General features: G+C 69.9%; 53 protein-coding genes, 1 tRNA gene and 3 pseudogenes (1 of these 57 running past the window's edge). 38 read left to right on the forward strand and 19 right to left on the reverse strand.

From position 1 onward, the window contains the following. The first annotated feature begins 830 nt into the window (after positions 1–830). The 20 genes and pseudogenes from HQQ78_RS00005 (at position 831) to HQQ78_RS00100 (ending at position 21582) form a co-directional block, all read left to right on the forward strand. Positions 831–1682 carry a hypothetical protein gene (locus tag HQQ78_RS00005; protein ID WP_216844131.1) on the forward strand — a complete coding sequence of 284 codons (852 nt, stop codon included), beginning with the start codon at positions 831–833 and terminating at the stop codon, positions 1680–1682. Between the two features lie 4 nt (positions 1683–1686). Continuing rightward, positions 1687–2679: an HAD-IIA family hydrolase gene (locus tag HQQ78_RS00010; RefSeq protein WP_371740287.1), complete on the forward strand. Its 993-nt coding sequence runs from the start codon at positions 1687–1689 to the stop codon at positions 2677–2679. Between the two features lie 48 nt (positions 2680–2727). Beyond that, on the forward strand, positions 2728–2946 hold the full coding sequence (locus HQQ78_RS00015) for a hypothetical protein (protein ID WP_123569907.1): 219 nt from the start codon (positions 2728–2730) through the stop codon (positions 2944–2946). Then, positions 2943–3758 (forward strand): TlyA family RNA methyltransferase, encoded by an 816-nt coding sequence (locus HQQ78_RS00020; RefSeq protein ID WP_123570738.1) that lies wholly within the window; start codon positions 2943–2945, stop codon positions 3756–3758. Before HQQ78_RS00015 ends, HQQ78_RS00020 begins: the two co-directional genes overlap by 4 nt. A gap of 5 nt (positions 3759–3763) precedes the next feature. Beyond that, entirely contained in the window at positions 3764–4747 is a 984-nt protein-coding gene (locus HQQ78_RS00025) for an NAD kinase (protein ID WP_236556878.1), read from the forward strand. Then, positions 4744–6465 (forward strand): DNA repair protein RecN, encoded by a 1722-nt coding sequence (recN, locus tag HQQ78_RS00030; RefSeq protein ID WP_173150695.1) that lies wholly within the window; start codon positions 4744–4746, stop codon positions 6463–6465. The genes HQQ78_RS00025 and recN overlap by 4 nt, the downstream gene beginning before the upstream one ends. Positions 6466–6516: 51 nt before the next feature. Further along, entirely contained in the window at positions 6517–8226 is a 1710-nt protein-coding gene (locus HQQ78_RS00035) for a CTP synthase (RefSeq protein WP_082452737.1), read from the forward strand. Then, positions 8223–8795, forward strand: coding sequence for an NUDIX hydrolase (locus tag HQQ78_RS00040; RefSeq protein ID WP_173150696.1), 573 nt, complete (start codon positions 8223–8225; stop codon positions 8793–8795). The genes HQQ78_RS00035 and HQQ78_RS00040 overlap by 4 nt, the downstream gene beginning before the upstream one ends. A 49-nt stretch (positions 8796–8844) precedes the next feature. After that, complete coding sequence (gene xerD / locus HQQ78_RS00045) at positions 8845–9768, forward strand: site-specific tyrosine recombinase XerD (RefSeq protein ID WP_173150697.1); 924 nt, start codon at positions 8845–8847, stop codon at positions 9766–9768. A gap of 174 nt (positions 9769–9942) precedes the next feature. Beyond that, positions 9943–10842, forward strand: coding sequence for a ParA family protein (locus tag HQQ78_RS00050; protein WP_056044876.1), 900 nt, complete (start codon positions 9943–9945; stop codon positions 10840–10842). Next, positions 10826–11680 (forward strand): ScpA family protein, encoded by an 855-nt coding sequence (locus HQQ78_RS00055; protein WP_173150698.1) that lies wholly within the window; start codon positions 10826–10828, stop codon positions 11678–11680. Before HQQ78_RS00050 ends, HQQ78_RS00055 begins: the two co-directional genes overlap by 17 nt. Next, positions 11670–12308, forward strand: coding sequence for an SMC-Scp complex subunit ScpB (gene scpB, locus HQQ78_RS00060; protein ID WP_173150699.1), 639 nt, complete (start codon positions 11670–11672; stop codon positions 12306–12308). The genes HQQ78_RS00055 and scpB overlap by 11 nt, the downstream gene beginning before the upstream one ends. Continuing rightward, a pseudogene (locus tag HQQ78_RS15635) lies at positions 12298–13092 on the forward strand (pseudouridine synthase); the annotation flags it as partial. The gene scpB and the pseudogene HQQ78_RS15635, both read left to right, overlap by 11 nt. Before the next feature lie 1616 nt (positions 13093–14708). Beyond that, positions 14709–15806, forward strand: a complete 1098-nt coding sequence (locus tag HQQ78_RS00070; protein ID WP_123570740.1) for a prephenate dehydrogenase — start codon at positions 14709–14711, stop codon at positions 15804–15806. Between the two features lie 134 nt (positions 15807–15940). Then, positions 15941–16618, forward strand: coding sequence for a (d)CMP kinase (gene cmk / locus HQQ78_RS00075; RefSeq protein WP_173152008.1), 678 nt, complete (start codon positions 15941–15943; stop codon positions 16616–16618). Between the two features lie 48 nt (positions 16619–16666). After that, on the forward strand, positions 16667–18136 hold the full coding sequence (gene der, locus HQQ78_RS00080; protein ID WP_369794368.1) for a ribosome biogenesis GTPase Der: 1470 nt from the start codon (positions 16667–16669) through the stop codon (positions 18134–18136). A gap of 165 nt (positions 18137–18301) precedes the next feature. Then, complete coding sequence (locus HQQ78_RS00085; protein ID WP_173150700.1) at positions 18302–18637, forward strand: hypothetical protein; 336 nt, start codon at positions 18302–18304, stop codon at positions 18635–18637. Beyond that, positions 18634–20433 carry a hypothetical protein gene (locus tag HQQ78_RS00090; RefSeq protein ID WP_173150701.1) on the forward strand — a complete coding sequence of 600 codons (1800 nt, stop codon included), beginning with the start codon at positions 18634–18636 and terminating at the stop codon, positions 20431–20433. The genes HQQ78_RS00085 and HQQ78_RS00090 overlap by 4 nt, the downstream gene beginning before the upstream one ends. 16 nt (positions 20434–20449) lie before the next feature. Next, entirely contained in the window at positions 20450–20962 is a 513-nt protein-coding gene (locus HQQ78_RS00095) for a hypothetical protein (protein ID WP_173150702.1), read from the forward strand. 53 nt (positions 20963–21015) lie between these two features. Then, the gene (locus HQQ78_RS00100) at positions 21016–21582 is read left to right on the forward strand and encodes a hypothetical protein (RefSeq protein WP_371740288.1); all 567 of its coding nucleotides are present in this window, start codon (positions 21016–21018) and stop codon (positions 21580–21582) included. A 329-nt stretch (positions 21583–21911) separates the two neighbouring features. Here HQQ78_RS00100 and HQQ78_RS00105 read toward each other — a convergent pair whose 3' ends face one another. Then, positions 21912–22364, reverse strand: coding sequence for a helix-turn-helix domain-containing protein (locus HQQ78_RS00105; RefSeq protein WP_159825209.1), 453 nt, complete (start codon positions 22362–22364; stop codon positions 21912–21914). Between the two features lie 54 nt (positions 22365–22418). On the opposite strand from HQQ78_RS00105, the gene HQQ78_RS00110 reads away from it, so the two are divergent. Beyond that, entirely contained in the window at positions 22419–23645 is a 1227-nt protein-coding gene (locus tag HQQ78_RS00110; protein WP_173150703.1) for an MFS transporter, read from the forward strand. A gap of 665 nt (positions 23646–24310) precedes the next feature. Here HQQ78_RS00110 and HQQ78_RS00115 read toward each other — a convergent pair. The 3 genes from HQQ78_RS00115 to HQQ78_RS00125 are packed head-to-tail and all read right to left on the reverse strand — an operon-like array spanning position 24311 to position 27266. Further along, a complete protein-coding gene (locus HQQ78_RS00115) occupies positions 24311–25180 on the reverse strand; it encodes an ABC transporter permease (protein WP_371740289.1) in 870 nt (289 codons plus the stop codon). Next, complete coding sequence (locus HQQ78_RS00120) at positions 25177–26241, reverse strand: aliphatic sulfonate ABC transporter substrate-binding protein (protein ID WP_173150704.1); 1065 nt, start codon at positions 26239–26241, stop codon at positions 25177–25179. Before HQQ78_RS00120 ends, HQQ78_RS00115 begins: the two co-directional genes overlap by 4 nt. Beyond that, positions 26238–27266 carry an ABC transporter ATP-binding protein gene (locus HQQ78_RS00125; protein WP_173150705.1) on the reverse strand — a complete coding sequence of 343 codons (1029 nt, stop codon included), beginning with the start codon at positions 27264–27266 and terminating at the stop codon, positions 26238–26240. The genes HQQ78_RS00120 and HQQ78_RS00125 overlap by 4 nt, the downstream gene beginning before the upstream one ends. A 179-nt stretch (positions 27267–27445) precedes the next feature. On the opposite strand from HQQ78_RS00125, the gene HQQ78_RS00130 reads away from it, so the two are divergent. Both HQQ78_RS00130 and HQQ78_RS00135 read left to right on the forward strand, forming a co-directional pair. Beyond that, positions 27446–27522: transfer RNA gene (locus HQQ78_RS00130), tRNA-Pro, on the forward strand. An 848-nt stretch (positions 27523–28370) separates the two neighbouring features. Then, positions 28371–29549 (forward strand): DNA (cytosine-5-)-methyltransferase, encoded by a 1179-nt coding sequence (locus tag HQQ78_RS00135; RefSeq protein ID WP_216844133.1) that lies wholly within the window; start codon positions 28371–28373, stop codon positions 29547–29549. Here HQQ78_RS00135 and HQQ78_RS00140 read toward each other — a convergent pair. After that, positions 29510–30196, reverse strand: a complete 687-nt coding sequence (locus HQQ78_RS00140) for a hypothetical protein (protein ID WP_173150706.1) — start codon at positions 30194–30196, stop codon at positions 29510–29512. The genes HQQ78_RS00135 and HQQ78_RS00140 overlap by 40 nt on opposite strands. 256 nt (positions 30197–30452) lie before the next feature. Between HQQ78_RS00140 and HQQ78_RS00145 the strand changes: the two genes are divergently transcribed. The 5 genes and pseudogenes from HQQ78_RS00145 (at position 30453) to HQQ78_RS00165 (ending at position 34636) form a co-directional block, all read left to right on the forward strand. Beyond that, entirely contained in the window at positions 30453–31322 is an 870-nt protein-coding gene (locus tag HQQ78_RS00145) for a MerR family transcriptional regulator (RefSeq protein WP_173150707.1), read from the forward strand. A 116-nt stretch (positions 31323–31438) separates the two neighbouring features. Further along, positions 31439–31570: pseudogene (locus tag HQQ78_RS16265) on the forward strand (hypothetical protein); the annotation flags it as partial. Beyond that, positions 31513–32031, forward strand: a pseudogene (locus tag HQQ78_RS16270) (GPP34 family phosphoprotein); the annotation flags it as partial. The pseudogenes HQQ78_RS16265 and HQQ78_RS16270, both read left to right, overlap by 58 nt. 110 nt (positions 32032–32141) lie before the next feature. Further along, positions 32142–32903, forward strand: a complete 762-nt coding sequence (locus HQQ78_RS00160; RefSeq protein ID WP_254064992.1) for a small multidrug efflux protein — start codon at positions 32142–32144, stop codon at positions 32901–32903. Between the two features lie 107 nt (positions 32904–33010). After that, complete coding sequence (locus HQQ78_RS00165; RefSeq protein WP_173150710.1) at positions 33011–34636, forward strand: DUF726 domain-containing protein; 1626 nt, start codon at positions 33011–33013, stop codon at positions 34634–34636. Between the two features lie 99 nt (positions 34637–34735). Here HQQ78_RS00165 and HQQ78_RS00170 read toward each other — a convergent pair whose 3' ends face one another. Next, entirely contained in the window at positions 34736–35386 is a 651-nt protein-coding gene (locus tag HQQ78_RS00170; protein ID WP_173150711.1) for a hypothetical protein, read from the reverse strand. A 34-nt stretch (positions 35387–35420) separates the two neighbouring features. Continuing rightward, positions 35421–36515 carry a type I restriction endonuclease gene (locus HQQ78_RS00175; RefSeq protein WP_173150712.1) on the reverse strand — a complete coding sequence of 365 codons (1095 nt, stop codon included), beginning with the start codon at positions 36513–36515 and terminating at the stop codon, positions 35421–35423. A 348-nt stretch (positions 36516–36863) separates the two neighbouring features. On the opposite strand from HQQ78_RS00175, the gene HQQ78_RS00180 reads away from it, so the two are divergent. Beyond that, positions 36864–37328, forward strand: a complete 465-nt coding sequence (locus HQQ78_RS00180; RefSeq protein ID WP_173150713.1) for a hypothetical protein — start codon at positions 36864–36866, stop codon at positions 37326–37328. A 72-nt stretch (positions 37329–37400) separates the two neighbouring features. Here HQQ78_RS00180 and HQQ78_RS00185 read toward each other — a convergent pair whose 3' ends face one another. The 6 genes from HQQ78_RS00185 to HQQ78_RS16280 form a co-directional block, all read right to left on the reverse strand. Further along, on the reverse strand, positions 37401–38027 hold the full coding sequence (locus tag HQQ78_RS00185) for a uracil-DNA glycosylase (RefSeq protein ID WP_216844134.1): 627 nt from the start codon (positions 38025–38027) through the stop codon (positions 37401–37403). Positions 38028–38116: 89 nt separating this feature from the next. Further along, positions 38117–38662, reverse strand: a complete 546-nt coding sequence (locus HQQ78_RS00190) for a dihydrofolate reductase family protein (protein WP_173150714.1) — start codon at positions 38660–38662, stop codon at positions 38117–38119. Positions 38663–38802: 140 nt separating this feature from the next. Beyond that, the gene (locus tag HQQ78_RS00195; protein ID WP_371740290.1) at positions 38803–39651 is read right to left on the reverse strand and encodes a pentapeptide repeat-containing protein; all 849 of its coding nucleotides are present in this window, start codon (positions 39649–39651) and stop codon (positions 38803–38805) included. 51 nt (positions 39652–39702) lie between these two features. After that, positions 39703–40227 carry a GrpB family protein gene (locus tag HQQ78_RS00200; protein WP_173150715.1) on the reverse strand — a complete coding sequence of 175 codons (525 nt, stop codon included), beginning with the start codon at positions 40225–40227 and terminating at the stop codon, positions 39703–39705. 134 nt (positions 40228–40361) lie between these two features. Beyond that, a complete protein-coding gene (locus tag HQQ78_RS16275; RefSeq protein WP_371740397.1) occupies positions 40362–40712 on the reverse strand; it encodes a GNAT family N-acetyltransferase in 351 nt (116 codons plus the stop codon). Then, positions 40676–40867: a hypothetical protein gene (locus HQQ78_RS16280; protein WP_371740403.1), complete on the reverse strand. Its 192-nt coding sequence runs from the start codon at positions 40865–40867 to the stop codon at positions 40676–40678. The genes HQQ78_RS16275 and HQQ78_RS16280 overlap by 37 nt, the downstream gene beginning before the upstream one ends. Before the next feature lie 233 nt (positions 40868–41100). Here HQQ78_RS16280 and HQQ78_RS00210 point away from each other — a divergent pair, with 233 nt between their 5' ends. After that, positions 41101–41448, forward strand: coding sequence for an SdpI family protein (locus tag HQQ78_RS00210; protein ID WP_173150716.1), 348 nt, complete (start codon positions 41101–41103; stop codon positions 41446–41448). A gap of 64 nt (positions 41449–41512) precedes the next feature. On the opposite strand, the gene HQQ78_RS00215 is transcribed toward HQQ78_RS00210, so the two are convergent. After that, positions 41513–42064 carry a hypothetical protein gene (locus tag HQQ78_RS00215; protein ID WP_173150717.1) on the reverse strand — a complete coding sequence of 184 codons (552 nt, stop codon included), beginning with the start codon at positions 42062–42064 and terminating at the stop codon, positions 41513–41515. A gap of 409 nt (positions 42065–42473) precedes the next feature. Here HQQ78_RS00215 and HQQ78_RS00220 point away from each other — a divergent pair, with 409 nt between their 5' ends. Beyond that, positions 42474–43061: a G5 domain-containing protein gene (locus HQQ78_RS00220; RefSeq protein WP_371740291.1), complete on the forward strand. Its 588-nt coding sequence runs from the start codon at positions 42474–42476 to the stop codon at positions 43059–43061. 180 nt (positions 43062–43241) lie between these two features. Further along, the gene (locus HQQ78_RS00225) at positions 43242–44084 is read left to right on the forward strand and encodes a nuclease-related domain-containing protein (protein WP_173150718.1); all 843 of its coding nucleotides are present in this window, start codon (positions 43242–43244) and stop codon (positions 44082–44084) included. Positions 44085–44174: 90 nt separating this feature from the next. Here HQQ78_RS00225 and HQQ78_RS00230 read toward each other — a convergent pair whose 3' ends face one another. Genes HQQ78_RS00230 through HQQ78_RS00240 form a run of 3 tightly spaced genes read right to left on the reverse strand, consistent with a single transcriptional unit; the run spans position 44175 to position 45120 of the window. After that, positions 44175–44456 carry a hypothetical protein gene (locus HQQ78_RS00230; RefSeq protein ID WP_173150719.1) on the reverse strand — a complete coding sequence of 94 codons (282 nt, stop codon included), beginning with the start codon at positions 44454–44456 and terminating at the stop codon, positions 44175–44177. 28 nt (positions 44457–44484) lie between these two features. After that, positions 44485–44763 (reverse strand): hypothetical protein, encoded by a 279-nt coding sequence (locus HQQ78_RS00235; RefSeq protein ID WP_173150720.1) that lies wholly within the window; start codon positions 44761–44763, stop codon positions 44485–44487. A gap of 45 nt (positions 44764–44808) precedes the next feature. Then, complete coding sequence (locus HQQ78_RS00240) at positions 44809–45120, reverse strand: hypothetical protein (RefSeq protein ID WP_173150721.1); 312 nt, start codon at positions 45118–45120, stop codon at positions 44809–44811. A 516-nt stretch (positions 45121–45636) separates the two neighbouring features. Between HQQ78_RS00240 and HQQ78_RS00245 the strand changes: the two genes are divergently transcribed. From HQQ78_RS00245 to HQQ78_RS00270, 6 genes are read left to right on the forward strand one after another with little or no spacing between them, the layout of a single operon-like run. Continuing rightward, the gene (locus tag HQQ78_RS00245; protein ID WP_173150722.1) at positions 45637–47325 is read left to right on the forward strand and encodes an ABC transporter substrate-binding protein; all 1689 of its coding nucleotides are present in this window, start codon (positions 45637–45639) and stop codon (positions 47323–47325) included. After that, positions 47322–48395: an ABC transporter permease gene (locus HQQ78_RS00250; RefSeq protein ID WP_173150723.1), complete on the forward strand. Its 1074-nt coding sequence runs from the start codon at positions 47322–47324 to the stop codon at positions 48393–48395. Before HQQ78_RS00245 ends, HQQ78_RS00250 begins: the two co-directional genes overlap by 4 nt. Next, entirely contained in the window at positions 48392–49423 is a 1032-nt protein-coding gene (locus tag HQQ78_RS00255) for an ABC transporter permease (protein WP_254064993.1), read from the forward strand. Before HQQ78_RS00250 ends, HQQ78_RS00255 begins: the two co-directional genes overlap by 4 nt. Further along, a complete protein-coding gene (locus tag HQQ78_RS16285; protein ID WP_173150724.1) occupies positions 49420–51432 on the forward strand; it encodes an ABC transporter ATP-binding protein in 2013 nt (670 codons plus the stop codon). The genes HQQ78_RS00255 and HQQ78_RS16285 overlap by 4 nt, the downstream gene beginning before the upstream one ends. Then, the gene (locus HQQ78_RS00265; RefSeq protein ID WP_371740292.1) at positions 51429–53657 is read left to right on the forward strand and encodes a CocE/NonD family hydrolase; all 2229 of its coding nucleotides are present in this window, start codon (positions 51429–51431) and stop codon (positions 53655–53657) included. The genes HQQ78_RS16285 and HQQ78_RS00265 overlap by 4 nt, the downstream gene beginning before the upstream one ends. After that, positions 53654–54307 (forward strand): TetR/AcrR family transcriptional regulator, encoded by a 654-nt coding sequence (locus HQQ78_RS00270; protein WP_371740293.1) that lies wholly within the window; start codon positions 53654–53656, stop codon positions 54305–54307. The genes HQQ78_RS00265 and HQQ78_RS00270 overlap by 4 nt, the downstream gene beginning before the upstream one ends. 17 nt (positions 54308–54324) lie before the next feature. Here HQQ78_RS00270 and HQQ78_RS00275 read toward each other — a convergent pair whose 3' ends face one another. After that, positions 54325–55635, reverse strand: a complete 1311-nt coding sequence (locus tag HQQ78_RS00275) for an ABC transporter permease (protein ID WP_173150725.1) — start codon at positions 55633–55635, stop codon at positions 54325–54327. Next, positions 55632–56306, reverse strand: the 3' portion of a protein-coding gene (locus tag HQQ78_RS00280) for an ABC transporter ATP-binding protein (protein WP_173150726.1). It continues 21 nt past the right edge of the window; 675 of the gene's 696 nt are visible here — the last part of the coding sequence; its start codon lies beyond the right edge, outside the window; the stop codon is at positions 55632–55634. The genes HQQ78_RS00275 and HQQ78_RS00280 overlap by 4 nt, the downstream gene beginning before the upstream one ends.

The following is a 56306-nucleotide window of genomic DNA, read 5'->3' on the forward strand; positions in this document are numbered from 1 at the left end:
ACTGCAAGGGGGACCTTGTGGGAGAGTAGGACACCGCCGGACTCCTTTTAGTGCGAACAGCACACGAAACACCAGAAGAGCCGCCCCAGTTGGGGCGGCTTTTCTGCGTTACGGGACGATTCTCGCCCAGCCGAACCGCGCCTCCTGCAATCGTGGTCGCTTTGGTAGAGTCGACCCTTCACAACTCGACAGCTGGCAGAGAACAACAGAGGAGCACTTCGGTGACTGATCGCGACGACGACGACCGCAAGGACGGCCCACGCCGTCCCTCCTCGGGCTCTGGCAGCGGGGGAGCGAACCGCGGTGGGGGCACAGGCCGGCCCTCGTTCGGTGACCGGAGTCGATCCTCGAGCGATCGCCCGGCTGGCGGGCGTCCCCCGCGCGGCGACCGTCCCTCCGAGGGACGACCCACCAACGGACGTCCCAGCGGGGGGCGACCCGCGAGCGGCGGCCCACAGCGCGGAGATCGACCGTCCTACGGTGATCGGCCGCAGCGCGGGGATCGTCCCTCGCATGGTGACCGGCCTCAACGGGGAGACCGTCCGTCGTCCGGCGATCGTCCGCAGCGCGCCGGTCGCCCGGGTGGCGACGATCGTCGCGGAGCAGGGCCTCGTGCCGGTTCGACGGGACGTGGCGATCGTCGAGAGGGCTGGACGCCCCGCGAGACCCCGGAAGACCGTGACCCGTTCGGCATCAAGTCGGTCCGTCCGGCGCAAGAGGTCGCGCACGTCCCGGACGACGTCGAGCCCCGTGATCTCGACAAGGTCGCCCGTGGTGAGCTCAAGACGCTCAGCAAGGAGAACGCGGACTGGGTGGCCAAGCACCTGGTCATGGCTGGTCGTCTGATCGACGAGGACCCGGAGGAGGCCCACAAGCACGCCCTGTCGGCAGGACGTCGGGCCGGGCGCATCTCCGTCGTCCGCGAGACGATCGCCATCACCGCCTACCAGGTGGGGGACTACGCCCTCACCCTCCGCGAACTACGCACCTACCGTCGCATCTCGGGCCGTGATGACCAATTGCCTCTCATGGTCGACAGTGAACGGGGTCTGGGTCGTCCCGAGCGGGCGCTCGAGCTCGGGCGGTCCGTCGACGTGTCGACACTCGACGTCCAGGTGCGCGTCTCACTGGCCATCGCGATGTCGGGTGCACGTCTCGACCTCGGCCAACCCCAAGCTGCTCTCGGCGAGCTCGAGATCCCCCAACTCGACCGGACGAAGGCGTTCAGCTACAGCCCGGCCCTCTTCGCCGCCTACGGCACGGTCCTCGAGGATCTCGGTCGCCCCGACGAGGGGGAGAAGTGGCTCGAACTCGCCGACCGGGCCGAGGACGCTCTCGCGGCCCTCGAACACGGTGGCGCCGACGGCGAGACCGTGGAGATCGTCGAGGAGGACGTCGAATTCTTCGACGAACGACCCGTCGCCCTCGACGAGCCCGCTGAGCTGACCACAGAAGAGTCCGATGAACCGACGTCTGACGAGTCCGGTGAGCCGGCACTCGGCGAGCCCGGCGAGGTGTCAGCGGAGCCTCAGGGCGGCGCCGACGACCTGGACGGACCCGAGCAGCGTCCGGATGATCAGACGGACGAGCAGCACGACGAAGAGCAGGGCCAGCACGATGAGACTGCCGATCCCGAGACGGCCCCGCAGGGCACGGACCACGTCGACGACCACCGTGCCTGACGCGGTGACGCCTCTCGACGGCGTCGACACCGTCCTCGCCGACCTCGACGGGGTCGTCTACCGGGGACGGCACGCCATCGACCACGCGGTCGAGAGCCTGACGGATCTGGCTCGCACCCGTCGGGTCGGGTACGTCACGAACAACGCGTCGCGGACCGCCGAGACGGTGGCCGGTCAACTGGCCGGTTACGGACTCTCGGTGGGCGCGGACGACGTGGTGACGTCCCCGCAGGCCGCGGTGCGCCTCCTCGTCGATGCCGTGCCGGCCGGCTCGACGGTGCTGGTCGTCGGCGGCGAGGGCCTGACGTCGGTGCTCGAGGCCGAGGGCTTCGTCGTCACCCGTTCGGCCGACGACGCGCCCGCGGCGGTCGTGCAGGGTTTCAGCCCCGACGTCGGATGGGCGCAGCTCGCCGAGGCGTCCTTCGCCTTGCACACGGGCATCCCGTGGATCGCGACGAACACGGACTGGACGATCCCGCAGGAGCGTGGTGTCGCGCCCGGCAACGGAACGCTGGTGTCCGCGGTCCACACGGCCGTCGGGCGCCTGCCCGTGACCGCCGGCAAGCCCGAGACCCCGATCTTCACCGCGGCCGTCGAGAGGTTCGGGGCGACGAAGGCCGCGTTCATCGGGGACCGGCTCGACACCGACATCGTCGGCGCGAACGCCGCGGGACTCGTCTCGATCCTGGTGCTGACCGGCATCGACGGCGCGAAGCAGGTGCTCGCCGCCGACGCGAAGTCCCGGCCGGACTTCATCGTCGGCGACCTCCGTGAGTTGGACCAGCCGTACCCCGACACCGTCGAACACGACGAAGAGGACGTGCACGTCGTCACGGTCCGTGGGGCGAGCGTCGCCGTCCGCGGTCACGTGGTGCGGGTGTTGTCCGACGGAGGCGACCCCGTCGACCTGCTGCGCGCGGGGGCCGCCGCGGTGTGGGGGACAGGCAAGGCCATCTACGGGCTCGACGTCGACCCGAAGCTGCACGCCGACGGCTGATCGCTCCCGACCCGACCGTCAGGGGCGGCGGCTAGTCTGGACGGCACCATGAGCGACCATCCCGACGCGACCGTCCGCGGCGACACCGACCTCGACGTCGTGGACGCCGGAGACCGTCAGGAGGCGCAGGTGGCGTCCGCCGAGCAGCTGTCGGGCATCGAGTCCCTCCCCTTGTCCTCGCGGGCCGAGGCCTTCGCCGCGATCCACGACGAGCTCCGCGCCGTGCTCGAGGGCACCACCGACGACATCGGTCAGGGCGGTCGATGACGGCCGCCGAAGCGCCGGGGGATCGACTCGACTCGGTTCTCGCCCGGCGTGGTCTCGCCCGGTCACGGACGCATGCCGCCCGCTTGTTGTCGGACGGATTGGTGACCGTCAACGGCGTGGGAGTGGTCAAGGCGTCCGCTCGGGTGGGCGAGTCGGACGACGTCGCCGTCGCCGGCCTCGACCACTACGTGAGTCGTGCGGCACACAAGCTCCTTGGCGCGCTGGACGCGTTCGGGGTCGACCCCACGGGCCGGACGGCCCTCGACGTCGGAGCGTCCACGGGCGGGTTCACGCAGGTCCTCCTCGAGCGCGGGGCCGAGCACGTGGTCGCCCTCGACGTCGGCCACGGTCAGTTGGCCAACCCGGTTCGTTTCGACCCGCGAGTCACGATCGTCGAGGGCGAGAACGCGCGCTACCTGACGGCCGAGCGGTTCGCGGCGTTGACGACCCGTGCCTCCTCGGTGTCGCTCGTGGTGGCCGACGTGTCGTTCATCTCCCTGACGATGGTGCTGCCCGCACTCGTGGCGAGCGTGGGTGTGGACAACGACTTCGTCCTGCTGATCAAGCCGCAGTTCGAGGTCGGCCGACAGGGCGTCCGGGAGGGTCTCGTGCTCGACCCCGTGCTGCGGAACGAGGCCGTCACCACGGTGTTGTGGGCCGCCCACGACCTGGGGCTCGGCACGGCCGGGCTCATCTCGTCCCCGATCGTCGGCGGCTCGGGCAACCGCGAGTACTGTGTGCACTTCTCGGCCTCGGTCGGGACGAATCCGACAGAATGGCTCAGCACGGCCGACAGCTTGACGAGAGGGTGAACGACATCTCTTCGACACGACACATCCTGGTCGTCTCGCACACGGGGCGTCCCGACTCCATCGACGCCGCCCTCGAGGTCTGCGGGTTGTTGGGCGACGCCGGTGTGGTTCCCGTCCTTCCCCGCGACGAGTGGGACGACATCCGTCGGGCTCAGCCCACGGCCGCCATCGACGACGTCGAGATCCTGTTCGACGGCGTGGCCTGCGACGACCTCGAATGCGTCATCGTCCTGGGTGGCGACGGCACGATCCTCCGTGCCGCCGAGTTGATCCGCGGTACCCGCGCTCCCATCGTCGGGGTCAACCTCGGCCACGTCGGGTTCCTGGCCGAGAGCGAGCGCGACGAGATGGCCGACACCGTCGCCCGCGTCCTCGCGGCCGACTACGAGGTCGAAGAGCGGTTCGCGCTCGACGTCAAGGTCACCAACGGTGACGAGGTCGTCTACGAGACCTGGGCCATGAACGAGGCCACGGTCGAGAAGGCCTCACGCGAGCGCATGCTCGAGGTCGTCATCGAGGTCGACGGTCGTCCCCTGTCGTCGTTCGGCTGCGACGGCGTGGTCATGTCCACGCCGACCGGCTCGACGGCCTACTCGTTCTCGGCCGGCGGCCCGGTGGTGTGGCCTGCCGTGCAGGCGTTGCTGCTCGTGCCGCTCAGTGCCCACGCGCTCTTCGCCCGACCACTCGTCGTCGGGCCCGACTCGGTGCTCGCCGTCGAGGTGCTGAGCCGCACGGACGCTCGCGGCATCCTGTGGTGTGACGGTCGCCGCGAGCACGACCTGCCCCCGGGGGCCCGGGTCGAGTGCAGCCGCTCCGACCAGCCCGTGCGACTGGCCCGCCTGCGGACGGGCCCGTTCACCGATCGCCTCGTGGCCAAGTTCCAGCTCCCCGTCACGGGCTGGCGCGGACCGGCCACCGTCGAGGACGTCGCCGTCGGGGCCACCATCACCCCGACCACGTCCGATCCGGCCCGCGAGGGCGACCGATGATCGAAGAGATCTCGATCCGCGACCTCGGCGTGATCGGTCGCGCGACCCTGCCGCTCGGCCCCGGCTTCACGGCCGTCACCGGCGAGACGGGGGCGGGCAAGACCATGGTCGTCTCGGCGCTCGGCCTGCTGCTCGGTCAGCGTGCCGAGAGCGGCGTCGTCCGCTCGGGCAGCCCCCAGGCCGTCGTGGACGGCCGCTGGCTGGTCCCCGCCGAGGGGGCCATCGTCGAGCGCGTCCGGGACGCGGGCGGCGACGTCGACGACGGCGAGCTCTTCCTCAGTCGCGTGGTCTCGGCCGAGGGGCGTAGCCGTGCGGTGGTCGGCGGACGCACGGCCCCGATCGGCGTGCTCGGCGACCTCGCCGACCACCTCGTGGTGGTCCACGGCCAGTCCGAGCAGATCCGACTGAAGTCCGCTGCCGCCCAACGCGCGGCCGTCGACGCGCACGGCGGGGCCGCCCTCGCCGAGGCCGCCGCACACTACCGTGGCGCGTACGACGCCTGGCTGGCCGCCCGAGCCGAATTGGACGAGATCACCCGCGACCGCGACGCCCGACGTGACGAGGCCGACACCCTGCGGGCCGCCATCGACGAGATCGAGGGCCTCGCCCCCGTGGCCGGCGAACTCGACGAGCTCGACGCCACGGCCGAGCGACTCAGCAACGCCGAAGACCTCAGGCTGGCCGCCGGTCTCGCCCACGAGGTGCTCTCGACCGACGCGGTCGACGGGACGCGCGACGTCGTCTCCCTCGTGGAGGAGGCACGCCGTCAGATCGAACGCGTCTCCCCGCACGACCCGGCGCTCGAGCCCATCGCCGACCTGCTGGCCGAGGTCAGCGTGCAGGTCGGCGAATCCGCCTCCCGCCTGTCGAGCTACCTCGGCACCCTCGACGCCGACGTGGCCGTCGAACTCGAGTCGGTGCAGACCCGGCGCGCGGACCTCGCCGGGCTCGTCCGCAAGTACGGCCCCACCCTCGACGACGTCATCCGCCTCCTCGACGACGGCAGCCGACGCCTGGTCGAGCTCGACGGCGACGACGACCGCCTCGCGCACCTCGACGACGAGGTCGCCGAGCTGCGGGCCGAGGCCGAACGACGGGCGGGCGTCCTCGGCGACCTGCGCCGCGCCTCCGGGGCCGACCTCTCGACGCGGGTCAGCGCCGAGCTGAGCGCCCTCGCCATGACCGGTGCCGAGATCGTCGTCGAGGTGTCGCCTCGGGACGAGCTCGGGACGAGCGGCGGCGACGTCGTCTCGCTCCTGCTGAGGCCGCACCCCGGCAGCGAGCCCCGCCCCCTCGGCAAGGGCGCGTCCGGCGGCGAACTCTCGCGCGTCATGCTCGCGCTCGAGGTCGTCATGGCCGGGTCGAGCGACGTGCCCACCTTCGTCTTCGACGAGGTCGACGCCGGCGTCGGCGGTTCGGCCGCGATCGAGATCGGCCGACGCCTGGCGGCGCTCGCCGAACGGGCACAGGTCATCGTGGTGACGCACCTGGCCCAGGTCGCCGCGTTCGCCACCAACCACCTCCGCGTCGTCAAGGACGCCTCGGGCGAGGTGACGGCGAGCAGCGTGCACCAGCTCGAGGGCGACGAGCGCGTCGCCGAGATGGCCCGGCTGCTCTCGGGACTGCCCGACAGTTCCAGCGGTCTCGAGCACGCCCGTGAACTGCTCGAACTCGCCTCGTCGGCCCGACGACCGGCCCCGGCCGACACACGTTCGTAACAGGCGTGGTCTGTCGGAACGGCTCGGTGTGACATAGGATGGAATCCCGTGGTGAACGTTGAGAACTCGGGTCCAGATGCCAGCACGACGAAGCACATCTTCGTCACCGGAGGCGTCGTCTCCTCCCTCGGAAAAGGCCTGACGGCCGCCAGCCTGGGCAATCTGCTCACGGCCCGCGGGTTGCGGGTCGTCATGCAGAAGCTCGATCCGTACCTGAACGTCGATCCGGGCACCATGAACCCGTTCCAGCACGGTGAGGTCTTCGTCACCGACGACGGCGCCGAGACCGACCTCGACATCGGGCACTACGAGCGGTTCCTCGACATCGACCTCGGTCAGTCGGCGAACGTCACGACGGGGCAGATCTACTCGACCGTCATCGCGAAGGAACGACGCGGCGAGTACCTCGGTGACACCGTGCAGGTCATCCCGCACATCACCGACGAGATCAAGCGGCGCATGCGTCAGCAGGCCGACGACGACCCCAAGCCCGACGTGATCATCACCGAGGTCGGCGGCACGGTCGGCGACATCGAGAGCCAGCCGTTCATCGAGGCCGCTCGTCAGGTGCGCCACGAGCTCGGTCGCAAGAACGTCTTCTTCGTGCACGTCTCCCTCGTGCCCTACATGGGCGCGTCGGGCGAGCAGAAGACCAAGCCGACCCAGCACAGCGTCGCGGCCCTGCGCTCGATCGGCATCCAGCCCGACGCCCTCGTGCTGCGCAGCGACCGTCCGGTCAGCGAGAGCAACAAGAAGAAGATCGCCCTGATGTGCGACGTCGACGAGGACGCCGTGGTCAACGCGAAGGACGTCGCGAGCATCTACGACATCCCGGCCATGCTGAACGACCAGGGGCTCGACGCGTACATCATCGACCACCTGGGCCTCGGCGAGAAGGCCGGCGAGGTCGACTGGTCGGGCTGGCAGCCCGTCCTGACCGCCGTCCACGAGCCGAAGCACGAGGTCACGATCGGCCTGGTCGGCAAGTACATCGACCTGCCCGACGCCTACCTCTCGGTCACCGAGGCCCTCAAGGCCGGCGGGTTCGCACACCAGACCAAGGTGTCGCTGACCTGGATCCCCTCCGACGACTGCGAGACCGCCGAGGGCGCCGCGAAGGCCCTCAGCCAGGTGGACGGCATCTGCGTGCCCGGTGGCTTCGGCATCCGCGGCATCGAGGGCAAGCTCGGTGCGCTGCGCTTCGCCCGCGAGAACGGCCTGCCGGCGCTCGGCCTGTGCCTGGGCCTGCAGTGCATGGTCATCGAGTACGCGCGCAACGAGGCCGGCCTGACCGGCGCCTCCTCGTCCGAGTTCGACCCCGACACCGAGTACGCGGTGGTCGCGACCATGGCCGAGCAGGTCGACATCATCGCCGACGGTGACCTGGGCGGCACCATGCGCCTCGGCCTCTACCCGGCCGCGTTGACGCCGGGTTCGCTCGCCGCCGATCTCTACGGGTCCGAGCTGGTGTCCGAGCGTCACCGTCACCGCTACGAGGTCTCGAACCAGTACCGTCAGCAGATCGCCGACGCGGGCCTGCGCTTCTCGGGTACCTCACCCGACGGCACGCTCGTCGAGTACGTCGAACTCGACCGCGACGTCCACCCGTTCTACATCGGGACGCAGGCCCACCCCGAACTGCGGTCCCGCCCCAACGACGCACACCCGCTGTTCGCCGGGCTCGTGGCGGCGTCGCTCGAGCGCCACGATGCGAGCAAGCTGTTCGCCGACGAAGCCGACGCCGCCGAGGTCGTCGCGTGACCGACGCGACCGGTGAGCCGCTCGCCGACGAACCGGCGTCGCCGACGATCACGAAGTCCGAGGTCGTCTTCGAAGGCGCGGTCTGGAACGTCAAGCGCGACACCGTCGACTACAACGGCTCGCCGATGGTGCGCGAGTACGTCGCGCACACCGGTGCCGTGGCGGTGCTGGCCGTCGACGACCAGCAGCGCGTGCTCGTGATCAAGCAGTACCGGCACCCGATCCGCTCCCGCGACTGGGAACTGCCCGCCGGCCTGCTCGACGCCGAGGGTGAGAGCGAGCTCGACGCCGCGAAGCGCGAGCTCGCCGAAGAGGCCGACCTGCAGGCGACGAACTGGGACGAGCTCGTCTCGTTCCACACCACACCCGGCGGCAACGACGAGATGGTCACGGTCTTCCGGGCGACCGGCGTCGGCGCCACGGCGGACGCGTTCGAGCGGAGCGACGAAGAGGCCGACATCGAGAAGCGCTGGGTCTCGCTCGACGAGATCGTCGACGGAGTGCTGGCCGGCCGGCTGCACAACTCGATCCTCAGCATCGCGGCGCTCGCCGCGGTCGCGTCCCGCTGAGGCGTGCGTCGCCGAGGTGGCACGGCGGTCCCGGCCGTAGCCTGACCTCGTGACGATCGAGGAGGCGCTGGACAGGTACCTGAGGCACGTCTCGGTCGAGCGTGGCCTCAGCCCGAACACGACCGCCGCGTACCGCCGCGACCTCGTCCTCTGGCGAGCGCACCTGGCGGAGGCCGGACGGCGCACCCTGGACGAGGTCGAGGCCGCGGACGTCGCGACGTTCCCCGCGGCTCTGGCGACCCGCGCCGAGAAGCCGCTCGGCGCCTCCTCGGTGGCCCGGGTGTTGTCGTCGGTGCGCGGTTTCCACCGCTTCGCGCTCGAGGAGGGGCTGGTCGCGGCGGACGTGGCAGCCACCACCCGGCCGCCCAAGCTGCCGAGTCGTCTGCCCAAGGCGATCTCGGTGGGTCAGGTCGAGGCGCTGCTCGCCGCGACGGACGGTGACGAACCGACCCGACTGCGCGACAAGGCCCTGCTCGAGCTGCTCTACGCGACGGGGGCACGCGTGAGCGAGGCCGTGTCGCTCAACGTCGACGACGTGATCGAGGGCGACGTCGTGCGCCTGTTCGGCAAGGGGAACAAGCAGCGCGTCGTCCCGCTCGGCAGCTACGCGCGCCGGGCGCTCGACGCCTACCTGGTGAGGGCCCGACCGGTGTTCTCGCCGCGGGGAGACCCGACGCCCGCGCTGTTCCTCGGCACGCGCGGGGCCCGGGTGTCCCGGCAGAACGCGTGGCTGATCATCCAGGCGGCGGCCGACCGGGCGCAGCTCGGCGTCGAGGTGTCGCCGCACACGTTGCGGCACTCGTTCGCGACGCACCTGCTCGAGGGCGGGGCCGACGTCCGGGTCGTGCAGGAGTTGCTCGGGCACTCGTCGGTCGCGACGACGCAGATCTACACGCTGGTGACGGCGGACGCGCTGCGGGACGTCTACTCGACGGCGCACCCGCGTGCCCGGTGGGCGTCGTCACCCGCGTGACGACCCGGCGACGACCCGACGACGACCCGGGGCCCACCAGGCGGGGACCGAGGCCGACCCGGCCCCGACCAGGCGCTGACCAGGCAAAACCCTCAAGCAAGGCATGAGGCTTCCTGGTGACGGGCCGGGCGCGGCAGCCCGTCGGCGTCGGGGGGCGCCGGTACTCTCGTACCCGTGAGCACCAAGCCGACCTCGAGCACCCCCGCCCTCTTCGAGAGCGCTCCGGCGACCGTCCCCGCGAACGGCCCCACCGGGCGCCCGCGCACCGAGTTCCCGACTCCCGCGCCCCTGTCGAGCCACGGCCCGGCCCGCATCATCACCCTCTGCAACCAGAAGGGCGGCGTCGGCAAGACCACCACGACGATCAACCTCGGTGCCGCGTTCGCCGAGTACGGCCGTCGCGTGTTGGCCATCGACTTCGACCCGCAGGGTGCTCTGACGGCCGGCCTCGGCGTGCAGTCGCACGACCAGGCCACGATCTACGACCTGATGATCGGTGCCGTGAAGGACGCGCACGACGTCATCGTGCCCACCCGCGTCGACAACCTCGACGTCATGCCGGCCAACATCGACCTCTCCGCCGCCGAGGTGCACCTCGTCAACGAGGTCGCCCGCGAGCAGATCCTCGCGCGCATCCTGCGCCAGGTCAGCGACGAGTACGACGTCGTCCTGATCGACTGCCAGCCCTCGCTCGGCCTGTTGACCGTCAACGCCCTCACCGCGGCGCACGGCGTGCTCATCCCGCTCGAGTGCGAGTTCTTCGCCCTCCGCGGCGTCGCCCTGCTCGTCGAGACCATCGAGAAGGTGCGCGACCGGCTCAACCCCGCGATCACCCTCGACGGCATCCTGCCGACCATGTTCGACTCGCGCACGCTGCACAGCCGCGAGGTGCTCGAACGCGTCGTCGAGGCGTTCGACGACCAGGTGCTCGAGACCGTCATCGGCCGCACCGTGAAGTTCCCCGACGCCTCGGTCGCCGGCACCCCGATCACCAAGTTCGCCCCCGAGCACCCGGCGGCGCAGGCCTACCGCCAGCTGGCCCGAGAGCTGATCGCGCGTGGTGCCGCGGCCTGAGTCGGCGACCGCCGAGGCCGGCGCCGACGAGACCGCCCTCGCGGGCCCGGAGGTCTCGCCGGGCTTCGAGGTGCGGCTCGAGAACTTCAGCGGGCCGTTCGACCTGCTGCTCTCGCTGATCAGCAGGCGCGAGATGGACATCACCGAGGTCGCCCTCAGCGCCGTGACCGACGAGTTCCTGTCGTTCCTCCGTCGCATCGACACCGACGAGAACCTCGACCAGGCCAGCGAGTTCATCGTCGTCGCGGCGACGCTTCTCGACCTCAAGGTGGCGGGGCTGCTGCCCCAGGGCGAGCTCGTCGACGCCGAGGACGTCGCCCTCCTCGAGGCGCGCGACCTGCTCTTCGCCCGGTTGCTGCAGTACCGGGCCTTCAAGCAGGCCGCCGAGTGGTTCGCGCAGCACGGCGCTGCCGAGGCGGCGCGTCACGCCCGCTCGGTGCGGCTCGAACAGAAGTACCGCGTCACGACCCCCGAGCTCGTCTGGACGCTCTCGCCCGACGACTTCGCGGCGCTCGCCACCCTCGCGCTGACGCCGCGCGAGACACCCACGGTCGGCCTGGACCACCTCCACGCCCCCCTGGTCAGCATCCGCGAGCAGGCGGCCGTCGTCGTGGCGCTGCTCCGTCGTGGGTCGGTCCTCACCTTCCGCGAGCTCGTCTCGGGAATCGACGAGAAGGGCGTCGTCGTCGCCCGGTTCCTCGCGCTGCTCGAGTTGTACCGCCACGCGTCCATCTCGTTCGAGCAGGTCGAGCCGCTCGGTGAACTCAGCGTGCGCTGGGTGGCCGAGACCTGGACCGAAGAGAACCTCGCGGCGCTGGGGGCCGACTATGAGGGCTGACGCGACCCGCGCCTCCTCGTCCGTCGACACGGCCGACCACGACGTCGTCCAGGCCGTCGACGAATCGCCGTCGTCACCCGATGCCGTCGCACGTCGTCTCGAGGCGTTGTTGATGGTCGCCGACGAGCCGCAGTCGCTCGTCGACCTGGCGACCGCCGTCGGCGCCCCCGTGGCCGCTGTGCGGCAGGCGATCACGACGCTCGTGGCCGATTTCGACGGTGTCGACGGCACGGTCCGACGGGGTTTCGAGCTGCGTGAGGTCGGTGGCGGCTGGCGATTCTACGTCCGCGACGAGCACGATCCGGTCGTGCGCGATTTCGTGCTGACGCAGAACCCGACGAAACTGTCCTCAGCGGCTCTCGAGACGCTGGCGGTCATCGCCTACAAGCAACCCATCACCCGCAGCAGCATCGCCCAGATCCGGGCGGTCAACGTCGACTCGGTCGTCCGTACGCTGCTGGGTCGCGGTCTGATCACGGAGTCGTCCACCGACCCCGAGACAGGCGCCATCAACTACGAAACGACAGGCCTCCTCTTGACCCATCTCGGCATCAACTCGCTCGATGAGCTGCCGCTCATCTCGCCCCTGCTCTCGGACGGCCAGGGGGGTTTCGACGATGTCGCGTAGTCAGCTCTCCTCCGACGACTCCGAGCTGGCCTCGGGCGAGCGCCTGCAGAAGGTCATGGCGGCCGCGGGCGTGGCCTCGCGCCGGGTCAGCGAAGACATGATCGCCGCCGGGCGGGTGACGGTGAACGGCAAGGTCGTCACCGAACCCGGCCGCCGCATCGACCCGACAAAAGACAAGATCGTCGTCGACGGCAGCGCCGTGCAGCTCGACGCCACGCGTCGTTACGTCATGCTCAACAAGCCGGTCGGCATCGTCAGCACCCTGAGCGACGAGAACGGTCGGCCCGACCTGCGTCAGTTCACCGAGCAGTACGAAGAGCGCCTCTTCAACGTCGGCCGCCTCGACGTCGAGACGAGCGGCCTCCTCGTGTTGACCAACGACGGCGAGCTCGCGCACGTTCTCGCGCACCCGTCGTTCGGCGTCACCAAGACGTACATCGCGAAGGTCAAGGGCGTCGTCACGCCCGCTGTGCTCAACGAGCTCATGACCGGCGTCGAACTCGACGACGGCCCGATCGCGGCGGACAAGGCGACGCTCGTCGCCGGTGGCGCGGGTCTCTCGCGTTCGTCCGACTCGTCGCTGATCGAGATCACCCTGCACTCCGGGCGCAACCGCATCGTCCGTCGCATGCTCGAGGCCGTCGGCCACCCGGTCATCGACCTCGTGCGCCGGTCGTTCGGCCCGCTGCACCTCGGCACGCTCAAGGTCGGCCACATGCGCTCGCTGACCAAGGTCGAGCTCGGGGCCATCCTCACCATCTCGCGCGACGCCACGGCCGACTCCACGGTCGACGCCGCCCCGATCACCGAGAGCCCCGACGCCCCCGTCGACGAGGCCGACGTCGTCGAGCTGGCCCTCGCCGAGGACGAGGTCGAGAAGGACTACTACGACGAGGACGACGAAGAGTACGACCCCGCGACCGATGCCCGTGCCGAGCGTCGCCGTGCCGCGGCCCGCGACCAGGCCGAGTCGACCTCGCGCCGGGCGCAGGTCCGGCGAGAGCAGGAGGCGCGCCGCGGTCAACGCGACGAGAGCCCGACCCGAGGTGGGTACCAGGGCAACCGGCACGACGGACGCTCGGGCGACGAGCGTCCCGTGCGCGGCTACCAGGGCAACAACGACGACGGTCGCGGACGCGAGGGACGACCGGCTCGCACCGGTTACCACGGCAGTGACGAGCGTCCCGCTCGCGGCGGGTACCAGGGACGCGACGACCGCGCTGGATCTCGTGGTGGCTACCAGGGCCGCAACGACGACGGCCGCGGCGAGTCTCGTGGTGGCTATCAGGGGCGCAACGACGACGGCCGCGGGCGCGACGAGCGTCCGGCCCGTGGCGGGTACCAGGGACGTGACGACCGCGGTGGAGCACGACCGGGGTACCAGGGCCGCAACGACGACGGCCGCGGTCGTGACGATCGCGGGGGGTTCGTGTCACGCGACGATCGCGGCTCGCGCGGCGGGTTCGTCTCGCGCGACGACCGTGCGCCTCGAGGTGGCGGAGACCGTCCGCTGAGCCCTGGTGAAGAGCGCGCGGCGGGGTACCCGAACCGCGACGCCAACCGCGACCCGCGCACCGGACGCCCCTCGGGCATCCGTGCCGGCGGCAAGGCGACCAACCGCGGATGGGTCGACCGCGGCGCAGCGGAGCGGGGCGAAGACGACCGTGGCGCTCGTGACGACCGTCGTGCCGGTGCCGGTGCCGGTGCCGGTGGCTACACGGGTGGGCGCGATTCGCGCGACGACCGTGGAGGCTCGCGTGGCGGGTACCAGGGCCGCGACGACCGCAGTGGACGTGACGATCGTGCCGGTCGTGACGACCGTGGTGGTTCGCGCGGTGGGTACCAGGGTCGCGACGACCGTGGTGGTTCGCGCGGTGGGTACCAGGGTCGCGACGACCGTGGTGCGTCGCGTGGCGGCTACCAGGGACGAGAACAGCGTGACGACCGCGGTGGCTACCAGGGTCGTGACGACCGCGGTGGCTCGCGCGGTGCCGGCTACCAAGGTCGTGACGACCGCGGAGACTCGCGCGGTGGCTACCAGGGTCGCGACGACCGTGGAGGCCGCGACGGGGCGCGCAGCGGCGGCTACCAGGGCCGTGAGCAACGCGACGACCGCGGGGGTTCGCGCGGCGGACCCGCCCGTGGCCCGCGCGACGACCGCGGAAGCCGCGACGACCGCGGAGGCCGCGACGACCGTAGCGGTCGTGACGACCGCGGCGGTCGTGACGACCGCGGCGGCGACCGTCCGTACCGTGGCCGACCCGACGCCGGGGGACGTGGTCCCCGAGGGGGCGGACGGTCGTGACCGACGCGCACCGCGCCTCCTCGTCCGACGACGCCTTCGGGTCTGACGCGCTCCTCGCTCACGCGCCGTCGGCCGACCCTTCGACGGTCGGCGCGCTGACGGCGGGCAGCCGCCGGCTGGCAGGCCAGGTGCGCATCGTCGGTTCGGGTCTGCTCGGTGCCAGCATCGGTCTGCGTCTGCGTCAGCACGGCGTCGACGTGATCCTCGACGACGTGTCACCGGCGGCGCGCAGCCTCGCCGTCGACTACGGCGCCGGGCGGCCCCCGGCCGACGGCGACGCCCCCGGGCTCGTCGTCGTCGCCGTGCCGCCCGACGTCACCAGCGACATCGTCGCGCGCGAACTCGACGCCTGGCCCGAGGCGCTCGTGACCGACGTCGCATCGGTCAAGGTCGCCCCGCTCGCCGAGCTGCGAGCGCGCGGCGCCGACGTGTCGCGGTACATCGGTTCGCATCCCATGGCCGGCCGCGAACGCGGGGGAGCCGTCTCGGCTCGCGCCGACCTCTTCGTCGGCCGCCCGTGGGTCATCGCGGGGCACGACGACATCACGTACCGTCGGGCGGCCGCCGTCGAAGACCTGGCGCTCGACCTCGGAGCGACCCCGATCGAGATGACACCGGAGGAACACGACGCCGGCGTCGCCCTCGTCAGCCACGCGCCGCAGGTCGTCGCCTCCCTCATGGCGACGCGCTTGCGCGACGCACCCGACGCCTCGCTCGGCCTCGCCGGTCAGGGCGTCCGGGACGTCACGCGGGTCGCGAGCAGCGACCCGGCCCTCTGGACGCAGATCCTGGGGGCGAACGCCTCCCGCGTGGCCGTCGTGTTGCGCGACCTGCGCGCCGACCTCGACCGCGTCGTCGAGGCCCTCGAGGCACCCGACGCGCCGGGCAGTCGCCGCGCCGTCGCCGAGAGCATCGGCGCCGGCAACGTCGGCGTCGCCCGTCTGCCCGGCAAGCACGGGCAACAGACCCAGTTCAGCTCGGTGATCGTCATGGTCGACGACACTCCCGGGCAACTGGCCCGCCTGCTCACCGAGATCGGTGAGATCGGCGTCAACCTGGAAGATCTGCGGCTCGAGCACTCGCCGGGTGCGCAGGTAGGACTCGCGGAGGTATCGATCGTGCCCGAACAAGAAGACCGACTCGTCACCGAACTCGAGACCCGGGGTTGGACCGTCGTGGGGGCGTTCGCGTGAGCGGCGACCTGGGCGGCACGAGCCCCGTCGGCTCGTCGGACGTCGACCCCGAGCGCTCGCCGGGTGAGCACGGCGTCGGAGGTCCCGCCGGCGAGGCCCACGTCGAAGAGTTGCGGGCCGAGACCGCCGAGGCCGTGCACCGCCACGTGGTCGTGGCCGTCGACGGACCGGCCGGGAGCGGCAAGTCGAGCGTCAGCCGCGCCTCCGCAGCTTCGCTCGGCTTCGACTACCAGGACACAGGGGCGGCCTACCGGGCCTTCGCCCTGCACGCACTCGACAGCGGCGTCGACCTCGACGACGCCGAGGCCGTCATCGCGACGCTGCCGACGTTCCGCTACGCGATCGGGATCGACCCGGCCCGCGCCTCCTCGGTGACGATCGGTGGTCGCGACGTCACCGACGAGATCCGCACGCCACGCGTGACGACCGCCGTCAGCCACGTGGCCAAGCTGCCCGAGGTCCGTCGGTTCATGGTCGACCTGTTCCGCCGCATCATCGCGTCGACCGACAAGCCGGGCATCGTCACCGAGGGGCGCGACATCACGACCGTCGTCGCACCGGATGCCCAGGTCAGAATCCTGTTGACCGCGAGCGAAGCCGCTAGAATGGCCAGGCGTTCGGCCGAGGTGACCGGGCAGAGTGCCGAAGAGACAGCTCGGCAGCTCTCGACCCGCGACCGGCTCGACAGCAAGGTCGTCGACTTCATGACCGCCGCACCCGGCGTCTCCACCGTCGACTCCACCCAACTCGACTTCGACCAGACCGTGCAGGCCGTGGTCGAGCTCGTGCGAGCGAGCACCCCCATTTCTTAAGGAAGCCCCATGGCAGACGACGACAAGTACCCCGAGCTCGACGAGCAGATGGTCGACCGCATCCAGACGATGCCCGACGAGGACGCCGACCAGCGCGCCCGAGCCCTCCGCGCCGGCCTGACCGACTACGACCTCGACGAGGGCGACATCGACGTCCTCGAGGGGGCCGACTGGGACCCCGACGCACTCACCTACGCCCCGGCCCTGCCGGTGCTGGCGATCGTCGGCCGACCGAACGTCGGCAAGAGCGCCATGGTCAACCGCATCCTCGGGAGGCGCGAGGCCGTCGTCGAGGACAAGCCCGGCGTCACGCGTGACCGCGTCTCGTACAAGGCCGAATGGGGCGGACGCCGCTTCACGCTCGTCGACACCGGCGGATGGGAGCCCGACGCGATCGGCATCGACCGCTCGGTCGCGATGCAGGCCGAGATCGCGGTCGACCTGGCCGACGCCGTGCTGTTCGTCGTCGACGTCAACGTCGGGGCGACCGCCACCGACGAGGCCGTCGTGCGCATGCTCCGTGCCTCGCACAAGCCGGTCATCCTCGTCGCCAACAAGAGCGACGACGCCCGGAAAGACCTCGAAGCCGCGTCACTGTGGTCGCTGGGGCTGGGCGAGCCCTTCCCCGCGTCGGCGCTGCACGGTCGCAACGTCGCCGACCTGCTCGACCTGTGCATGACCAAGCTGCCCGCGGTCTCGACCGTGGCCAAGCAAGAGATCGGCGGCCCTCGTCGCGTCGCGATCCTCGGTCGACCGAACGTCGGCAAGAGCTCGCTGCTGAACAAGGCCGCGGGCGAAGAGCGCGTCGTCGTCAACGAGCTCGCCGGCACGACCCGTGACCCCGTCGACGAGCAGGTCGAGATCGCCGGTCGCGTGTGGACCTTCGTCGACACCGCCGGCATCCGCAAGCGCGTCCACCTGCAACAGGGCGCCGACTTCTACGCGTCGCTGCGCACCTCGGCCGCGCTCGAGAAGGCCGAGGTCGCGGTCGTCGTGATCGACGTCACGGAGCAGATCTCGACCCAGGACCTGCGCATCATCGACCTCGTGCTCGAGTCGGGTCGCGCGCTCGTGCTCGCCTTCAACAAGTGGGACCTGCTGGACGACGACCGTCGCCGCTACCTCGAGCGCGAGATCGAGCAGGACCTCGACCACGTGTCGTGGGCCCCACGCGTGAACATCTCGGCCCGCACCGGGCGCCACCTCGAGAAGCTCGTGCCCGCCCTCGAGCTCGCGCTCGAGTCGTGGGACACCCGCATCCCGACCGGCAAGTTCAACGCCCTGCTGGCCGAGCTCGTCGCCGAGCACCCGCACCCGCTGCGGTCCGGCAAACAGCCGCGCATCCTGTTCGGGACGCAGGCTGCGAACCGCCCGCCGACCTTCGTCCTCTTTACGACCGGGTTCCTCGACCCGCAGTACCGTCGCTTCATCACGCGACGCCTGCGCGAGATCTTCGGCTTCGAGGGGACGCCCATCACGGTCAACATGCGCGTCCGCGAGAAGCGCAAGCGCCCGTAGTCCTTCTCCCGTGCCCGTCCCGTCGACGGATCGGCACCGCCCGCAGGCCCGCCTGTGGACTGAACGCCCGGTTGTGGATCGTTTCCACACCGGGCGTTCTGCATTGCTAGGGTGGCTCTCATCGGCAGCGATATGTGAATGTCGCATGATGGAGGGCGAGGGTGCATGGCAGACCTGGTGGTGGACGAGAAGACGCTGACGTCGGTTGCGTGGCGGGTGTCGACGGCGGCCGTCGACGCCGAGGTATCGGCGACGCTGACGCTCGGGTCGGTGGCCGACGTCGGCTCACCGAGCGTGGCGGGGGTCCTCGACGAGGCGACGGGGCAGCTGGTGAGACGGGCGGGGTTGGCCGTCGAGGCGATCCAGGCGGTGGGCGACTTCACGACGACGTTCGTGCGCGAGTTCGAGCAGGTGGAGTCGCGGCTCGCCGCCGGCTTGCCGGTGTATGACCTGGCCGCTGGCTTGCCGGTGGGCGAGCTGGCCGGGGTGGGGTCCAAATGAGTGCCGACGCCGGCCCGGGGGTCGGGTTGGTCGAGGGCATCCGGCAGCTCGCGACGACGAGGCGGACCGAGGTCGACGATCTCGAGGTGGCGGCTTACCGGTTGGCCGAGGCGGCGAGCTGGGGTGCCGAGTGCTGGCGGGGACGCTCGGGCGAGCAGTTCGTCGCGTCCATGACGGACGTGTCCGCCGAGGTGACTGCTGTGGCTCGGGGCCTCGAGCACCACGCGGCGGCGCTCGAGGCGTACGCGGTCGACGTGTCGTTGATCCAGGGGTCTCAGCAGACCCTGGAGGCGCGGCGCGCGATGGCCGAGCAGAACATCCTCTCGACGGGGGTCGCCTTGAAGACGATCATGCGTGAGGCGCAGGACGCGGCGCGGGACGACCTGATCGGCATCGTCGTGGAGTCCGAGTACCGCTCGGGTGAACGGTCGACCTTGCAGCGTCGCATCGACGACGAGCAACGCGAGCTCGAGGTCGTCGCGGGCTTGTGGGCCGACCTGGTCGAAGAGCGGGCTGCGGCCGATCGTCGGTGCATCGCCGCGCTGCAGAGCCCCGAGGCGATGGGGTCCCTGCCGCAGGTCACCGGGGAGGCCCTGGCCGCGGGGTCGTCCGAAGAATTGTTGGCGCTGCTGGCAGGGCTCTCGGCCACCGAGCTGACGATGTTGCTCGAGCAGCACCCCGAACTGGTCGACGAGGCGTTCCTGGCCGATCCCGAGCGGGTGCGGGCCTGGTGGGACGAGCTCGGCCAGCAGGGTGCGCGGAACGCTGATGGGCTGACCGCGGTGCAGGTGGCACTGGTGCGAGGGGCTCCGGCGATCATCGGGGCCCTCGACGGTCTGCCGCCGTCGGTACGGGTCGCGGCGAACGTGTTCAACGCGAAGCGGCGGATGGCCGAGATCGACGAGATGGTGGGGCCGATCGGGCGGCGGGGGCTGCACGGCGACGATGAGCTGCTGGCCGCACTGGCGCGCGAACGCGCGTACCTCGGGCGAGCGGTGGCGGAGCCGCCGACGGTTCAGCTGTACCTCTTCGACCCGACGAAGAGTCGCCTCATCGAGATGATCGGCGACTGGAACGAATCGACCAGGACGGTGCTGACCTACGTGCCGGGGACGCTGACGAACATGGACTCGTTCTACGGGAAGAACGGAAGTCTGCAGCAGATGGCGAAGTGGCTGGAGGCGAATGATCCGGATGGAACGTCCGTGGCGTTCGTCTTCAAGGACGGGGTCTTCCCGGGTGGCGCCGAAGGCAGCAAGAACCCGGCCGAATTCGTCGGGGCTTTCGCGCAAGCCAACGACCCCGAATTCGCGCGCGAGACGAGCAAGGCGCTGTACGACTTCCAGCGGGGGCTGGCCGTGGATCCGATCAGAACGGAACCCGGATACCGCGACGTGGCCATCGGGCACAGTTGGGGGTTGGCGAACATCACGTCCGCCGAGGTCCATGGGGCCACGTACAACAAGGTGATCTCCCTCGCGGGTGCCGGGATGCCGCCGGAGTGGGAGCCGCGAGCGGGCACGACCTACACCGACTACAGCTACTGGGACTTCCTGATGGAGGCTCAGTCAACCGGTGGTGTCTGGGGCGGGCGGAACCCGAACCGGTCTGACGACTTCGACTCGCGTGGGTACTACCAGAGTCCGCATGACGTGGAACTCGAGCAGACCGGGGCAAGCTACACCCCGGTCTGGAAGCTGGACGACAACCATGCGCTCGTCGCTCGATCGAGTGACGACAATGCACCGGTGCGCGATGCGCTCACGGACGAGATCTATGAGGAACAGCATGACTAGGCGACGCGGAGTGTGTGTGGCAGCTTCCCTCGTCTTTGGATTGATCGGCCTATCGGGCTGCAACAGCGAAATGCATGACAACGCGAAAAGGACGCTCTACATGGACGAAGAGACCGATCGAGTCGACCTGCCGGCCCTGAGACGGGACATCATGGCTGTCCAGCGACGTTTCGCGTCGATGGGTCCTGAGGATCAGATAGTCGGAATCCTCGAACCGCCGGACGGCGTCCTGATGTCGTGTTCGGACGGTCGATTCCAGTGGACGGGCTCGACCACTGTCGAGTACTCGACCGTTCCGGAGGAACAGGGCTACTTCGAGGGACTGGAGGCGGAGCTTGCTGACAACGAGGCGTTCAGTACCAATCGCCAACTTTCCCCCGATGGCGAGAGCGAGCGCCTCATTGTCATGAGCGAGGACGGCACTCGTTACTCGGTCAGGGTATGGACGGGCCGCTCGAAGGTCCAGGTGTCGTCGAGTTCGTGGTGCTTCATGCTGCAGCCCGGGCAGGCAGAGGGTGGTCTCTTCTGAGGGCGGAGTAGGGCACCATTGGTGTTCGTGAGACGAGCGGACGGGGTGCGAGGGTGACGGGCGCTGGGCTGTGGCATCGCGCCTCCTCGGGGTTGGGGTTGTCGGCCGCGGCCGACCGGGTGTGGCAGCGGCTGCAGCTCGACCGGCTGGCCGGGGGGCGACACTCGGGCTACGTCATCCACGAGGACATGCAGCGGCACCCGCGCACGGTCCGTAGCTTCGTCGGCATCCGGTGGCTCCTGTTCGGCGAGACCGTCGTCGGGCTCACCGCCATCTTCATCGCCGCCGTCCTCACCAGCCGAGGCGAACACGTCCCGTGGGCCGTGTGGTTCCGCTCCACGGTCGTCCTCTTCATCACCGCCTCGCTGTACGTCTTCGCGTGGCGCGCCCAGCTCGGCTACTACTGGGCCTACTCGCGCCTCCGCCTGTTCAGCCGCATCTTCCCGATCGTGACGCTGATCATCGCGACCATCCCCGGGCTCTACCCCGGGTGGATGGTCGTCGAACAGATCGTCTTCTCGCTGCTGATGATCGGCATCGGCGACCTGCTCACCAGCGACCACATGCGCGCGGCCTTCCCGCGACCGGCCAAGCCCGACGCGGTCGACAGCACGGGCTGAGAGTCCGGACTCCTGTCACCACGCCACGCCACGCCACGCCACGCCACGAGATAAACACCCCGCCATTCGATTCTGTGGCGGGGTGTTTAGTTCGTGGCCGGCAGGCGGGCAGGCGGGCAGGCGGCAGGCGGCAGGCGGCAGGCGGGCGCGGCGGAGGGCTGGGAGCCGGGTGGCGGGCTGGCAGACGGGCCGGCGGGGCTGAGGGCTCGCTGCCGGGTGGCGGGTTCGGAGGTGGGCGGAGGGCCGGCTGCCCGACGGGCGACCGGCGCGCTGCCGGGCGGGCTTCCGCGCTGACAGGCGGGGCGGCCGCAGACCCGAGGAGGCGGGGCCTAGTCGCTCGCGCTCAGCACCATCTCGACGTCGGCGGGTTCGACCTCGCGGCCGTCGCCCGTGACGAACGCGACCCGCACGGGCTCGCCCGAGCCGGCGACGCTGAACCGGCGTGCGGCGCCGTCGGGGTGAGGATCGTGCTCGTCGCCCCAGACGGCGAGGGCGGCCAGCACGGGGGAGAGGTCGCGGCCGGCGTCGGTCAGCAGGTACTCGACGCGCTCACGGGCCCCGTCTTCCCGGTAGGTCGAGCGCTCGAGCACGCCGGCGGCGACGAGCGACTCGAGCCGGGCCGTCAGCACGTCGGGCGACAGGCCGAGCCGCGCCCGGAACTGCGAGAACCGGGTGTGCCCGAGCAGTGCCTCCCGCACCACGAGCAGGGCCCAGCGCTCACCGAGCAGGTCGAGGCTGCGCGCGATGCCACAGCGCGGGTCCAGGGGTCCACGAGAAGCCATGCCGACACCCTACCTCGATAGGCTTTTCGTATCCAGGGTGCTAGCGTCGCCGTCATGCCCCGTGACCTCGCTGCCTCCGTCCGTCCCGACGGGCCGGACCGGCTCGCGTTCTGGACCTGCGCCTCCGTCCTCGCCCTCGCCTTGTGGACGAGCGGCGCCGCGACGCCGGTCTACCCGCTCTATGCGACCGACTGGCAGCTGACGCCGTTCGTCACGACCGCGATCTTTGCCGTCTACCCGCTCGTCCTCGTCGTCGTGCTCCTCGTCTTCGGCAGCCTCAGCGACACGATCGGTCGGCGGGCGAGCATCCTGCTCGGCGTGAGCGCGTCCATCGTCGGTGTGCTGCTGTTCGCCCTGGCTCCGGACGTCGGTTGGGTGCTGGTCGGCCGCGCGTTCATGGGCCTCGGCGTCGGCCTGTCGCTCAGCCCCGCCACCGCCGCGATGATCGACATCGCCGGTCCGGTCAACTCGGCGCGCACCGGAGCCATCAGCACCGCCTCCACCGCCGTGGGCCTCGTCTTCGCGACGCTGCTCGGCGGAGCGCTCGTCCAGTACGCCCCCGAACCGCTGCACCTCACGTACTGGGTGCTGCTCGTCGTCGAGGTGGGCGTGCTCGTCCTCGTCTGGCGGCTGCCGCGGGACCGGGACGCGCTGGCCGGGCGCTGGAGGCCACGGTGGCCGAGCGTGCCGCGCGCGCTCCTCGGGGCGGTGGGCGCCGCGGCCGTCTGTGTCAGCGCCTCCTACGCTCTCGGGGCCGTGGTCCTCTCGCTCGGTGCCGAGATCGGCGTGACGCTGATCGGCAGCGACAACGCGTTCGTCACCGGCGCGGTGATCGCCCTGTCGATGGTGGTCATCGCGGTCGTGGCGCTGGTGTCACGACGCGTCCCGGTGGTCGTCGCCGTCATCGTGGCGGCGGTGGCGACGGCGCTCAGCTTCACGGCGCTGGTGCTGGCCGCTGCCCAGCAGTCGTTGGGCCTGTTCTTGGCGTTCTGCGTGCTGTCGGGCGTCGGCTACAGCCTCTTCTTCGCGTCGGGGCTGGGGATCGTGTCGCGGTTCGCCCCGGAACACCACCGGGCGGGGACGCTGTCGGCCGTGTATCTCGTCGCCTACTTGGTGCAGGGGGCGACTGCCTTGTGGCTCGGCGCGCAGGCGACCCGCGGAGGGCTCGAGAGCGGCGTCGACGTCGGGGCCCCGGCGATCGTGGGGCTGGCGCTCGCGGCGATGGTCGCGGTCGTGGTGGTGATGCGCGGGCGGGAGCGGCGGCGGCGGGTCGCGGCGTAGGGGCGACCTGCGGCCGGGGGCGGGCGGCGGCGGGCGGCACAGCTTGCAGCGGGCAGCACGCCCTGCAGCGGCTTGCGCATTCGGCAGTCGGCGGTCGGCGGTCGGCGGTCGGCGGTCGGCAGTCAGCACAGCTTGCGGCGGTCGGCACAGCCTCCCCGGGTAGGTCGCGCCCTAGGGAGCCGGGAGCGGAGCGCAGGAGGCGCGGGGCGGGCAGGGTGCGCGGCGTCCGGACGGGGCGAAGGTAGGAGGTGCGGGCCGGGCAGGGTGCGCGGCGTGCGGATGGGGCGAGTGCAGGAGGCGCGTGCCGGGCAGGGTGCGCGGCGTGCGGATGGGGCGAGTGCAGGAGGCGCGTGCCGGACAGGACGCGCGGCGTGCGGATGGGGCGAACGTCGGAGGCGCGGGCCGGGCAGGGTGCGCGGCGTGCCGACGGCAGGTGCTCGGCTTGCATCACGCCACGAGGTACACACGCCGCCACGCGATGTCGTGGCGGCGTGTGTACTTCGTGGCGGGGCGGGCCACGGCGCCAGGAAGTGGTCACCGCGCCAGGCTTAGTCCTGGCGCAGTGACCACCGCTTGGCGTCATGCCCGGGCAGCACGGCAGACCGCCCGCCGCCCGTCGCCTACCGCCTACCGCCCGCCGCCCGCCGGCCGCCGGCCGCCGCGGCCTACCGCCAGCGCCGCAGCGCCACGCGCTGCACGACGTTCAGCACGGTGTCGCTCAGCGTCCCGAGCAGCGCCAGCAGGACGATGGCGAGGAAGATCCGGTCGACGCGTCCGTTCGACTGCGACTCGGTCAGCAGGAAGCCGAGGCCCATCGACGACGCGATCAGCTCAGCCGCGACCAGGAACAACCACGCCTGCGCGAGCGCGAGCCGCAGCCCCGACACGAGCGACGGCAGCACGGCCGGCAGCTGCACCCGGGTGAAGAGCGACACCCGCCGCAGGCCGTAGGCGCGCCCTGCCTCGACGAGCTGCGGGTCGACGTGCCGCAGCGACCCCGCGACCGTGGTGAAGACGGGGAACGCCGCACCGATCGCGATCAACGTCACCTTGGAGTCCTCGCCGATGCCGAGGTACAGGATCAGCAACGGCACCCAGGCCAGCGACGGCACCGCCCGCACGGCCGCGATCGACGGTGCGAGCAACGCCTCGCCCACCCGCGACAACCCGACGACGGCGCCGACGACCAGCCCGATCACGGACCCGACCACGAACCCGATCAGCACCCGCTGCACCGAGATGGCGACGTAGAGGCCGAGCTGACCCGTGGCGGCGAGGTCGACTCCTGCCCGCACCACGTCCGCGGGGGACGGCAGGCGGTACGAGGGCACTCCGCCGACGGTGGTGGCGAGCACCCAGGCGGCGAGCACGGCGGCCGGCACGAGCACCCCGAGCATTGCCAGGCGGTGGCGAGGGGTCGCGCCCGGGGTGCCCGGGCGTCGCGGGGCGGGCGACCCGGACGAGGAGGCGCGGCGTCCGCCCTCGACGACCCGCGCCTCCTCGGCTCGGGGGGTGGCGGTCAGGGTGCTGCTCACGAGGTGGACGCGGCTTTCGCGTACGAGTCGTCGAAGAGCGAGTCGAGGGCGGCGTCGACGTCGTCCTGCGAGGGGACGTCGCCCGACTCGACCAGGATCGGGCCGACGGTGTCGAGGACGGTGCGCTGGTCGGCTCCGGGGGCGGGGTCGATGTCGAGGTGGGTGCGGTCGATCACCGTGGTGGCGACGGCGGGGTCGATCGCGGCGGCCTTGGCCAGGATGGCGGCGGTCTCGTCCGGGTTCTCGAGCGCCCAGGCGCGGGCCTTCTCGTACGAGTCGACGACGACCTGCGCGACGTCGGGCGACGCCTCGAGGAACGACTCGGTCGCGTTGAGGAACCCGTAGCTGAGGAAGTCCACGTTGCGGTAGAGCAGCTTCGTGCCCGACTCGGCCTCGCTCGCGGCCATGATCGGGTCGAGGCCCGACCAGGCGTCGACGCTGCCGTTCTCGAGGGCGGCGCGTCCGTCGGCGTGCTGCAGGTTCTGGATCGTCACGTCGGAGGCACTGAGCCCGGCCTGGTCGAGTGCCTGCAGCAGGAAGAAGTACGGGTCGGTGCCGGTGGTCGCCGCGATCGTCTTGCCCCGGAGGTCCGCCACGTCGGTGACGGTCGAGTCGCCCGGGACGACGAGCGCCGACCACTCGGGCTGCGAGTACACGTCGATCGTCTTGATGGGGGAGCCGTTCGAGCGGGCGAGCAGCGCGGCCGAGCCGGCGGTCGAGCCGACGTCGACCGCTCCGGCGCGCAGCAGCTCGTTGGCCTTGTTCGAGCCGGCCGACTGGGTCCAGTTGACGGTGACGTCGTCGCCGAGGGCGTCCTCGAGGTAGCCCTGGTCCTTCACGACGAGGCTGAGCGGGTTGTAGGTCGCGAAGTCGATGTCGAGGGTGTCGGTCGACCACTCGCCGTCGCTCGACCCGGCGCCGCCTGCCGCGTCGGCCGCGCCGGTGCCGGCGTCCTCGCCCGCGACGCAGCCGGTGAGGAGGAGGGCGCTCGCCGCGGCGAGGGCGAGACCGCCGGCCCAGGAGGCGCGGGTGCGGGTGGTGGGGGAGGTGCGGAAGGTCATCGGTTCGTCTCCGTGCTGTCGGGGGCGGTGCGGTGGTCTGCGGGGGTCGGTGCGGGTGCGGTCTCGGTACGGGGGTGTCCGGCGGTGGCCGTCGCGGTCAGCGTGCTGGTGGTCGAGTTGCCCGCGTGGACGCGGTGGACGCCGAGGTCGGCGAGCAGCTGGAGGCGCAGCTCGGCCAGGGCGGGGTCGTCGCGGTCGCGGGGTCGGTCGCCGGGCACGATGACGATGCGCTTGATGCTGGGGGCTGCCGTTGCGGTGTCGGCGTGCGCCGCGCCTCCTGCGGTGGTGTGGGCCGCGCCCGTGGCGCCGGGGGGCGGCTGCTGCGAGAGGTCGGCGAGGACGACGATGCGGTCGGCGAGGTAGAGGGCTTCGTCGACGTCGTGGGTGACGAGCAGGACGGTGGTGGGTTCGACACGGTGGATGTCGAGCAGCAGGTCGTGCATGCGGAGGCGGGTGAGGGCGTCGAGGGCTCCGAACGGTTCGTCGAGCAGCAGCACCTTGGGTGCCCGGGCGAGGGCGCGGGCGAGGGAGGTGCGTTGGGCCATGCCTCCGGACACCTGGCGGGGGCGGAGGCCGGCCGAGCTGCCGAGTCCGACGAGGGCGAGCAGTTCGGTGATGCGGGCGCTGTCGGCGGCCTTGCCCGGTGTGCTGCCGGTGCTGCGCCTGCCGGCCTCGGCGCGCTCGCTGTGCTTGCTGGTCTTCGGCAGGCCGAGTTCGACGTTCTGGCGGAGGGTGCGCCAGGGCAGGAGGCGCGGCTCCTGGAACGCGATGGCGCAGCGTTGGTCGGTGGGTCGGGTGGGGGAGGCGTCGATGTCGACGGTGCCGGCGTCGGGCTGGTCGAGGCCGCCCACCTGCCGGAGCAGGGTCGACTTGCCGCAGCCGGAGGGTCCGACGATGGCGATGATCTCGCCGGCCTCGACGTCGAGGTCGAGGGCGTTGAGGACGGGGCGATCGCCGAAGCTTCTCCCGACGCCGCGCAGACGGATCGGCAGGGCCGAGGAGGCGCGGGTCGTCGAGGTGGGCATGTCACGACGGTAGGTGGGCGGGGTGCCTGCCGTCCCGTGCGGTGTAACGGGGCGAAACACTCCCTGCGGTCCACCGTGCCAGGGCTCGGTCTCAGGCACCCTCATTCATCGGCTATAGTTGTGGGGTTGCCTCGGTCGGGGCAACACCAAGACCTGGGTTGCAATTCGAACCCGGATCTCGGGCTGTGGCGCAGCTTGGTAGCGCACTTGACTGGGGGTCAAGGGGTCGCAGGTTCAAATCCTGTCAGCCCGACCATTGAAGACTATGGAGAGGGGTCCTCGGTTGATACCGGCAGGGGCCTCTTGTTGTACGTCGCGGGGGACATCGGCCGCGGTTGAAGCTCGAGTCATGCCTAGAGGCACGTGACGTTCCTCCCGTTCTGACCGAAGATTCGGGAGCCCTAGCCGCACAGCGATCAGGGGTTTTGCGCGTCCTGCACAAGTTCTTGGCCTGCGGCGCCCGAGGAATAGTTTTACTATCAGCACTGGCTTGTAACAGGAGAGGGTTTCGCCCGCGCGAGCGCACTCGCTGACCTTGAATTTGACGCGTTCGGTGAATGCCTTAGCGAGGGAGGCCTGCCCAAGGGCCCCGGTCTGGTCGAGGGTGAGGCCCTGCGCCCCTGACCAGGAGTCGGTCTCAAAACGGAAGACGCCAAAATCGAGCTCCTCTGCCAGTAGGAATTGTGCCTCCACTTGCAACGATGGACCGACGCCATCCGGATCATCTTCTCGCCGGGGAGATCGTTGGGGGCCTTGATGCTATAGGCGGAAAAGGTGTCGGGCTTTGGAAGCTCGACGGAGCCCAGTTGCGATCTGCTGGAACGCAGGGGGACGATGTCTCTCTGTATAGGCTGCGGACAAGCCGGTGCTTGCGGCGAAGCTGCGGCACCGTTACAGGAGCAGGGGACGAGCGCAAAAAAGCCGCACGTAAGTCAGGCAGGTGGTCCTGGAGGCCGAGGGCAGTCCGGGCGCAGCCCGACTCACGCTGAGGTAGGCCGTCCTAGCTGTTTGTCAGAGCATCTGTACTGTCTCTTCGAAGGGGTCCAAGCGCCAAGGCCTCACGGGCGGAGTCGCGAATGTCGGTGGCCAAGTTAAGCTTGACGTGTGAGCCTCAGCAGTGACTTCGTGCCTAGTCGAATCAAGTCGTCCGACCCGCTTCACGAGCCTCGGTTGCTTACGGCTGACCAGAGGGAAGTGTTCAGAGTTCGTGCCCGCGAGGCTCGTCTAGCTAAAGACGCTGCGGCGGCAGGCACTGGGGGCGAGCCGTTCCATCTAGTGAACACTCCTGCGTTTGATCCGAACGAGCTCATGCCTCAGCTTGACCTGAAGGAACTGACGACACTGTCGATGTTCAGTGGAGGGGGCGGGCTTGACCTTGGATTTGATCGCGCAGGATTTAGTCATGCCGGCTCTTGGGAAATTCTGCCCGACGCAGCTCAGACACTGCGGGCAGCCCGACCCAATTGGGATGTTTATGGCGGCTCGGAGGGTGATGTTCGTGGTGTCGACTGGCGTGCGTATCGAGGAAATATCGCCGTTCTGCATGGCGGCCCGCCATGCCAGCCTTTTAGCAATGCTGGCAAGCAACGAGGCGCCTCCGATCCTCGAGACATGTGGCCAGAGTTTGTTAGGGCTGTACTCGCTGTGCGGCCCGATGTATTCGTGGCAGAGAATGTCGCTGCACTTGCAAGCTCGACCTTCTCAGAGTATGTCAAGGAGAACATTTTACGGCCACTCGGCAAGAGCTACGAGATCCACAAGGTGTTGCTCCAGGCCTACGAATACGGGGTCCCCCAAATTCGGAAACGCGTGGTCTTCGTTGGCTTCCGCAACAAAACTCTAGCCAGGAAATGGGTTGCCCCTAAGCCGCAGTATCGGCGCCTGGATGACCCCACAGGCCATCTCCCACCGGCTATTGGAGCGCGAGCGGCTCTTGGTCTTGAAGACATTGGTTTCGATGGTCCCTCACCCACCATTCGCAGTGGGTTGTCTGGGCCCAGGCACACTACTTCGATCTTGAGTAGCGTTTCGGCGCAGCGGAAGTTTGAAGCTCTCGGGATTTGGCCCAATGGAGTTGCGGCTAATCGGGAGGCCGCAAGCGCGTACATTGCGAAAAATGGCCATTTCCGCCTGGCCGTGGCTGACGTCGCTCTTCTCCAGGGTTTTCCGGAAGAATGGAAATTCTACGGAGCTACGTATATGCAGCTTGGGCAAATAGGCAATTCTGTTGTCCCGCCAGTTGCCTATGCAGTGGCGACTTCAGTGCGTGCCGTATTTAAGTAGTCGGTGACAAGTTCGCGTAGTCGGGCGGCATGATTGTCAGTGATCTTCTCAAACCGATCGAAAAAGGCAGCCTCGATGTGCGGATTGTTCAATGTTGAGCCGCGCAAAATGAGATAACGAGCTCGAAGCTGCATGATCTGGGTCATGCGATCCAGCGAGTAACCCCCTGGCAGATCCTGGTACTCCTTGTACTGCGCTGCTCGCCATTGCTTCTTCATGACTAGTTTTGCGTCCTGCAAGGAATACACGTCTTTCGGACCGAATGAAGTGAGAACCATCTCAGCTTCGACCGACCTGGGCAAGTTGTTTGCTAGCTCGAGGTCGGGCCGAATGTACAGCTCTTTTGAGGCAATCCATGGCTCCATGTCGTCCGGAGAAGCGTATATGCAATACTGGAGACGAGTGCCGTCCTTATTGTAGAAAGCAAAAAGCCAGTGGAGGTCTGCTCGCCACTTGATAATGTGATCAGGGCCAAAGTCTCGGACGGTAGATACGGAACCGGATGTCGTTGATTTCAGCTCGAAGTTGAACTCGCTTCCGCCCATTGCCAAATGTGCATCAATGTCGGAACGTTTTCGATCGTCAGGCACTGTGAGGTTAAATCTCTGAATCATTTCATTCTCACGAGCATCGTCTTGTACGGGCATGCATTGATTCTGGCAGGTAAAAAGAAGTTCTCATGTCTTTGCGGATGAATCCCCATCGATCGACGTGGGACACCGCTACGGGACTCACTCGTCGCTGTCATCTGCGCTTCAATAGGGCTTTTCGCGTAGGCGACACGGAGCGGCCTAAATTTGACCCAAGGTGACCTTGCCTTCAATCTTGACCCTGCCCCCACGGGCACGGTATTTACTAGGTCGCACTTCGGCGCTGCGTCGGCGTGACCGACTGGAGCTGACCGTGGCCTTCAGCACACGCGAGCTGGCCGGCACCACCGTCAAGTCGGTGCGGTACTACCACCAGCTCGGTTTTCTCGCCGAGCCCGGACGACTCACGAACGGGTACAAGCAGTACGAGGTGCGGCACCTCGTGCGCCTCCTGCAGATCACCCGCCTGACCGACCTCGGCGCCCCGCTCGCCCAGATCGAGTCGATCGGCTCGTCCGTCGAGGACCCCGCCGGTGCCCTCCGCACGATCGACGCCGAGCTCGCCGCCACCATCGAGCGGCTGCAACGCATCCGCGCCGAGCTGGCGGCGATCCTCGAGAACCGGACCAGCGCCTCCTTGCTTGCCGGATTTGCCGAAGCGGGACGCGACCTCAGCGAAGCTGATCAGTCGCTGCTGCTGATCTGGTCGAAGGTGTTCGACGAGGGGGCGATGGACGATCTGAAGCAGATGCTGATCGACTCGCCCAAGACGGCTATCGACGTCGAGCTCGACGAGCTCCCCGACGACGCCGACCGCGAGACGCGGCGGCGGCTGGGGGAGCAGTACGCTCCCGTGCTGGCGGCGGCGACCCAGCGGTACGAGTGGTTGGGGGCCCCGGGCGAGCGGGCTCCGCGGGGTGCGGCGTTTGCGCAGCAGACCGTAGCCGAGGCGCTGGCCGAGCTGTACAACGGCGCTCAGCGCGAGGTGCTCTACCGGGCGTCGCTGATCGGTGCGGGCAAGCTCGACGGGCTTGCCGCGCTCGAGGCGGCACTTGATGCCGCCGAGACATCCGGCGGTGCCGAGTCGATCGGGGGCGAGGCGACCGATGTCGGGGACGCGGGTGGCAGCACCGGGCCGAGCCGCGCCTCCTCGGGTCCCGACTCCGAGGGAGGCCTTCGATGAGCGCGACGACGCTCGCGCCCACGCTGGCCGAGGACCTGCTGCTCGTGCTGCTCGACCCTTGATCGGGGTCGATCCACAGCGAGGGGTCTCCGCTGTTCCACGTCTTGGCCGGGGCGGTGCTGACCGAGCTGGCGCTGTCCGGTGCCGTCGACATCGACCGGAAGGCCACGCTGCGCGGGACGCAGGTGCGGGTGACGTCCTCCGCGGCGCCGACCGACGAGCTGCTGCTCGGCACCTGGCAGCGGGTCGAGCGCAAGCCGACGGATGCGTACTCGCTCGTGCTCGAGATCGGTCCGGCGCTGCGGGCTCGGAGATCCTCGACCGGCTGGTGGCGCGCGGTGCGCTGCTCCGCGAGAAGACGACCACGCGCGGCTTCATCCCTGGCACTCGGCTGCGCCTGTCCGACAGGGCGGGAGGCACGGGACGGCGGGGCGGACTCGGCGCGTCGCTGAGGAGCGTCCTCGCGGAGTGTGCCGAGCCGTCGGTGCGCACCGCCGCCCTCGCGGCACTGGTGTCGGCGAGCGGGGCGCTGCCGGCGATGCATCGGGACAGCCCGTGGTCGGGCGACGTCTACACCCGCGGGCGCGAGCTGCAGCAGGGCAAGTCGGGTGTACAGATCGCGGGGGACGCCATCGCGGTAGCGGCTGCGGCGATGCTCTCGACGGCGTTGTTCGTGACGGTCGGCCTGCCTGGGCTTCGGGACGACTGAGGCCGCTCTTCTCATTGCGGCGGCGTCGGACCGCCTCGTTGCTCCAGCTTCACTACGCCGGTGTTCGGCGTGCCCTCGCACCTCAGTGACACCCATCGAGAGAGATCACCATGTCCATCGCACTCACCCTCTCGGGCCCGTCGCGCTTGTCGGCCGCTGCGTTGGCCTCTGCGACCGATGCCTCGTCGGGCGGCCCGTTCGCCTGGCTTCTGGAGCTGATGGGCCAGGTGCCCGAGCTCGCGCAGCCGCCGATTCTGGTGCTGGCCGGGGCGATCCCGTTCTTCGAGGGGGAGGGCGCGGTCGCGCTAGGAGTGCTGAGCGGCGTCAACCCGGTCGTCGCGGCGCTGGCGGCGATCGCGGGCAACGTGCTCTGCGTGGCCACGGTGGTGTGGCTGGGGTCGTGGGTGCGGTCGGGGGTCGTGGAACGACGCGGGCGGCGCGGGGTGGGTGGGGCACCGGCTGGCGGGTCGGGTGCGGTGGCGGGTGAGCCGGGCGCGGGTGAGGTCGTCGACGGGCATGCGGGAGCGGCGTCGCTTGGTGCGGGCGCTGCTGCTGATGCTGGCGATGGTGCTGGCGTGAGTGCTGCCGGAATGCCTGCGGCGACCCGGGGCGTGTCGCGTGATGGGGTGCCGGAGTCGAAGCCCGAGAAGAAGGGGCAGCAGAGACTCAAGCGTTGGCTGGTCAAGTTCGGCGTGCCCGGCGCGAGCCTGCTGGCACCGCTCGCACTGCCGACGATGTTCACCGCGGGGACCCTCTTCGGCACCGGGGTGTCGAAGAGCTGGATGATGTTCTGGCAGGTCGTCGCGATCGTGCTGTGGACGACGGTGGTGACGGTGGTTGCTACGGGGGTGTTGAGCGTTGTGGGTGGTTGAAGCCCGATCCAGGGTGACAAAGAGCGACGGATAAATCGCCTGCTCACCATTCCCCGCTTTCTTCCTGCTGGCGAATTGCGGCGCGCCAAGCTGAGACTATTTCTCTTATGCCGAAATCTGAGGTCGTAGCCCGGCTCCTTGGCGGAGACATGCTCGTGTGTACTGTCGCCACCAACAAGGGGCAATCCATCACGCTGACGGAGTCGTCCGACGGGCTCGAGCCGGTTGTCGAAGGGGCCGCAACTCTGGCAAGAAACAAGGCCCTGGTCGACAACGCCTGGGCTCATGCCAAGTTCACGCGTCTCAAGGTGCAGCTTCCTTCCGAGGAGCAGCAGAAGGCCGCGGCGAAACGTGCCGAGGCTCATCGGGACATGGCGGAGTGGATCGCTGAGCTCACGGACGACCTGACGAGCGAGACCGAACACGCTTGGTGTTCCGACTGTTTCGCTCTAGCAGAACACGTCAAGACCGATCGACCGTTCAATCAGGTGCCGGCCTATCTCTGCAGCAATTGCGGTTCACCGACACTTCCCTGCGCCGGCCCCACCTGCGACAACATGGCGTCTCGCGGACGCGGACCTTTGACCATGCCGAGGTTCTGTGCCGAGCACCGGCACGAGATCTCTGGTTTCGAAAAGATCGATAAGAAGATGGCGTCGCTGGGGGACTACGCAACTTTCCTCGAATACGACAAGATCAAACTGAGCCGAGTCACGAAGATCATCGGTTTCAGCCTGGCTGGTGTTGCCTTGGCAGTACCTGCGACTCTTGTCGCTGCACCGGCTATCGGGGGTGCCATCGGCGTTCTCATCAGCGGCTACACCGGCGCCGCCGCGACCACTACCGGTCTCGCTTTCCTCGGGGGTGGCGCCATAGCTGCGGGCGGTCTCGGGATGGCGGGTGGGACTGTGGTGCTCACGGCCTTGGGCGGCGCGCTCGGAGGAGCGCTGAGCGCATCCGTCACCAACGCGTACGTCCAGGAGGACAAATCGTTCCATATCGAAATGCTTCAGGGAGGGACGGGCACTCCCGTCATCGTCTGCAACGGGTTCCTCTCCGAGACAGCGCGAGGTTGGGGCGAGTGGAAGAGCATCGTGACTGCCCGATACCCGGACTCCCCGGTCTATCGTGTGCACTGGGGCGCTCGTGAATTGAAGCACCTCGGACTCATGAGCGGGACCGGGGCAGCGAAGGTCATCGGTGGGGCAGCCCTCCAGCAGGCTGCTGCGAAAGCAGCTCGGGCCGCGGCCACGAAGATCGGACCGTTGGGTCCGTTGCTCGCCGTGGCCGACATCGTCAAGAACCCTTGGCACGTCGCGAAGAACCGAGCAGACAAAACTGGTGTCGTTCTTGCCGACTTGCTGGCTCGGACTGAGACCGAATCGTTCGTCCTCGTCGGCCACAGCCTGGGTGCCAGAGCCATGGTGGTCGCGGCGCAGGCGCTGGGGACCAAACCGGGTGGGCCTCGGGTCGAAGCGCTCCACCTGCTGGGCGTGGCGATCGGGGCCAAGGGCGACTGGTCTGGTCTTGCGGACGCGGTGGACAAGGGCGTCTACAACTACCACTCGACCGAGGATGGCATCCTCAAGTACGTTTACGCCGTCGCGCAAGCGGGAAAGACTGCCGCGGGACTCACGGGCTTCCGACCCGCACCTGAAAAAATCAACAACATCGACGTGACCGACACGGTCACTGCGCACTCCGGCTACCACGACAACGTCACGCTTCGATAGATGCGACCGGTCGATCCCCATGTCGCGCTCTTAGCGCAAGGGGCAAGGTGGCGGGTGCGGGAGCCGCCTTCGGGCGATAGTTCTCAGGCCTAGAGGGGGCTATTGTCTTGCCGTGATGCGCTCCTGCCGACCGGTGACCCGCGGGCGTTGGTCGTTGTGGGCGTTCAGGCTGACAGTCTCGGTCGTGTAAATGTCGCGTCTTTTGCTGAGTTGTATGTCGTCAACCATCTGTGCCAGAAGCGAATCGTAGGCCTTGCGGTACGCGGCAAACCATTCTTCTGTGATCGCTTCGTCGTCCGACACGGTGAAGAACGAGTTCCAGGAATCTGCCCAGGGTGTCTGACTCTGTCCCTTCCAGGCCTGTCGCCGTCGGAAAGCACTCGTCCTCAGTCGTGCGTCATCGCCCCAATTGCCGTAGGTGGTGAACGTCAAATCCATCATGTTCTTGTACGCAGCGGCTGTTGCGGGGCTGAAGAGCGGAGCCGCTGTGTGGAAGGTCGTGTCGACATGGCGCTTCAAATGAATGACGTCTGCGGGCGAGTCATCACGCCAGGTGCCTATAAAAAGCATGTAGCACATGATGCGGTTCAAGCTGGGGGCCAAGGACTTGTAGTACTCGAGTCTCACTCTCGTCAGTTCTTCGCTACGAGATTGTCTTCTGCCGAGCATGAGCCCGACCAGGAGCACGACGGCCGGAACGATGGCTGCAGATACAGCGGTCAGGACCTCGGCCCAATTCGGTTCATTCACCGTTTGGACCTCGGGCCTGGCACGCGAAGGTCAATCACGCGTACGCCTTGACTGACTCGCGGATGGCCGAGGCATGTTCGTAGATGCCGTCGAGGGACTCGATGGCGTGCTTGGTCTCGATCTTCTCCGCATCGAAGACGCCCAGGTACTTCTGCTTCTTGCCGTTGAAGTGCAAGCGCGCGATCGGTTTGCGGTTGTTGTCGTCGAGCAGGACCGCGAAGTACGACTTCGCGTCGCGGTGCACGATGCGCTCGGGCTTGACCTCGCTGCAGGCGATCGCCTTGACGATCTGGTAGCCCTCGAGTTCTTCGAGGGTCGTCTCCGTCTCGGTGTCCCGATCGAGGTCGGCCTCGACGACGGCCTCGCTGCTGACCGCACCCGAGGGCGCTTCGGCCGGCATTGAGGGGAAGTTGGGGGAGCCGAGCGCGGTCTTGAGGCGGTCGTTCACCTGATCGTTGAGGAACTGTTTTGAGGCCTTGATCACCAGCGGCGTGAACTGGTCGCGCACCTTCTGGGTGAACGAACCCTCGTAGACGCGGGTCGTGACGAACTTGATCCAATCGTCCGACGGCTCACGGAACTGGGCGGCGATTGCTCGCTTGAGCTGACCGACGTACTTCAGCTCTTCAGCAGCACTGATGACGGAGTCGAGGTCGAAGACGTCCTTCGTCAGCTTGCTGAGCTCTGGGAGGAGCGTCTCATCGATGTCGGACAGGTCGAGCACGAGGAACGGCTTGTCGTCCATGCGGTTCGGCTTGTCGAGGTCCGTGTAGAAGTGGTAGCTCTCGCCGTTCGTCAGCACGGCGATGCGGGCGTTGGTCACGGCGAAGTACCGGAAGAGCTGCGACGCGTGCTCGATGCGAAGCGGCTCGGTCGACTTCTTGCACTCGATCAGGATCTGGACCTCGCCGTCACGCATGATCGCGTAGTCAATCTTCTCGCCCTTCTTCACGCCGACGTCGGCCGTGAACTCAGGCACCACCTCGAGAGGATTAAAGACGTCATAGCCGAGGATCGTCGAGATAAACGGCATGATGAACGCGTTCTTCGTCGCCTCTTCTGTCTGGATGGCCTCGCGCTGGTTCTTGACCTTCAGTGCAAGTGCGGCGAGCCGCTCGGCAAACTCCATCGTTGTCCCCTTTGTGACGGTTTCTCAAGAGACTAGATGACACGAAAAGGCAAGCGGACCACGTTTGTCTGCTGGCTGACCCCTATTTGGGTACCGAGCGGCGGCGACCCGCGGACGGGAAGATGCGCCGCGCGACTGCTTGGGGGAAGACAACTACCCGGCTTAGGGCGGATCGCCATATTTCCCTCGACCCTTAAACCCGTGGACCCGTGGACCCGTGGACCCGTGGACCCGTGGACCCGTGGACCCGTGGACCCTTCGACCCGTGGACCCGTCCGCGCGCTTACGTCGTAGTGAGCGGCGTCGATAGCTGACGCAAGTAGCGAGCGCTGAAGATAGGAGATACACATGCGATCAATTCGTCAGGTTCACCGCGATGCTGTCACGTGGGAGGACTTCATGCCCAAGAGGGGAAATGGCGGTGTTCCACAACACGAAGAAGTCGATCATTTTCGACGAGCGATCAAGGCAAACGATGAACTTCGTCAGAAGGTCATGGGCGAGTTGCGGGAACTTGCGGAGCTCCGAGCCACATACGAATTTGCTCTCCTCACCGCGACCCTGGCCTTGTATGCCGTCATGGCGAGTCTTGTCATCCGCCCCCTTGATGCCCTCGAGGGAGAATCCTGGTATGCCGCATTTGCCACCATCGTGCTCGGAATGGCTGGGGCAGGGGTGGCGGCGTTCCTCTTCCTCTCCATTCGCGCCTCCCTCGTACTTTCAAAGGCCCGACATGCTTCGTCCTACCTCCAGGCCTATAGCGAGGTGCTTAGCCGCCTAAGGACAGCGACGCGACCTCGGTGGCTTCAATGACATGAGTTGCCGTGGTGGTCCAGGGGGCTAAACGTCCGATGGGGTCTCCACGCTTGAAAGGTGTCATCGTCGTTAGATTGCGAGGTGCCCGGCGATCATCTTGAACGTGTGCTCTTGATGGGCGACTCGGCGTTGTCGCTCGACCGGGTCGGGGTGGAAGAGTGCCTGCCGCCCCGGGTGAATCGTGGCGTAAACCGACAAACGTTGATCGAGGAGGGGCTCGAGCGCAACGGCCCGTCGCCAGGCTTTCTCCGCATCCCGGCCCTGGAGGAGCACAACATCGACGTCGGGTGAGAGCTCCAAGAGCTCGAGCAAGACCAGCGCTCCAGCCTTTGACTGCGCTGCGTTCGGCGCCGCGTTGATGTACCAGGGATATGCGTTCCACGGCAGGACAACCCTCGAAGCGATGCCGTAGCGATCGAAGAGGTGAGCCATTCGCTCGGCTGTCGGGTCGTCGTTCTCGAGACTGATGAAGCCGGAGCCGGTTCCGAGTTGAGTGGCCGGGCCCGGGTCGCGCAAGATGCTGATCACCCGCGCATCGATGCCGCCGTGGTGAGGCGGGACGTAGGGCACCCAGCCACGTCCGTCGCGATCTCGGATGCTGTCCACGAAGGCGTTGATCGGGGCGATGTGGGGCGCCGTGAAGGCCCGTGCGGTCTGGTCAGCGTGGAACGCAGGATCGGCCATCTGTCGGGACATGTCGCGAACCTAGCAAGGCGACGTGCATCACCGGGATGACCCGCGCCTCCTCCGGGTGGCTGCCCTCTCTGAAGTGACGGCAGCGAGGCTCAGGCGCGTGGCCGGTACGTGGTCGCGACGGCGCCGGAGGCGAGGTCGTGGCGGGCGGTCGGGGTGAGGTCGAGGGGGTGGGGGAGGCCGGCGAGTAGGTAGGGGCCGTGGCCGGCGACCCAGGGGTGGACGGTGAACTCGTACTCGTCGACCAGGCCCCAGCCGACGACGTCGGTGGCGAAGGCTGAACCTCCGAGGCGAAGCGGGCCCCCGGGACGGCTCTTCAGCTCTCGCACCGCCTCGCGCAGGTCTCCGCCGAGCAGCTCGGCGTTCCAGTCGACGCTCTCGAGCGTCGTCGACGCCACGTACTTCGGGATCTCGTGGATGGTCCGCGCGAAGGGCTGCATCCAGTCGGGGAACGCGTCGGAGGCGGGCGGACGCCAGGACTGCTCCATCAGCTCGTAGGTGACCCGGCCCAGCAACAGACCGTCGGCCTGGGCGAGAGCCTCCGCGGCGAGCTGGTGGACCTCGACATCCGGCCGGCCCTCACGATGGTCGATGCAACCGTCGAGCGTGACGTTGATGGAGTACGTGAGCGTCCTCATGCCGGGGAGGATAGCCCTGCGACGCAGACGCCACCAGGGGCGCGGGTCCTACCGCTCGTCAGCCCAGTGCGTCGGCCGCGTGAAGCCCTCGGGCAGGCGCGTCGCCGCATCGCCCTGGGCACTGTTCACCTGCATCTGCGTCAGGTAGATCGCCCCGAGAGGTCCGCCCCACCGAGCTCGGCGTCCCGCAGGTCGACACCGAGCAGATCGCACCGGTCGAGGTCGGCCCCGCGCAGGTCCGCCGCGATCGCGATGCTGCCGCGGAGCGTCCGACCCCGCAGATCCGCCCCGGCCAGGGCCGCTCCCATCAGGTCGCTCCCCGGCTCGAGCGTCGGCCCCTTGGCTCTCGACCGCCGAGGAGGCGCGGGTACGGCCGCCAGGGCGACCTCACTCGCCTGCACCAACAGTGGGCGCGCCGCGTCGTACTCGGCATCGACGTCGAGGGCGGCCAGCTCGTCGGGTGTGCCGTCGGTGAGGTGCCGGACGTGCTCGAAGGCGGTGAGCCACGGGGCGGGGTCTGGGGTGGTGCCGGGGGTGCGGCCGGGCTCGGCGGCGGGTGCGTGCTCGCCGTCGTGCGTGCTTTCGCGCTCGCGCCCGCGCCCGCGCTGGACCAGCGCGATCGCCTCGTCCAAGTACCAGAGCAGTTCGTGCAGCCGCCGCACGAGCGGGAACGTCGAGAACATCGCCTCACGCGTCGCGGTGTCGTCACGCCACGAGCGCCCGGCGAACGTCTGCCGGCTGACCTTCTGCCCCGCCCCGAAACAGTCGAACACCGTGCAGCCCTTGAACCCTCGCTCACGCAACTGCGGGTGGATGCGGCATCCGTCGTGCTCGTCGAGGTACGTGCACGGATCACCGGCCGGCTTGTCGAACGGGAAGTCGGCGCTCTTCGTGAACGCCAGCGCGACGCAGCACAGGCCGAAGCAATTCGCACAGTCGGCTCCGAGGTCAGCGCGGCGGCCCAGCTCGATCCGGGTGCGGGTGCTCATCGCGTCAACGCTAACGGGCGCGGCGGGCCGGGGCGATCGAACAGGGGTGGATCATTTGTCCCACACCGGCGCCGCAGGGAGACCACGAGCCGCCCGCTCATCGGTGACGAGTTCGGTGATGAGCGCGGTCTTGGCGGCTGTGTAGGCGCGTCCGTCGTCGAGGCCGGCCAGCGCCTCCTTCAGGGTCGCGTAGCGCTGTCGCGCGACCGGGTCGCGCAGCAGGCGGTCGCGGAACAGTCGCTGGTGGCAGGCGTCCCACTGGTCGGGGCGGAAGACGTGGAGGATGTGCGTGCGTCGTGCTCCGTCCCGCCGGACGTAGACCGCATGGGTCTTCGGGCCCGCTGCGTGTCGTTCGTAGCCGAGGTCGGTCAGGGCGGCACCCAGGGCGAACGGGTCGGTGCCGGGAGACGTGCGGGCGGCGACGTCGATGATCGGCTTCGCGAGGAGGTCGGGGACGGCCGTGCTGCCGATGTGCTCGAGAGCGTCGACCCGGGTGCCGAGGGCGACCGCGAGACGCTCGGCCTCACGGCGGTAGTCGTCGGCCCAGGTGGGGGCGTGCGGCTGCAGATCGACCATCGGGGCGATCGTACGGGGTGTCACTCTCGGCGGGGTGGGGTCGGGTGGTCCCGGATCGTCGTTCGCGCGGAGGGTAAGGACGATTCCAGACCACTCGATGACCGGTGGGGCGGGCGTGGACCGACCCGCGCCTCCTAGGGGGTCGTCGGGCGGAGGTCGGCGAGGGGGCGTGACCAGGCGACCTCGCGGGCGAGCTGGCCGGAGGCTCGGAAGAGCTGCACCTGGTGCGTGTCGGGGAGGGCCGCGGCGAGGGCGTCGCGGTCGGCGGGGGCGAAGCCGAGCTGCTGCCAGAACGGTCCGGATCGGCGGGAGAAGAGCCAGGCGTGGCGGGCTCCGTGCGCGGCGGCGTCGGCCAGGGCGTGGCGGGCGAGACGGGAGCCCGCGCCGCGCGTGCGGGCGGCGGGGGCGACGGCGACGCTGCGGATGAGGGCGTGCTCGCCGTCGGCGCTCAGCTCGTAGCCGGTGCTGCCGACGACCGTGCCGATGGCGTCACGGTCGACCCAGAGCCGGAGGCGCGGTGAGGGGAGTCGAGACCGCCGAGCGTGAGGTCGGCGGCGGCGAGGAAGGCGCGGAGGTCGGCTCGGGCGTCGGCGTCGGCATCGGCGTCGGCATCGGTCGGGGCGATGGGGACGAGGGGCATGGGGCCATTCTTCCTGGGGCTCGGTGGGCTCGTCGGGCTCGCCGGGTTTGTCGGGCTCGCCGGGCTCGAGTCGGCCCGGGTGGGCCCGGCAGGCTCGAGCGGGCAGAAAGTGTCCTTCGGGGGCGGCGGAAGGACACTTTCTGCCCACTCGTTCATGCCGGGGTGGGCCAGGGCGGCTCAGAACGGGCCGCGCGGGGGAGTCGCGTCCGGAGGTGCCGACCTAGCCTGGAGGGATGCTCGTCGTCGTTCCGCTCATCGTGTTCGCCGGGTGCGCCCTCGTCTTCGGTACGACGCTTGCCGCCGCCCGCGGCCGGCTCGGGGTGAACCACCTCGCCGGCATCCGGTTCCGGCACGTGATGGCGTCGCCCGAGGCGTGGCGGGCCGGGCACCGGGCAGCACTCGTGCCGGTGACGGTGGGGTGCGCGCTCGCCGTGGGGTCGATCGTGGTGCCGCTCCTCATGGGCCCGTCGGAGGACGCGATGGCCATCTGGGCGATCGGGAGCATGGTCGCGCTGCTGTTCGGCACGCTCGTCGGGGCGTGGCGGGCGGATCAGGCGGCGACGGACCTACTGGGGAGCTGAGCCAGAAGGATCAAAACAATGACGTCGCCCTTCCCGCGGTGGGGAAGGGCGACGTCATCGACGATCAGTTGGTCCAGGTGGTCTTTTCGTAGTCGAAACCGCCCGTGACGTCCATGACGATCTGGGCCGGGTCGGCGACATTGAAGCCAACGACGTAGCTGACGGACGAGCCCGGCAGGATCGTCGTCGAGGGCGAGCCGGTGAGGCCGCCCTCAGTGTCGAAGATCTGCTCGGCTTCCTGGCTGCTCGATGAGGCGCTGATGTAGGTGAGCGACGGGTCGTAGCCCTCGGTGCTCGTGTTGGTGATGGAGATCGTGAACTTCACGTTGCTGGGCTGCGATCCCGTGAGGGCGTACTGGCTCGGCGTGAAGGCTTCCGGGGCGCTGATGCCGAGGGTGAGGCCGTCGAAGGTTGCAGTCTCGCCGAAGGTGAATGTCGTCTTGGCGGCTTCCGTCGCGGGTGCGGCGCTCTGTGATGCGGCCGCGGCGACCTGGGTCATGTTGGGCGCGGCTTCGCCGCTCGTTCCCGTCGCCGGGCTGCCTGAACAGCCGGCGAGGGTCAGGCCGATGAGGGAGGCGGCGGCGAGGGCGGTGGTGATCTTCGTGGCGCGGGACATCGTGTGTCTCTTTCTGCGGGTTCTCGACGGTGGAGAGGCCCTGCATTCGGGTGCAGAGCAATCCTCAGGACCCTATGGGTGGGAGTCGACCCCGGGAAACGGTTTTCGACAACAGATGTCAATTTCACCTCATGAGTGATGTTCATTCACCGCCAGGTGGCCTGGGGGATGGCTGGCCTTGGATGCGTGGTGACCCGGAGGTGAAATCCACCGTTCTACCCCCGGACGGGGGCTGCCTCCGAGCTCGGGCCACCGCCGACACTGTGCGAGGTCGATTCCGGCCTGACTTCGAGGGGGAACGAAGATGACGCTGTGGTGGAACAGGCTTACGAATACGGGTCGCGTATTGATCGCGTGTGGGTTCATGGCCTTCCTTCTAGTTGTGGGAGGTGCAGCGAACGCGGCCGCCGTGGCTGCACTCTCCGGGGCAGGCCAGGCCGCTGGCCCGGACGGCGCGGCGCGGCCCTTTGTTGCCGTCGACGCGACCACGAGCCCGACCCCCACTCCGACGCCCACCCCGGTCGTCAACATCACCCGCGTCGACGAGAGCGAAAGTGTTCCGTTCGAGTCGGTCTCGGTCGACGACCCGAACCGCGACGTCGGCACCAGCGCCGTGACGACCACCGGACAGGCAGGCACGAAGGTCCACACCTACGAGGTGACGACCATTGACGGAATCGAGACCGCGCGCTCTCTCGTCAGCGAGACCGTCACGGTCGCCCCGGTGCCGCAGGTCACGAGCGTCGGAACCCGCGTGCCCTACGTCGCCCCGGCACCCGTCGCCGCACCGGCACCGGCACCGGCACCGGCACCGGCTCCGGCTGCGGGTGGGTGCGACTCGAACTACTCCGGGGCGTGCGTCCCCGTCGCCTCGGACGTCGACTGCGCCGGAGGCAGCGGCAACGGCCCCGCGTACGTCCAGGGGCCGGTCACCGTCGTCGGCTCGGACGTCTACGACCTCGACCGCGACGGCGATGGGATCGCCTGCGACCGGTAGGCGCTCGCCAGAAACGCCTCCTGACAAGGGTCGAGTGGTCAGAAATTGTCCTTCCCGCGCGGCGGAAGGACGTTTTCTGACCACTCGATCGAGCCTGTCGACCCGGGGCGCGAGCTGGCCTCCCAACGGGGGCTCGTCTGCACGTCACGTGTCGCCCTACCGTGTGGGCAAGGGGGAAACATGAGCGAGACCGTGGCGCGCGGAAGCGTGGCGATGACGTTGAAGGCCCGGCGGCCGGCCTACTCGGTGATGCAGGAGTGCCTGCGCGTCCAGGCCGAGGCGCCCGCACTGACCCGGCGGCAGCGCCTCTTCGGGCACACGCCCCTGAGCGCCGACGCCCGCAGCTGGTACCAGGGCGCCCTCGGCGAGATCGAGGTCGCGCGCGTGCTCGCCGAGCTCGGGCCCGAGTGGACCGTGCTGCACTCCGTCCCGGTCGGCTCGGGCGAGTCCGACATCGACCACGTCGTCATCGGGCCGACGGGCGTCTTCACCGTCAATACGAAGCACCACGCCGGCAAGAAGGTCTGGGTCGGCGGCGGCTTGGTGACGGTCGGCGGACACCGGACCGACCACTCTCGCAACTCCCTTCACGAGGCGGCCCGCGCCTCCCGGTTGATGTCGAGGGCGGCCGACTTCGAGATCGTCGTCACGCCCGTCATCGTGCTCGTGGGCGAGGCCTCGCTGTCCGTCGGCAAGAAGGCGCCGACGGTCTCGGTGGTCGTGGCCGCCCGCCTGCGCAAGTGGCTGATGAACGGGCCGCGGGTGCACTCGCCCGAGGCGCTGGCCTACCTGGCCATGGTCGCCGAAGAACGCGGTACCTGGCACACGGAGGCGCTGGTGCTGACGGACACGCTCCGTCACGAGCACCGCTTCGAGCGCCTGCGTCGTGACATCGACGACGCGGCCCGCCGTCGGCGGCGGTGGCGGTTGGGCACGGCGCTCGGCATTCTCGGGACGAGCGGGGGAGTCGCGATCGCGGTGGTGGCGACGGTCACGAGCACGGTCGTCTCGACCTTCGGGTAGGTGCCCTGCGCCGTGGGCCCTCAGCCGCGGGCCCTGAGGCCTTGGCCCAGAGACGGCAAGGCCGCCCGTGGTGATCCGGTACGTACCGGATCACCGCACGAGCGATGACACCACGCGGGCGGCCGCCGCGGTCACGGCGGCAAGAGCTGCAGCGATCAGTGCGAACGCCGACCAGACGGCGAGGTCGGCGTGCTGCAGGTGCAGGCCGACGAGGAACGCGGCGAGCGCGACCACGGCGACGGCTGCCCAGACCGCCAGAGCGCGGGCACTCCACCGGCGCGCCCGGGTCGTCGTTCCGCCCGATGACGACCAGGCCACTGCGAGAGCGGCCACGGTGAACAATGCGGGGATGAGGGCGACGAGGTTGATCACGGGAATCCGATCAGGAGGGTCGAGGCGGTCAGTCGACGAATATCCACCGCACGAGAACGATGAGCCCGAGCACGAGTGCCGTCGGCAGGGCGATGACTGCGAGCCCCCACAGCAGGCCGCCAAGGGTCAGCATGATCGTGAACCAGTCGATCGCCGGAGCGGTGGTATAGCGGGCGGCACCGCTCATGCCGGGCGCCACCTCGTTGATCACCATCAACCCGACGGCGGCGGCGACGCCCACGATGCCGAAGACGAGGGCGAGACGGCCGAGGCGGCGACGACGCCTGGCGGGAGACGAAGCATCCATCTGCTGAGGCTAGATCCTCGGCCGTGTCACCACCAGACCGGACGATCAGGAGGCGCGACCACCGCGATCGGGACGCGCGCTCACCAGCCGGTGCACGAGCATTACCACCAGCAGCGCCACCGCGAACCCGATCGAGAGGAGCGCGATGAGCAGCAACGGTCCGCCGATCGTCTGTACCCCGTTGAATCCGTCGAAGCCGCTTGTCGACGAGGCCACGACGTACCTGAACGGAGCGGACGGACGGGTGAACGTCCACCATCTGAAGGCCGTGTCCGAGAGGAAGGCGAACACCCCGAGAAGCCCGAAGGCGAGAGCGGGTCGCCCCAGCGCGAGGCGGGGCGTGGTCGGGGTGGCCATGTGCCGAGACTAGGGCGCGGCCCGGCTCCGGACTGAGCCCCGCTTCGAGGGGCAGGCCGGCTCTCCGGGGCCGAACGAGCCGGGCGAGTGGGCAGAAGGTGCTGCCCGGCGGTCCTCGACGAGCAGGTTCTGCCCACTCGAGCCGCCGCGAGGGTGACGGGCGCGGGCGGGCCGAACCGCGCCTCCTGCTCGGACGTCGCCCCGGCGAGTCGATCGAGTGGTCCGACAACGTTCTTCGTGGGGCGGGGAGGGACGATTGGGGACCACTCGACCGAGACGAGAGGGCGGACCCGAGGAGGCGCGGGTCGCGTCGACGAGGCGCGCTCGTGTAACGAGTGGGTGAAGACTGCAGCCCGTGCACGCTGCCGCACGAGCACGCCCGCATCCGCGGCGGGGCGCGGAGAACGGGGGCTACGGGGGAGCGCCGACCCGCGCCTCCGGGGCTCCGGCGAGCTGGCCGCCGCCGCGAACCTCCCTTATCGTTCACCCGAACGATAAACGGAAGGCCATCCCCGCATGACACCGATCGTCCCCGAACACCGACACGCGCTCCGCCCGGCGCGAGACGCCGGCAGCGGCACCGACAGCCGCGCCGGCAGCGGCACCGACGGCCGCGCAGACCGCAGCACGGGCCCGAGCCGCCGCACGGTCCTCGCCGGCGCCGCAGGGCTCGCCGGCCTCGGCCTGCTCACCCTCGCCGGCTGCACGCCCGCCCGCAGCACCCCGACCATCCCCGAGGCCGCCGCCACCGGCACCCCCGCCCGCGGCGGACGCCTGCGCATCGCGCGCCCGGCCGCCTCCGCCGCCGAGACCCTCGACTCCGCCAGCTCGCTCTCGGCCTACGAGTACCTCGGCGCCCTCTACAACCGGCTCGTCAAGCTCGACGACGCCGGCGTCACCGTGCCCGACCTCGCCGACGACTGGTCCGCGAACGCCGACGGCACGAGCTGGACCTTCCGCCTCCGCGAAGGCGTCCGCTTCCACGACGGCCGCCGCTTCACCGCCGCCGACGCGATCTACTCGATCGAGCACATCCTCGACCCCGACACCGCCTCACCCCAGGGCGAGGTGCTCGCCGCCATGATCGGCCCCGGCGGCATGACCGCCGTCGACCCGCTCACCCTGCGCTTCGACCTGCTGACGCCGAACGCCGAGTTCCCCTCGCTGCTCACCGCGTACCAGTGCTACATCGTCCCCGAGGGCAGCGCCGACCCGAGCCAGGGCGGCGGCATCGGCCGCACGGGCATCGGCACCGGGCCGTTCCGCCTGTCGAGCTTCGAGCCCGCGGGCACCGGCAGCGTCGAGGCGTTCGAGGACCACTTCGCCGGCCGTCCGGTCCTCGACGGCATCGACTTCTTCTCGATCCAGGACACCACCGCCCGCGTCAACGCCCTCCTCGCCGGCCAGATCGACCTCATCAGCCAGACCAACCTCGACTTCGCCACCGCCCAGGTCGTCAGCGCCTCGGCCGGCGCCACCGTCGCGCGCGCGCCCGACGCCCAGTGGTACACGATCCCGATGCTCGCCACGAGCGCCGAATTCAAGGACCCGCTCGTACGCCAGGCCATGAAGCTCGCCTACGACCCGCAGGCGATCGTCGCCACCGCCCTGCAGGGCACCGGCTCGCCCGGCTGGGACAACCCCGTGCCTCCCTCGCAGGCCGTCTGGCTCGACGACCAACGCGCCTACGACCCCGACCAGGCCCGCGCCCTGCTCAAGCAGGCCGGCCGCGAGGGGCTGAAGACCGAGATCTACACCTCCAGCTACGAATCCGTCTTCACCCCGATGGCGGTCGCCTACCGCGACGCCGTCCGCGACGCGGGCATCGACCTGACCGTCCGCAACGCCTCGTCCGACTCGTACTACACGCAGATCTGGATGCAGAAGCCGCTCATGGTCAGCTACTGGTTCACCGGCCGTCCGATCGACCAGCTGCTCAACCAGATCTTCCGCACCGGCTCGTCGTACAACGAGAGCGCCTGGTCGAACCCGACCTTCGACGGGCTGCTCGACGACGCCCGCGCCGAGATGGACGACACGCGCCGCATGACGCTCTACCAGGACGCCCAGCGCATCGTCGTCGAGGACTCCGCCGACATGACCCCCATGTTCGGCGACCGCCTCGTCGGCCTGTCCCGGAACGTCCTGAACTACCGCGAGTTCGGCTTCGAGTTCGACTACCTGCAGATCGGACTCCGCGCATGAGCCCCACACCGACCGCCAGCCGCCCGAGCACCAGCGGCCCGGCCGCCGGCGGCACGACCGCCAGCCGCCCGGGCGCCGGCGGCCCGCACCCCACGTCCCCGGTCGCCGCGACCCTGATCGTGGTCGCCCGCCGCGTCGGCACCGCTCTGCTCACCGTGCTGCTCGCCTCGTTCTTCGTCTTCTTCGCGGTGCAGGCCCTGCCCGGCGACGTCGCGCAGCAACTGCTCGGTCAGGACGCCACCCCCGACGCCGTCGCCGCCCTGCGCGAGACGCTCGGCCTCGACCAGAACGTCTGGGTCCGCTACGGCCAGTGGCTGCTCGGTGCGGCGCACGGCGACTTCGGCGTCTCACTGGTCAGCGGCCTGCCGGTCGGCCCCGACCTGCTGATCGCTTTCCGCAACAGCATGCTGATCGCGCTGCCCGCCATGATCGTCGGCGTCACCCTGTCGCTGACCCTCGGCGTCATCGCGGGGGTGCGCCGCGGGCGTCCGAGCGACCACGCGATCTCGCTGATCAGCCTGGTCGTCATGAGCGTGCCCGAGTTCATGGTCGCCACCGTGCTCGTGCTGCTGTTCGCCATCGCGCTGCCGATCTTCCCGGCGGTCGTGCTGCGCGGCCAGGACGCGACGGTCGCCGAACTGCTGCCCAGCATCTGGCTGCCCGTCATCGTGCTGACCCTCGCCATGGCCGCCTACATCGTGCGGACCGCCCGCTCGTCGACGATCGACGTGATGGCGAGCGAGTTCGTCACGACGGCCGAGCTCAAGGGCCTGTCGACGCGTCAGGTCGTCTGGCGCCACGCCGTGCCGAGCGCCCTGCTGCCGACGCTCAACGTCGTCGCGCTGAACGTCGCGTGGCTGCTCGGCGGCGTTGTCGTGGTCGAGAACGTCTTCAACTACCCGGGCATGGGCAAGCTCATGCTCGAGTCCGTGTTCAACCGCGACCTGCCGACGATCCAGGCGATCGCGGTCGTCAGCGCCCTCGTCTACGTGGTGTGCAACCTCGCCGCCGACCTCATCGCGCTGGCCCTCGACCCGAGGCTGCGCACCCGACGGAAGGCCCGCTCATGAGCCCCGCACGCGACCGTACCCCGCCCGCCGACAGCGGCCAGGGCGACATCGGGCACCACACCGCCGAGGAGGCGCGGGTCGCCACGACCGCGGACCCAGCCACCCCGGGCGCGCAGGTCGGTGGCCCGGCATCGGCCGGACCGCAGGCCGCGGGCGGCTGGCCGAGGCGACTGCGCGCGAGCGCGACGTCCCTGACCAGAAGCCTCAGCGCCTCCTCGGCCTTGAGCATCGGGCTCGGCCTGATCGCGCTGCACGTCCTGCTGGCGCTGCTCGCCCCGGTGCTGACCGGCCACGACCCGGTCGCCACCGACTCGGGAGCCGCCCTGACCGGCACCAGCTGGGCCCACTGGCTCGGCACCGACCAGTACGGCCGCGACATCTTGTCGCGCACGCTGAACGGCGGCCGGTACGCACTCGTCGTCACCTTCCTCGCCACGACGATCGCGGTCGGCATCGGCACCGTGCTCGGTTGCGTCACCGCCTACGCCGACAACTGGTTCGACGAGGTCGTCATGCGCATCGTCGACGCGCTGCTGAGCGTGCCGTCGATCCTGGCGCTGCTCGTCGTCGTGACCGTGTTCGACTCGGGCCTCTGGGTGATCGTGCTCGCCGTCACCGTGATCTACGCGCCGGCCGTGACCCGCGTCGTCCGCGGTGCCGCCCGCACCGTGATCACGCAGGACTACGTGACCGCCGCCCGCGCCCGCGGCGAGAAGCCGCTGAGCATCGTGTTCCGCGAGATCGTGCCCAACGTCACCGACGTGGTGCTCGTCGAGTACGCGATGCGCGCCTCCTGGATCGTGTTGCTCATCTCGACCCTGTCGTTCCTCGGGTTCGGCGCCAACCCGCCGACGCCCGACTGGGGCCTCATGGTGCAGGAGAACCGCACCGCCCTCACCGTCGTCCCGTGGGGCACGCTCGCCCCCGTCGTCGCCCTCGCCACGCTCGTCATCGGGCTCAACCTCAGCGCGGACGGGCTCAGCAAGTCGCTGGGCGTCGACCGCGCACAGAAGGGGGCGGTCTCGTGAACGAGCCCCTCACCACCACCGGCACCACCGCAGGAGGCGCGGGTCGCCCCGTCGACGTCGCCCCCGATCCCGTCGTCCGCGTCGACGACCTCTCCATCTCGTACGCCGCCGGTCGCCGCGAGGTGCCGGTCGTGCGGGGCGTGAGCTTCAAGGTCGGCGCCGGACGAGCCCTCGGCCTGGTCGGCGAGAGCGGCAGCGGCAAGTCCACCGTCGCCCGCACCCTGCTCGCGCACCTGCGGCGCGGGTCGCGGGTCGTGTCGGGCAGCGTCCGCGTCGCCGGGGACGACGTCTTCGCCCTCGACGAGCGGGCGCGCCGGGCCCTGCGCGGTGGCACGGCGGCCCTGGTCGCCCAGAACGCCGGCCAGGCGCTCACCCCGTCGATGCGCGTCGGACGCCAGCTGCGCGAGGCGCTCGAGAGCCACGGCCTGCCCGGAGGCGACGACCGCGTGCTCGAACTCGTGCGCCACGTGCGTCTGCCCGACCCCGAGACGATCGTGCGGCGCTACCCGCACCAGCTGTCCGGCGGGCAGCAGCAGCGCGTCGCGATCGCCATGGCCATCGCCGCGCGGCCGAAGCTGCTCGTGCTCGACGAACCGACCACCGCTCTGGACGTCGTCACGCAATCGGCCGTGCTCGAGCTGATCCGCGACCTGGCGGTCGAACTCGGCATGGCGATCGTGCTGGTCAGCCACGACCTCGGCGTCGTGTCGACCATGGCCGACGAGATCGCCGTCATGCACGAGGGCCGGATCGTCGAGCACGCGCCGACCGCGTCGCTCTTCGCGGACCCGCAGCACGAGTACACCCGCGAGCTGCTCGCGAGCATCCCGCGCGTGCACGCCGACGCCGCCGCACCGCGTTCCGTGCACGACACCGCGACCAGTCACGGTGTGCAGCACGAAACGCGGCGCGACGCGGAGGACGCAGCAGCAGGAGGCGCAGCGCAGGAACCGGGGACAGCACCCGGCACCGCGCTCGGCGAGGTGGTGACCGACGTCACCGCACCGCGTTCCGTGCACGGCACCGCGACCAGTCGGGGTGTGCAGCACGAAACGCGGCGCGAAGCGGACGACGCACCCGCAGGAGGCGCGGCGCAGGACCCGAGGACCGCACCCGCGGCACCCGCCGCACCCGCCACGGGGCCGGTCGTCACGGCGAGCGACCTCGTCGTCCGGTACGGGCGTGGCCTGCCCGCCGCGGTCGACGGCGTCTCGTTCACCATCGGCCGCCGCGAGACGCTCGCCGTCGTGGGGGAGTCCGGCAGCGGCAAGTCGACCCTCGCCACGGCCCTCGCCGGGCTGATCCCCGCCGAGTCGGGCCGGTTCGGCTTCCACGGGGCCGACGGGGTCGAGAGCGACCTGACGCGGCCCGTCGCCGGGCGCACGGCGACGCTGCGCCGATCGATCCAGCTGATCTTCCAGAACGCCGACACCTCGCTCAACCCGCGCCGCACGGTCGGCGCCGCGATCGCCCGACCGTTGAAGCTCTTCACGGGCGAGTCGAGCCCCGAGCGCGTCGCCGAGCTGCTCGTCGAGGTCGGCCTGCCCCCCGAGTTCGCCTCACGCCTGCCCGCCCAGCTCTCGGGCGGCCAGCGCCAGCGCGTCGGCATCGCCCGGGCGCTCGCCGCCGGACCCGAGCTGATCATCGCCGACGAGATCACGACGGCGCTCGACGTCCGCGTGCAGGCCGGGGTGCTCGACCTGCTCGCGGGGCTCCGCGACGAGAAGGGGCTCAGCTGCCTCTTCATCAGCCACGACCTCGCGGTCGTCCGCGGCGTCGCCGACCGGGTCGCCGTCATGACCGGCGGCCGCATCGTCGAGGTGGGCCCGACCGAACGCGTCTTCCAGGGGCCGAACCACCCGTACACGCGCACCCTGCTCGACGCGACGCTCGACCCGGGCACGACCGAGCTGCCCGACGTCGGCGACGCACGGCCCCGCTGGCGGGACGCCGACGGCTGGGACGACCACGGCGGAGGACACCACGTGAAGCGCTGGGAGGCGATGTGAGCACGAGCGGCCGACCCGACCCGGGCCCCCGAGGCGACGAGCGGGGGGACGGCGCACGCGACCCGCGCCTCCTGGGCGACCCGCGCCTCCTGCAGGAGCCCGCGTGGGCCGGGGGAGTCCGCACCCTCGGAGCCCCGCGCGCCGACCTCGCCGACGCCCCCGGGCGGCAGGATTCCGACCGCCCGCACGGCAGCGGCCCGCTCGAGGTCGAGGTGCGCGACGAATGGGTGCCGATGCCCGACGGGACGCGACTGCACGCCCGCATCTGGGCCCCCGTGGTCGACGAGCCCGTGCCGGTGCTGCTCGAGTACCTGCCCTACCGGCTCGACGACTGGACGGCTCCGCGCGACAGCGAGCGGCACCCCTGGTACGCCGCGCACGGCTACGCGTCGGTGCGGGTCGACATCCGCGGCACGGGGTCGAGCGACGGCCTCTTCGACGACGAGTACTCGGTGCAGGAGCTCGACGACGGCATCGCCCTGATCGAGTGGCTCGCCGCCCGGCCCTGGTCGACCGGCGCGGTCGGCGCGTTCGGCATCTCGTGGGGCGGGTTCAACGCGCTGCAGCTCGCCGGGCGGGCTCCGGCGGCGCTCAAGGCGATCGTCACCGTCTGCTCGACCGACGACCGCTACGACAACGACGTGCACTACATGGGCGGCGCCGTGCTCGGCATCGACATGGCGTCGTGGGGCGGCACGATGTTCGCGTTCAACTCGCGCCCGCCGAGGCCCGAGGTCGTCGGCGCCGACTGGGTCGCCCGCTGGCGCGAGCGGCTCGAACACAACCGACCGATGACGACGACCTGGCTCTCGCACCAGGAACGCGACGACTACTGGCGGCACGGCAGCGTCTGCGAGGACTACTCGTCGATCACGGCCGCCGTCCTCGCCGTGGGCGGCTGGGCCGACCCGTACCGCGACGCCGTGCTGCGGCTGGTCGAGAACGTCGACGCACCGGTCAAGGGCATCATCGGGCCGTGGTCGCACCAGTACCCGGACCGCGGGCTGGCGCCCGGCCCGGGCATCGGGTTCCTGCAGGAGACCCTGCGCTGGTGGGACCGCTGGCTGCTCGACTGCCCCAACGGCGTCGACGCGGAGCCCGCGCTGCGGGCCTGGATCAACGACTCCGAGCCGCCGGCGACGTACTACGCCGAGCGGACCGGGCGCTGGGTCGCGGCCTCGACCTGGCCGTCGCCCTCGACCGAGGCGCGCATCGTGCCGCTGGTCTCGCTGCGTGGCGGGGCGGACGGCCCCGTCGTCGTGCGCTCGCCGCAGAGCACCGGCCTCGATGCCGGACGCTTCTTCCCGTTCGGCAACGCGACCGACCTGCCGCCCGACCAGCGCGCCGAGGACGGCCGCTCGGTCTGCTTCGACGTGCCGGTCGACGCCACGCTCGACGTCCTGGGCAGTGTCGTGGTCGACCTCGCCCTGACGAGCGACGTGCCCGACGGCACCGTCGTCGTGCGCCTCTGCGACGTCGCCCCCGACGGTTCGTCGACGCTCGTCACCCGCGGCGTGCTCAACCTCAACAAGCGGAACGGACGCGACCGCGCCGACGACCCGATGGAGGCGCGGGTCGAGCAGGTCGTGCGCGTCGCCCTGGTCTCGACCGGGCACTCCTTCCCTGCCGGCCACCGCCTCCGGATCGCCGTGTCGAGCGCCTACTGGCCGTGGGTCTGGCCGCATACGGTCGAGGCGACCCTCACGCTCGACCCCACGCGCAGCAGCGTGACGCTGCCCGCGTGGACGCGCGGGCCCGGCGACGGGTCGGCGGAGCACCCGGTCGACGACGGCGTCGCGTTCGAGGCGCCCGAGCGGGCCGAGCCCCTGGCCGTCCGCGCCCTGCCGCCGGCCACGGACCTGCCGCAGCGCAGCGTCTCGCACGACGTCGGCACGGGCGAGTGGGTGCTCGATGTCGACCCCGGCTACGGCGGTGGCCGTGAGTACCCCGACGGCCTGGTCTTCACCGAGGACAGCCGCGAGACCTACCGCATCGTCGACGGCGACCCGCTGTCGGCGTCGGCCGAGTCGCGCTGGGCGATCGGACTCGAGAAGCCGACCTGGAAGGCGTGGCTCGAGACCACGTCGCGCGTCACGGCCTCGGCCGAGGCGTTCCGGGTCGAGAACACCGTGCGCGCCTGGGCCCGGGACGGCGGGCCCGGGGCCGAGACGGTGCTCGTCGCCGACCGGACCTTCGACGAGCTCGTGCCCCGGACGTCGGCGTGAGCGGCGCGGGCGGCGGCGGCGTGAGCGGCGTGGCCACCGGCGGCGCGGGCGTGCGACAGAAGCCGGTCGTCCGGCGGGCGTCGATCGTCGAGGCCGCCCGTGAGGTGATCGTCCGCGAGGGCATGGGCGCGACCCGGCTTCGCGACATCGCCGCGGCGGCCGGGGTCTCGGTCGGCACCGTGACCTACCACTTCGACGGCGTCGCCGAGATCCTCAACGAGGTCGTCGTGCTCGAAACCGCCCGGTTCTACTCGTCGATCATCGAGGCGGTCGACGTCGAGCCCGACCCGGTCGTGGGGGTGCGGATGCTCGTCGAGCCCCTGTTCGCCGACACCGACGCGACCGACGAGCACTGGCGGCTCTGGTCCGACTACTGGACGGCCGTGGCGCGCAAGCCCGCGGTCGCCGCCGAGTACGTCGAGCGCATCCGCGTGTGGGAGGCCTGCCTGACCCGCACGCTCCGCCGCGGGATCGAGCAGGGCCGGTTCGTGACGGCCGACCCGTCGGCGCTCGCCCTCAAGCTCGCCGCCTACAGCGACGGCCTCGCGACCCAGCTCGCCCAGAAGGCCCCCGGCCTCACGCCCGGCCTCGCGCTCGACTGGATGTGGACGCTGCTGGAGCACGAGACCGGGGCGTCCTTCCGGGGCTGACCCGCGCCTCCTCGGCCTCACTCGTAGCGCAGCGACTCCACCGGGTCGGCCTTCGCGGCGCGCGCGGCGGGCAGCGTGCCGGCCAGGAACGCGATCACCATCACCACGACGATGATCAGCGCGATCGACACGGGGTCGAACGCGATCAGCGTCAGCCCGGGCAGGTTCGACAGCAGCGACCCGGCCAGGGTGGCGCTGACGACGCTGCCCGCGATCATCGCGACGCCCACGCCGATCGCGCTGCCGAGGAACCCGATGAACGCGGCCTCGAGGCTGAACAGGCCGAACACCTTGCCGCTGCCCATGCCCATGGCCTTCATCAGGCCGATCTCGCGGGTGCGCTCCTGCACGCTCATCAGCAGCGTGTTGACGATGCCGAAGCTCGCCGCGAGCAGGGCGATGATCGCGAAGGCGTTGAGCACGAGCACGATGCCGTCGATCACCGTGGTGAACGTGCCCAGCTGGTCGGCGACGGTCGTGCCGGTGTAGCCGGCGGAGGCGAGACGGTCCTTGATGTCGCTCACCTGCCCGTCGGACGCGTCCGCGGCGAACCGCACCGTGGCCTGCGCGTAGCGGTCGACCTGGTCGGCGGGCAGCCCGACGTTCTGCGCGTCGAACAGGGCCGTGCCGAGCGCCGCGTTCGGGGTGACCGCCGCTCCGGCGGGCGAGGCGATGCTCTCCTCCGCGACGCCGACGACGGTCGCGGTGACCGTGTGCTGCGTGCGCGTGGCGTCGGTCACGGCCAGCGTGACGGACCGACCCACGGCCGCCTCGTCGTCCGCGAACCCCAGGGGACCGACGTACGACGTCGGGACGACCACCTGCAGGTCGGTCGTGTCGTCGTCGGGCTGGGCGCCCGCCGTCAGGGTGAGCTGCTGTCCCGGCGCGAGGGCGCTCGCCGAGACGACGTATTTCGTCCCGCTCTCGCCCTCGACGTAGTCGGTCGCGAGCGACTCGGTCGGCTGCACGGCCAGCACGCCGTCGACGCCCTCGAGGGTCGTCACGTCGTCCGGGGTCAGGGCGACGACGGTCGCCCCGGGGGCACCGAACCCGCCCGCGGCGACGGTGTCGGGGTCGTACTCGGCCGGGCCCGAGTTCGCCCCGCCGAGACCCTGCGCGTCGTCGGAGGCCTTCGTGACCGTCATCGTGTCGGACGAGCCCACGGCCGAGACCGTGTCGTCGATGTAGGCGTTGATGCCGGTGCCCAGCCCGCTCGTCAGCGTCAGCGTGAAGGCGCCGACGAAGATCGCCAGGACGGTCAGGATCGTCCGCGTCTTCGACCGGAACGTGTTCGAGACGGCGGTCAGCAGCAGGTCGAGGGTCGTCATGCGGCCACCTCGGCCTCGTCGTCGACGATCAACCCGTCGCGGATCACGATGCGCCGGTCGCAGCGCGCCGCGAGCTCCTCGTCGTGCGTCACCACGATCAGCGTGATGCCGTTCTCGCGGTTCAACGAGAACAGGATGTCCTCGACGACCGCCCCGGTCGCCGTGTCGAGGTTGCCGGTGGGCTCGTCGGCGAAGATGATGCGCGGGTCGTTGACCAGCGCGCGCGCGATCACCGTGCGCTGCTTCTGACCACCCGACAGGTTCAGGGCCTTGTTCTTCGCCTTGTCGGCGAGCTCGAGCTGTTCGAGGGCCGCCAGGCCGCGACGACGGCGTTCGCCGCGGGGCACGCCCGCGATCTTCATGGGCAGCACGACGTTCTCGAGCACCGACGAGCTCGACGTCAGGAAGAACTGCTGGAACACGAAGCCGAACGTCTTGTTGCGCGTCCGGTTCAGGCGCCCTCCCTTGAGCGTGCTCGTGTCGACCCCCTCGAGCTCGACGGTGCCGGTCGTCGGGGCGTCGAGCAGGGCGAGCACGTGCATCAGGGTCGACTTGCCCGAGCCGCTCTTGCCGACGATCGCGACGCTCTCGCCCTCGGCGACGTCGAAGCTCACCCCCTTCAGGGCCTCGAACCGGTTCGGGCCGCGCCCGTACGAACGGTGGACGTCTCG

Source organism: Frigoribacterium sp. VKM Ac-2859 (assembly GCF_013204925.1).
GTDB lineage: Bacteria > Actinomycetota > Actinomycetes > Actinomycetales > Microbacteriaceae > Frigoribacterium.

What these genes read in the sequence shown, in the direction of transcription:
- HQQ78_RS00005 (WP_216844131.1), top strand. Translation starts at nt 831, where the DNA reads ATGGCTGGTCGTCTGATCGACGAGGACCCGGAGGAGGCCCACAAGCAC.
- HQQ78_RS00015 (WP_123569907.1), top strand. Translation starts at nt 2,728, where the DNA reads ATGAGCGACCATCCCGACGCGACCGTCCGCGGCGACACCGACCTCGAC.
- HQQ78_RS00020 (WP_123570738.1), top strand. Translation starts at nt 2,943, where the DNA reads ATGACGGCCGCCGAAGCGCCGGGGGATCGACTCGACTCGGTTCTCGCC.
- recN (WP_173150695.1), top strand. Translation starts at nt 4,744, where the DNA reads ATGATCGAAGAGATCTCGATCCGCGACCTCGGCGTGATCGGTCGCGCG.
- scpB (WP_173150699.1), top strand. Translation starts at nt 11,670, where the DNA reads ATGAGGGCTGACGCGACCCGCGCCTCCTCGTCCGTCGACACGGCCGAC.
- der (WP_369794368.1), top strand. Translation starts at nt 16,667, where the DNA reads ATGGTCGACCGCATCCAGACGATGCCCGACGAGGACGCCGACCAGCGC.
- HQQ78_RS00085 (WP_173150700.1), top strand. Translation starts at nt 18,302, where the DNA reads ATGGCAGACCTGGTGGTGGACGAGAAGACGCTGACGTCGGTTGCGTGG.
- HQQ78_RS00090 (WP_173150701.1), top strand. Translation starts at nt 18,634, where the DNA reads ATGAGTGCCGACGCCGGCCCGGGGGTCGGGTTGGTCGAGGGCATCCGG.
- HQQ78_RS00105 (WP_159825209.1), bottom strand. Translation starts at nt 22,364, where the DNA reads ATGGCTTCTCGTGGACCCCTGGACCCGCGCTGTGGCATCGCGCGCAGC.
- HQQ78_RS00110 (WP_173150703.1), top strand. Translation starts at nt 22,419, where the DNA reads ATGCCCCGTGACCTCGCTGCCTCCGTCCGTCCCGACGGGCCGGACCGG.
- HQQ78_RS00120 (WP_173150704.1), bottom strand. Translation starts at nt 26,241, where the DNA reads ATGACCTTCCGCACCTCCCCCACCACCCGCACCCGCGCCTCCTGGGCC.
- HQQ78_RS00125 (WP_173150705.1), bottom strand. Translation starts at nt 27,266, where the DNA reads ATGCCCACCTCGACGACCCGCGCCTCCTCGGCCCTGCCGATCCGTCTG.
- HQQ78_RS00140 (WP_173150706.1), bottom strand. Translation starts at nt 30,196, where the DNA reads ATGCCCGTACAAGACGATGCTCGTGAGAATGAAATGATTCAGAGATTT.
- HQQ78_RS00160 (WP_254064992.1), top strand. Translation starts at nt 32,142, where the DNA reads ATGTCCATCGCACTCACCCTCTCGGGCCCGTCGCGCTTGTCGGCCGCT.
- HQQ78_RS00165 (WP_173150710.1), top strand. Translation starts at nt 33,011, where the DNA reads ATGCCGAAATCTGAGGTCGTAGCCCGGCTCCTTGGCGGAGACATGCTC.
- HQQ78_RS00175 (WP_173150712.1), bottom strand. Translation starts at nt 36,515, where the DNA reads ATGGAGTTTGCCGAGCGGCTCGCCGCACTTGCACTGAAGGTCAAGAAC.
- HQQ78_RS00180 (WP_173150713.1), top strand. Translation starts at nt 36,864, where the DNA reads ATGCGATCAATTCGTCAGGTTCACCGCGATGCTGTCACGTGGGAGGAC.
- HQQ78_RS00185 (WP_216844134.1), bottom strand. Translation starts at nt 38,027, where the DNA reads ATGTCCCGACAGATGGCCGATCCTGCGTTCCACGCTGACCAGACCGCA.
- HQQ78_RS00190 (WP_173150714.1), bottom strand. Translation starts at nt 38,662, where the DNA reads ATGAGGACGCTCACGTACTCCATCAACGTCACGCTCGACGGTTGCATC.
- HQQ78_RS00195 (WP_371740290.1), bottom strand. Translation starts at nt 39,651, where the DNA reads ATGAGCACCCGCACCCGGATCGAGCTGGGCCGCCGCGCTGACCTCGGA.
- HQQ78_RS00200 (WP_173150715.1), bottom strand. Translation starts at nt 40,227, where the DNA reads ATGGTCGATCTGCAGCCGCACGCCCCCACCTGGGCCGACGACTACCGC.
- HQQ78_RS16280 (WP_371740403.1), bottom strand. Translation starts at nt 40,867, where the DNA reads ATGCCCCTCGTCCCCATCGCCCCGACCGATGCCGACGCCGATGCCGAC.
- HQQ78_RS00210 (WP_173150716.1), top strand. Translation starts at nt 41,101, where the DNA reads ATGCTCGTCGTCGTTCCGCTCATCGTGTTCGCCGGGTGCGCCCTCGTC.
- HQQ78_RS00215 (WP_173150717.1), bottom strand. Translation starts at nt 42,064, where the DNA reads ATGTCCCGCGCCACGAAGATCACCACCGCCCTCGCCGCCGCCTCCCTC.
- HQQ78_RS00225 (WP_173150718.1), top strand. Translation starts at nt 43,242, where the DNA reads ATGAGCGAGACCGTGGCGCGCGGAAGCGTGGCGATGACGTTGAAGGCC.
- HQQ78_RS00235 (WP_173150720.1), bottom strand. Translation starts at nt 44,763, where the DNA reads ATGGATGCTTCGTCTCCCGCCAGGCGTCGTCGCCGCCTCGGCCGTCTC.
- HQQ78_RS00240 (WP_173150721.1), bottom strand. Translation starts at nt 45,120, where the DNA reads ATGGCCACCCCGACCACGCCCCGCCTCGCGCTGGGGCGACCCGCTCTC.
- HQQ78_RS00245 (WP_173150722.1), top strand. Translation starts at nt 45,637, where the DNA reads ATGACACCGATCGTCCCCGAACACCGACACGCGCTCCGCCCGGCGCGA.
- HQQ78_RS00250 (WP_173150723.1), top strand. Translation starts at nt 47,322, where the DNA reads ATGAGCCCCACACCGACCGCCAGCCGCCCGAGCACCAGCGGCCCGGCC.
- HQQ78_RS00255 (WP_254064993.1), top strand. Translation starts at nt 48,392, where the DNA reads ATGAGCCCCGCACGCGACCGTACCCCGCCCGCCGACAGCGGCCAGGGC.
- HQQ78_RS00275 (WP_173150725.1), bottom strand. Translation starts at nt 55,635, where the DNA reads ATGACGACCCTCGACCTGCTGCTGACCGCCGTCTCGAACACGTTCCGG.